Origin of the sequence: Kitasatospora sp. NPDC001540, assembly GCF_042894345.1 — a bacterium.
GTDB lineage: Bacteria > Actinomycetota > Actinomycetes > Streptomycetales > Streptomycetaceae > Kitasatospora > Kitasatospora phosalacinea_C.
This window is the reverse complement of sequence record NZ_JBIAVO010000013.1, coordinates 141,922-186,920: the sequence shown is the minus strand read 5'-3', so window position 1 is coordinate 186,920 and position 44,999 is coordinate 141,922. Positions and strand designations below refer to the sequence as shown.

At 75.2% G+C, this 44,999-nt stretch carries 43 protein-coding genes and 2 pseudogenes (1 of these 45 running past the window's edge); 21 read left to right on the top strand and 24 right to left on the bottom strand.

All coding sequences use genetic code 11. The features are described 5' to 3' along the window. The first annotated feature begins 131 nt into the window (after nucleotides 1–131). The 3 genes from ACFY00_RS18225 to ACFY00_RS18215 all read left to right on the top strand — a co-directional run bounded on the left by ACFY00_RS18225 (nucleotide 132) and on the right by ACFY00_RS18215 (nucleotide 2,548). The gene (locus tag ACFY00_RS18225) at nucleotides 132–407 is read left to right on the top strand and encodes a transposase (RefSeq protein ID WP_388032499.1); all 276 of its coding nucleotides are present in this window, start codon (nucleotides 132–134) and stop codon (nucleotides 405–407) included. A gap of 491 nt (nucleotides 408–898) precedes the next feature. Beyond that, nucleotides 899–1,789, top strand: coding sequence for a hypothetical protein (locus ACFY00_RS18220; RefSeq protein WP_388032498.1), 891 nt, complete (start codon nucleotides 899–901; stop codon nucleotides 1,787–1,789). 327 nt (nucleotides 1,790–2,116) lie between these two features. After that, the gene (locus ACFY00_RS18215) at nucleotides 2,117–2,548 is read left to right on the top strand and encodes an NUDIX domain-containing protein (RefSeq protein ID WP_388032497.1); all 432 of its coding nucleotides are present in this window, start codon (nucleotides 2,117–2,119) and stop codon (nucleotides 2,546–2,548) included. A 24-nt stretch (nucleotides 2,549–2,572) separates the two neighbouring features. On the opposite strand, the gene ACFY00_RS18210 is transcribed toward ACFY00_RS18215, so the two are convergent. Then, a complete protein-coding gene (locus ACFY00_RS18210) occupies nucleotides 2,573–3,538 on the bottom strand; it encodes a hypothetical protein (RefSeq protein WP_388032496.1) in 966 nt (321 codons plus the stop codon). A gap of 376 nt (nucleotides 3,539–3,914) precedes the next feature. Between ACFY00_RS18210 and ACFY00_RS18205 the strand changes: the two genes are divergently transcribed. The 3 genes from ACFY00_RS18205 (at nucleotide 3,915) to ACFY00_RS18195 (ending at nucleotide 6,961) form a co-directional block, all read left to right on the top strand. Next, nucleotides 3,915–5,219, top strand: coding sequence for a UDP-glucose dehydrogenase family protein (locus ACFY00_RS18205; RefSeq protein ID WP_388032495.1), 1,305 nt, complete (start codon nucleotides 3,915–3,917; stop codon nucleotides 5,217–5,219). 861 nt (nucleotides 5,220–6,080) lie between these two features. Continuing rightward, nucleotides 6,081–6,287: a hypothetical protein gene (locus ACFY00_RS18200; RefSeq protein ID WP_388032494.1), complete on the top strand. Its 207-nt coding sequence runs from the start codon at nucleotides 6,081–6,083 to the stop codon at nucleotides 6,285–6,287. Then, nucleotides 6,287–6,961 (top strand): restriction endonuclease, encoded by a 675-nt coding sequence (locus ACFY00_RS18195; RefSeq protein WP_388032493.1) that lies wholly within the window; start codon nucleotides 6,287–6,289, stop codon nucleotides 6,959–6,961. Before ACFY00_RS18200 ends, ACFY00_RS18195 begins: the two co-directional genes overlap by 1 nt. Nucleotides 6,962–7,199: 238 nt before the next feature. Here the strand turns inward: ACFY00_RS18195 and ACFY00_RS18190 are convergent, their stop codons facing one another. After that, nucleotides 7,200–7,838: a GNAT family N-acetyltransferase gene (locus tag ACFY00_RS18190; RefSeq protein ID WP_388032492.1), complete on the bottom strand. Its 639-nt coding sequence runs from the start codon at nucleotides 7,836–7,838 to the stop codon at nucleotides 7,200–7,202. 332 nt (nucleotides 7,839–8,170) lie between these two features. Here ACFY00_RS18190 and ACFY00_RS18185 point away from each other — a divergent pair, with 332 nt between their 5' ends. After that, nucleotides 8,171–8,839, top strand: coding sequence for a hypothetical protein (locus tag ACFY00_RS18185; RefSeq protein ID WP_388032491.1), 669 nt, complete (start codon nucleotides 8,171–8,173; stop codon nucleotides 8,837–8,839). A 57-nt stretch (nucleotides 8,840–8,896) separates the two neighbouring features. Here the strand turns inward: ACFY00_RS18185 and ACFY00_RS18180 are convergent. The 7 genes and pseudogenes from ACFY00_RS18180 to ACFY00_RS18150 all read right to left on the bottom strand — a co-directional run. Next, a pseudogene (locus ACFY00_RS18180) lies at nucleotides 8,897–9,304 on the bottom strand (ATP-binding protein); the annotation flags it as partial. Next, nucleotides 9,301–9,525: a hypothetical protein gene (locus ACFY00_RS18175; protein WP_388032490.1), complete on the bottom strand. Its 225-nt coding sequence runs from the start codon at nucleotides 9,523–9,525 to the stop codon at nucleotides 9,301–9,303. The gene ACFY00_RS18175 and the pseudogene ACFY00_RS18180, both read right to left, overlap by 4 nt. 23 nt (nucleotides 9,526–9,548) lie before the next feature. Further along, on the bottom strand, nucleotides 9,549–10,004 hold the full coding sequence (locus ACFY00_RS18170) for a peptidase inhibitor family I36 protein (RefSeq protein WP_388032489.1): 456 nt from the start codon (nucleotides 10,002–10,004) through the stop codon (nucleotides 9,549–9,551). 130 nt (nucleotides 10,005–10,134) lie between these two features. Next, on the bottom strand, nucleotides 10,135–10,644 hold the full coding sequence (locus tag ACFY00_RS18165; protein WP_388032488.1) for a hypothetical protein: 510 nt from the start codon (nucleotides 10,642–10,644) through the stop codon (nucleotides 10,135–10,137). Between the two features lie 489 nt (nucleotides 10,645–11,133). Next, nucleotides 11,134–13,290: a M4 family metallopeptidase gene (locus ACFY00_RS18160; protein ID WP_388032487.1), complete on the bottom strand. Its 2,157-nt coding sequence runs from the start codon at nucleotides 13,288–13,290 to the stop codon at nucleotides 11,134–11,136. Nucleotides 13,291–13,471: 181 nt separating this feature from the next. Beyond that, nucleotides 13,472–14,518, bottom strand: coding sequence for a formylglycine-generating enzyme family protein (locus ACFY00_RS18155; protein WP_388032486.1), 1,047 nt, complete (start codon nucleotides 14,516–14,518; stop codon nucleotides 13,472–13,474). A 92-nt stretch (nucleotides 14,519–14,610) separates the two neighbouring features. After that, nucleotides 14,611–15,996, bottom strand: a complete 1,386-nt coding sequence (locus tag ACFY00_RS18150; RefSeq protein ID WP_388032485.1) for a sulfatase — start codon at nucleotides 15,994–15,996, stop codon at nucleotides 14,611–14,613. A gap of 290 nt (nucleotides 15,997–16,286) precedes the next feature. Between ACFY00_RS18150 and ACFY00_RS18145 the strand changes: the two genes are divergently transcribed. The 6 genes from ACFY00_RS18145 to ACFY00_RS18120 all read left to right on the top strand — a co-directional run bounded on the left by ACFY00_RS18145 (nucleotide 16,287) and on the right by ACFY00_RS18120 (nucleotide 23,330). Further along, nucleotides 16,287–16,922, top strand: a complete 636-nt coding sequence (locus tag ACFY00_RS18145; RefSeq protein ID WP_388032484.1) for a helix-turn-helix domain-containing protein — start codon at nucleotides 16,287–16,289, stop codon at nucleotides 16,920–16,922. Continuing rightward, nucleotides 16,919–18,232, top strand: a complete 1,314-nt coding sequence (locus ACFY00_RS18140; protein WP_388032483.1) for an MFS transporter — start codon at nucleotides 16,919–16,921, stop codon at nucleotides 18,230–18,232. The genes ACFY00_RS18145 and ACFY00_RS18140 overlap by 4 nt, the downstream gene beginning before the upstream one ends. A 10-nt stretch (nucleotides 18,233–18,242) precedes the next feature. Further along, a complete protein-coding gene (locus ACFY00_RS18135) occupies nucleotides 18,243–18,833 on the top strand; it encodes an AAA family ATPase (protein ID WP_388032482.1) in 591 nt (196 codons plus the stop codon). Between the two features lie 38 nt (nucleotides 18,834–18,871). Further along, the gene (locus tag ACFY00_RS18130) at nucleotides 18,872–20,014 is read left to right on the top strand and encodes a M20 family metallopeptidase (RefSeq protein ID WP_388032481.1); all 1,143 of its coding nucleotides are present in this window, start codon (nucleotides 18,872–18,874) and stop codon (nucleotides 20,012–20,014) included. Further along, nucleotides 20,011–20,388: a hypothetical protein gene (locus ACFY00_RS18125; RefSeq protein WP_388032480.1), complete on the top strand. Its 378-nt coding sequence runs from the start codon at nucleotides 20,011–20,013 to the stop codon at nucleotides 20,386–20,388. Before ACFY00_RS18130 ends, ACFY00_RS18125 begins: the two co-directional genes overlap by 4 nt. Before the next feature lie 368 nt (nucleotides 20,389–20,756). Then, complete coding sequence (locus ACFY00_RS18120) at nucleotides 20,757–23,330, top strand: protein kinase (RefSeq protein ID WP_388032479.1); 2,574 nt, start codon at nucleotides 20,757–20,759, stop codon at nucleotides 23,328–23,330. 198 nt (nucleotides 23,331–23,528) lie between these two features. Here ACFY00_RS18120 and ACFY00_RS18115 read toward each other — a convergent pair whose 3' ends face one another. Beyond that, nucleotides 23,529–24,548, bottom strand: a complete 1,020-nt coding sequence (locus ACFY00_RS18115; protein WP_388032478.1) for an ROK family protein — start codon at nucleotides 24,546–24,548, stop codon at nucleotides 23,529–23,531. Between the two features lie 303 nt (nucleotides 24,549–24,851). Here ACFY00_RS18115 and ACFY00_RS18110 point away from each other — a divergent pair, with 303 nt between their 5' ends. Beyond that, nucleotides 24,852–27,803 (top strand): hypothetical protein, encoded by a 2,952-nt coding sequence (locus ACFY00_RS18110; RefSeq protein ID WP_388032477.1) that lies wholly within the window; start codon nucleotides 24,852–24,854, stop codon nucleotides 27,801–27,803. Between the two features lie 67 nt (nucleotides 27,804–27,870). Here the strand turns inward: ACFY00_RS18110 and ACFY00_RS18105 are convergent, their stop codons facing one another. Continuing rightward, nucleotides 27,871–28,512 (bottom strand): TetR/AcrR family transcriptional regulator, encoded by a 642-nt coding sequence (locus ACFY00_RS18105; protein ID WP_388032476.1) that lies wholly within the window; start codon nucleotides 28,510–28,512, stop codon nucleotides 27,871–27,873. Nucleotides 28,513–28,611: 99 nt separating this feature from the next. Here ACFY00_RS18105 and ACFY00_RS18100 point away from each other — a divergent pair, with 99 nt between their 5' ends. From ACFY00_RS18100 to ACFY00_RS18090, 3 genes and pseudogenes are all read left to right on the top strand, one after another. Next, entirely contained in the window at nucleotides 28,612–29,427 is an 816-nt protein-coding gene (locus ACFY00_RS18100) for an alpha/beta fold hydrolase (protein ID WP_388032475.1), read from the top strand. A 108-nt stretch (nucleotides 29,428–29,535) separates the two neighbouring features. Continuing rightward, a pseudogene (locus ACFY00_RS18095) lies at nucleotides 29,536–30,465 on the top strand (NADP-dependent oxidoreductase); the annotation flags it as partial. A 205-nt stretch (nucleotides 30,466–30,670) separates the two neighbouring features. Then, nucleotides 30,671–32,188 carry an alkaline phosphatase family protein gene (locus ACFY00_RS18090; RefSeq protein ID WP_388032474.1) on the top strand — a complete coding sequence of 506 codons (1,518 nt, stop codon included), beginning with the start codon at nucleotides 30,671–30,673 and terminating at the stop codon, nucleotides 32,186–32,188. A gap of 36 nt (nucleotides 32,189–32,224) precedes the next feature. Here the strand turns inward: ACFY00_RS18090 and ACFY00_RS18085 are convergent, their stop codons facing one another. Beyond that, nucleotides 32,225–33,397, bottom strand: coding sequence for an 8-amino-7-oxononanoate synthase (locus tag ACFY00_RS18085; protein ID WP_388032473.1), 1,173 nt, complete (start codon nucleotides 33,395–33,397; stop codon nucleotides 32,225–32,227). Nucleotides 33,398–33,504: 107 nt separating this feature from the next. On the opposite strand from ACFY00_RS18085, the gene ACFY00_RS18080 reads away from it, so the two are divergent. Then, nucleotides 33,505–33,648 (top strand): hypothetical protein, encoded by a 144-nt coding sequence (locus ACFY00_RS18080; protein ID WP_388032472.1) that lies wholly within the window; start codon nucleotides 33,505–33,507, stop codon nucleotides 33,646–33,648. On the opposite strand, the gene infA is transcribed toward ACFY00_RS18080, so the two are convergent. The 4 genes from infA to ACFY00_RS18060 all read right to left on the bottom strand — a co-directional run bounded on the left by infA (nucleotide 33,636) and on the right by ACFY00_RS18060 (nucleotide 36,291). Next, entirely contained in the window at nucleotides 33,636–33,860 is a 225-nt protein-coding gene (gene infA / locus ACFY00_RS18075) for a translation initiation factor IF-1 (RefSeq protein WP_033216059.1), read from the bottom strand. The genes ACFY00_RS18080 and infA overlap by 13 nt on opposite strands. Nucleotides 33,861–33,910: 50 nt before the next feature. Beyond that, nucleotides 33,911–34,666, bottom strand: coding sequence for a GNAT family N-acetyltransferase (locus ACFY00_RS18070; protein ID WP_388032471.1), 756 nt, complete (start codon nucleotides 34,664–34,666; stop codon nucleotides 33,911–33,913). A 217-nt stretch (nucleotides 34,667–34,883) separates the two neighbouring features. Continuing rightward, nucleotides 34,884–35,807, bottom strand: a complete 924-nt coding sequence (locus ACFY00_RS18065; RefSeq protein ID WP_388032470.1) for a GDSL-type esterase/lipase family protein — start codon at nucleotides 35,805–35,807, stop codon at nucleotides 34,884–34,886. Between the two features lie 133 nt (nucleotides 35,808–35,940). After that, nucleotides 35,941–36,291, bottom strand: a complete 351-nt coding sequence (locus ACFY00_RS18060; RefSeq protein WP_388032469.1) for a DoxX family protein — start codon at nucleotides 36,289–36,291, stop codon at nucleotides 35,941–35,943. Between the two features lie 126 nt (nucleotides 36,292–36,417). Here ACFY00_RS18060 and ACFY00_RS18055 point away from each other — a divergent pair, with 126 nt between their 5' ends. Next, complete coding sequence (locus ACFY00_RS18055) at nucleotides 36,418–37,269, top strand: LysR family transcriptional regulator (RefSeq protein WP_388032468.1); 852 nt, start codon at nucleotides 36,418–36,420, stop codon at nucleotides 37,267–37,269. A 128-nt stretch (nucleotides 37,270–37,397) separates the two neighbouring features. On the opposite strand, the gene ACFY00_RS18050 is transcribed toward ACFY00_RS18055, so the two are convergent. The 7 genes from ACFY00_RS18050 to ACFY00_RS18020 all read right to left on the bottom strand — a co-directional run bounded on the left by ACFY00_RS18050 (nucleotide 37,398) and on the right by ACFY00_RS18020 (nucleotide 42,339). After that, nucleotides 37,398–37,889: a rhodanese-like domain-containing protein gene (locus ACFY00_RS18050; RefSeq protein WP_388032467.1), complete on the bottom strand. Its 492-nt coding sequence runs from the start codon at nucleotides 37,887–37,889 to the stop codon at nucleotides 37,398–37,400. Nucleotides 37,890–38,025: 136 nt separating this feature from the next. After that, the gene (locus ACFY00_RS18045) at nucleotides 38,026–38,655 is read right to left on the bottom strand and encodes a TetR/AcrR family transcriptional regulator (protein WP_388032466.1); all 630 of its coding nucleotides are present in this window, start codon (nucleotides 38,653–38,655) and stop codon (nucleotides 38,026–38,028) included. Between the two features lie 27 nt (nucleotides 38,656–38,682). Then, nucleotides 38,683–39,645: a quinone oxidoreductase family protein gene (locus ACFY00_RS18040; RefSeq protein WP_388032465.1), complete on the bottom strand. Its 963-nt coding sequence runs from the start codon at nucleotides 39,643–39,645 to the stop codon at nucleotides 38,683–38,685. Between the two features lie 311 nt (nucleotides 39,646–39,956). Then, the gene (locus tag ACFY00_RS18035; protein WP_388032464.1) at nucleotides 39,957–40,352 is read right to left on the bottom strand and encodes a hypothetical protein; all 396 of its coding nucleotides are present in this window, start codon (nucleotides 40,350–40,352) and stop codon (nucleotides 39,957–39,959) included. After that, nucleotides 40,352–41,026: a class I SAM-dependent methyltransferase gene (locus ACFY00_RS18030; RefSeq protein ID WP_388032463.1), complete on the bottom strand. Its 675-nt coding sequence runs from the start codon at nucleotides 41,024–41,026 to the stop codon at nucleotides 40,352–40,354. The genes ACFY00_RS18035 and ACFY00_RS18030 overlap by 1 nt, the downstream gene beginning before the upstream one ends. Nucleotides 41,027–41,103: 77 nt before the next feature. After that, nucleotides 41,104–41,754: a DUF6928 family protein gene (locus tag ACFY00_RS18025; protein WP_388032462.1), complete on the bottom strand. Its 651-nt coding sequence runs from the start codon at nucleotides 41,752–41,754 to the stop codon at nucleotides 41,104–41,106. Between the two features lie 30 nt (nucleotides 41,755–41,784). Further along, nucleotides 41,785–42,339, bottom strand: a complete 555-nt coding sequence (locus ACFY00_RS18020; protein WP_388032461.1) for a hypothetical protein — start codon at nucleotides 42,337–42,339, stop codon at nucleotides 41,785–41,787. 157 nt (nucleotides 42,340–42,496) lie between these two features. Between ACFY00_RS18020 and ACFY00_RS18015 the strand changes: the two genes are divergently transcribed. Both ACFY00_RS18015 and ACFY00_RS18010 read left to right on the top strand, forming a co-directional pair. Next, the gene (locus ACFY00_RS18015) at nucleotides 42,497–43,414 is read left to right on the top strand and encodes an acyl-CoA thioester hydrolase/BAAT C-terminal domain-containing protein (protein WP_388032460.1); all 918 of its coding nucleotides are present in this window, start codon (nucleotides 42,497–42,499) and stop codon (nucleotides 43,412–43,414) included. A gap of 263 nt (nucleotides 43,415–43,677) precedes the next feature. Further along, entirely contained in the window at nucleotides 43,678–44,748 is a 1,071-nt protein-coding gene (locus ACFY00_RS18010; RefSeq protein WP_388032459.1) for a hypothetical protein, read from the top strand. On the opposite strand, the gene ACFY00_RS18005 is transcribed toward ACFY00_RS18010, so the two are convergent. Next, nucleotides 44,745–44,999, bottom strand: the 3' portion of a protein-coding gene (locus tag ACFY00_RS18005; RefSeq protein WP_388032458.1) for a MarR family winged helix-turn-helix transcriptional regulator. Its footprint extends 231 nt past the window's final position; 255 of the gene's 486 nt are visible here — the last part of the coding sequence; the start codon falls outside the window, past its right edge; its stop codon occupies nucleotides 44,745–44,747. The two genes, ACFY00_RS18010 and ACFY00_RS18005, sit on opposite strands and share 4 nt — an antisense overlap.

Here is a 44,999-nt window from a genome sequence, read left to right as displayed (position 1 = left end):
AGATCCCCGGCCCATTCCCCCATTGCCACGAAACGAGTCTGGCCCCACCGCTCACACAGCGGGGCCAGAACCCAACATCTTCATCAGACTTCTAGGCCGCTTCCCTCGGATCATCTGATCGTTGGTCTGGTGTGCCGTCGACCGACGCGCGGTGGGCGCGGATGGAGCCGTTGTTGCCGGATCGCACGCCGAGGCGGGGCGGGCGGTGGCGCGACCACCGGCAGGTGACCGACGCGATCGCCCGGAAGTTCCAGACCGGCTCGCAAGGGGTCCACCCGCCCGCCGAGCACGGCTCCTGGCAAGGGTGGCGGCGCGGGGCCCGGGCCATCGCCTCGGCGTGGGCGGTCGTCGTCTCGTACTCGCGGGGGTTGAACAGCAACCGCAGCCGCCCCCGGTGTCCGGGATGAGCGGGGCGCCGGGCAGCGCGTTGCAGGCGGTGGCGGGCGGCCGTGTAGGGCTCGCCGGTGTACCGGGCGCGCAGACGTGCGAGGGGCGTCAGGGGGTTGTGCCGGGGCATGGGAGATCCTCCGTCCGCAGTGCGGGGTGCCGCCGGCCCGGCGCGCACTGGTGTGGGGATTCCACGCGTCGTCAACGGGGGTGGGGTGGTACCTGGGTGCTTCGCCGAACGCCCCTCACAGGACCGGATCGTGGGGGCAAGGCGGGTCCGCCCAGTCGGCCGCGGCCAGTGAGCCCGGGTGCGCCGGGCCGACGCAGGCCCGCTCACCGTCCACCACTCGCACGGGTGACAGCGGATCCGCACTCCGCCGCCGCCCGGCTCGCCCCGCGCGACCGCCCGCGCGCCAGCCCCGGGAACCGCGGCACCGGGGTGGTCCGCGGCAGGGGCGGCGCCGGGTTCTTCAGCACTCCCTGTTCGCGGTGGCCTGCTACGGTTCCGGACATGACGCTTGCTGCTGGGCACGGGCACTCGGTGGACCTCCGGGAGGAGCCCGTCGACCAGGTCCTGGAGCTGGTCGAGCAGCGGCTCGGTACGGTCCTCGACAGGAGCACTGTCGTTCGCAAGCGCCGTACGGTCGGTGCCCGGACCGACCGATCGACCTGGGTGCGGGTGGAGCGCCGGCCGTGGAGCCGGGCCGCGGTGCAGGGCTGGGCCGGCACCGAGGCCGCCGCCGTGCTGGGCGAGGTCGCGATGCCGCGCTGGGCCGGATCGGTCGTGTGGCTGGAGCCGGGCGGTGGGGCCCTGTGGCGGGCGGACGAGACCTCCCTCCTCCCGTCGCGGCCGGTGGGCACGGCAGTGCTGGCGTCGGCTCCCGATCTCCCCGAAGGCTGGTGGGCCGCGCTGCACGCCTCGCTCGACGCGCTCGCCGTCCAGCCCACGACCCGGGTGGCGACGCCCGACACCGAGGCGATCACCCAGCGGCACGTCGACGAGGTGATCCGGTCCGCGTTCCCTGAAGCGGTGGGCACGGGCGTGACCGTGTGGCGGTCGGCGCACGCGGACCTGAACTGGGCGAACGTCACCGGCCCGGAGTTCTGCCTGTTCGACTGGGAGGACTGGGGGCTGGCGCCGCGGGGCCTGGACTCGGCGACGCTGCTGGCCGCGTCGCTCGCGGTCCCGGCGCTCGCCGACCGCGTCCGGCGCGAGCGCCGGGCGGACCTGGAGAGCCGGGACGGCAAGGTGATGCGGCTGTTCACGCTGGCGAAGATCGCCGGACCGCATGCCCGCCCGGACGACCCCCGGGTCGAGCCCGCGCGGGCCGAGGCGCAGGAGCTGATCCACGACCTTCGACGAGCGCAAGCAGCTCGTTCGACGAGCAACTCCTGGAACTGACCGACGAGTTCGCGGGAATGCCGTGGCGCACAACGGGAAGCACGACGGGAAGCCCACGGTGTGGCGGCCAGGCGTGGAACCCTGGCCTGCGGCGGTCGCCGTCTGGCGGCCGAGGACCGGCTTCGAACCCCGCCAGCCCCGTTCCCGCCTTCGGCCGCTGTCCCCCGGCGCTGGCGCCGCGGTGCTGCGTGAGCGCTACCTCCGCCCCACCTCCACCTGCCCGCCCCGCAACCGAGCCGAAGGTGACGGGCCGGCCCGCACAGCGGCAGGATCATCCCCCGAGCCCCCGTCCGGTTTCGGGGAACCGCCCACCACCGAGGAGCAGCAATGAAGCAGCGCGTCCGCGCCGTCCTGATCAGCCGTCACGGCACCGCCCTGTTCATGAAACGGACCCGCCCCGGCCAGGCCCCGTACTGGGTGCTCGTCGGCGGCGGCGTCGAGGACGGCGACGCCGACCTCCACAGTGCCCTGCTGCGCGAGATCCGCGAGGAGATCGCCGGCGACGCCCGGATCGTGCGGCCCTTCCAGCGCATCGACCACCCCGACGGCACCATCGAGCACATCTTCCTCACGTTCGTCGACAGTTGGGACTTCGCTGCCCGGACCGGGCCCGAGTTCCAGCACGAGGGCCGCGGCGAGTACGAGCTGGAGGAGGTCGCGCTGACCGCCGACGCCATCGGTGCCCTGAACCTGCTGCCGCCCCAGGCCAAGGAGGCGCTGCGCGAGGCGATCGACGCCGGAACTCTCCTGGCCGACTGACACCGGGGGCGGGCGGTGACGCTCCTACCGGGCCGGGGCCGGAGGGCTGGGCCAGAGCCTGATGTCGAACAGCTCCATCGGCCCCGTACCTCGGGGGCGCCGCCACACCGCCACGGTGTGGCGGCCCACCGCATCGCGGCCCAGCGGTACGTCCAGCAGCGCGCCGTGGACGGTCGAGACGAGGACGACGGCCAAGGTGTCGGTCAGGTCGACGGTCACCTCGCCGAGCGGGACCCAGGAAGCACCCGGTCCGTGCTGGGGACCGGCGCACAGGGCGAGGCGGAAGACGGCCTCCGGCTGGCTGTACACGGCGGTGGGGACCGCCACGATCGCCCCGTCGCCACTGGGGGTGATCCGGTCGCGCCGCGGCACCACCGCCTCCGCGCTCGGGGCGAACTGGAGCGTGAAGTGGCCGTAGTCGATGCCGCCCGCCACCACCTCCGCCGCCCCCGCGCCGGACAGCGGCGCGAACAGCCCGGCCCGAGCGGCCCGGCTCTCGGCCGTCCGGAACACGGTGTCCAGGGCGGATTCGAGGCCGGCGTCCGCGACGAGGTGGGAACGGGAGGGCCAGGCGGTGAAGTTGCCGTAGCGGTAGCGGACACGGTCCAGGCGCAGGCCGTGGTCGAGGACCAGGCGCCCGTCGGCCTGCCGCACCCTGGCCTCGCGCTGTGGTGCGGCCGCCCGGTAGAGGTAGTGGCGCACCACCGCGGCCGGGTCCCCGTCAGCGGACCGGGTGTCGTAGGAGGCGTGGGGGCCGGTGATCGGTCCGAGGGCGAGTCCGGTGGTGGCGAGCACCTGCGTACGCAGGTCGGCGTCCACCGCGGCGCCGTCCGCCCCGGTCGGCGTGGTGCCGGGGAGTACCCAGGTGCCGTCGTCCGCCCGCTGGAGCAGCAGCAGGCCGTCTTCGCCGACGGTCACCACGGCGTCCGCCGTCACCTGCCCGATGCCGTCCGCCCGTGCGGCGTCGGCCAGTTCTCCCCAGGTCTCCATGCCGCCGCACCCTACGCCCAAGGCGCCCTCATGGGTGGCCGATTCCCACCACAGGCCCGCCGGGCGATTGAGCGAAGCCCGCGCCCGGGGCGAAGGACGTCCTGGCGAAGATCGCGAGGAACATCGCGGGGCCGGTGCCCGACGTTCTGCCCGTTCACCGTCAGCGGCGGCGTTCGCGCGGGGAAGGCCGCCAGAGCCGTAGTGGACTTTCCGCCGGGTGCGGTGACGGCCGTGGTCACCGGCCTTGGCCAGCCGCGATGCCCCGAGCAGGAAGTCACTCTTGATCACAGCTCGGTGACGTGGAGCGATCATCCTCTAGGGTCGGATGCGGCGGACAGCCAGGACGCCTCAACGCCGGGAAGGTGGACGGAACTTTATGGTGCGGAACCGAATCGCCGTGTTCGGTGCGGGCTACATCGGCCTCGTGACCGGCGCTTGCCTGGCGAAACTGGGCCACACGGTCGTCGTGCGGGACATCCAGGAGGAGCGGATCGCGCTCCTGCGCGCCGGAGGAGTGCCGATCCACGAGGACGGCCTCGCCGAGCTGATCGCGGAGAACACCGACCGGCTGACCTTCACCCTCGACGCGCAGGAGGCCGTGCGCGACGCCGAGGTCGTGTACGTGTGTGTGGACACCCCGACGACGCCGTCGGGAGACGCCGATCTCTCCCGGATCTGGCAGGTGATCAAGTCGCTGGAGGGCGCGCGGCACCTGGTGGCCGTGGTGGTCAAGAGCACCGTGCCGGTGGGCACGGGTGCGAGGATCCGGGCCGCCATGGACAGCGCTGGCCTCCAGGCCGTGGGGTACGCCGCCAACCCCGAGTTCACGGCGGAGGGCCGGGCGGTGCACGACTTCCTGCACCCGGACCGGGTGGTGATCGGCGCCGACGACCCCGACACGATGAAGCTCGTCGCCCAGCTCCACGACGGTGTGGACGGCCCGATCGCGGAGATGGACGTGCCCTCCGCCGAGATGGTCAAGCTCGCTGCGAACGCCCTGCTCGCCACGAAGATCAGCTTCACGAACGAGATCGCGACGATCTGCGAGGCGACGGGGGCTGACGTCGAACAGGTCGTCCGCGCGGTGGGCATGGACCACCGGCTCGGTCCGCACTTCATGCGCCCCGGCGTCGGCTACGGCGGTTCCTGCTTCCCCAAGGACTCCCGGGCGCTGCGCGCCCTGGCCGGCAACTCCGGGTACTCGTTCCAGCTGATGACGTCGGTCATCGAGGTCAACGATCTGCAGCCGCGCCGCGCCATCCAGCGCCTGTCCGACGAGATCGGCGGCTTCCAGGGGCGGTCGGTGGCGCTGCTGGGCATCGCCTTCAAGCCGGGTACGGACGACGTGCGGGAGGCTCCGAGCGCGATCATCGCCTCCCGTCTGCAGGCCGAGGGCGCGTCGGTCAGGTGCTGGGACCCGCTCGTGGGGCCGCTCGCCGGGGAACCGTGGTCCTCGGCCACGCGCTGCCGGACGCCTCTGGAGGCGATGGCAGGCGCGGACGCGGCGATCATCGTGACCGAGTGGCCCCAACTGCGGGACATCGCCTGGGAGCAGGCGGCGGCGGTGATGGCACGCCCGCTGGTCTTCGACGGCCGGAACCTTCTCGCCCCCCAGGACATGGGCGCGCTCGGCTTCACCTACATGAGCGTGGGCCGCACGACGGTGCGCGCAGCAGCCTGACCCCTTGCCCGGTGGCTGGGCCCGCTGCCGCGGGCGCGGCACTGGCCGGAGCGGATTCCGCTCCGGCCAGTGCCATCGGTTCTTCGCGGTGCCGCGTCGGGCACGCCGACCTGCTGCGGTGCGGGCCCGGTCGGGCGGGGAGATGCTGGTCCTCCGCAACGACCGCGTCGCCCACCGCGGCCGGCCCTACCGCAACGGCGACCGGCCCCGGCGGCTCACCCGCTCCATGGACAACGCCGCCCCGCGGCGCGGGTAGGGGACGCCACCGGGGTGTGGCGCCGGTGAGGTCGGACGTAGGTCCGGGCGGCGACCGGCCGGTGTGCCTGTGCCGTGTCGGTCGGAGCCGTCGTCTCCCGGGCCACCTGCGTCCGCCGACGGGTCGGCCCGGCGGCGATGCCGCTGCCAGGGCTGCCCGGCTCGCCTTGCTCCCCGCCGCTCAGCCGTGCCGCACCGACCGCGCGCACGCCTCGTCCCTCAGCGGGGCGCACCGAGGACGTCGAAGGTGCGCCTCTGGTGTGTCACCGGCGTACGCCGTACCGATTCCCGCCATTCAGGGTCGAGCGCCCTGTCGCGTCACGTCAGGGCATCCGGGCAGGCCCGAGCCTCCGGTGCCGGGTGTGTCGGAGGATCCTCCCCCCGTGGCCCGCCGGTACGCCCTCCGAAAGTGATTCGAACACGCAAGGTCGTGCCCGGTCCGCCCGGGAGGGCGCACGCGCTGCCCTCCCGGGCGCGGGAGTGTCCGGAACGCGCCCGCGACCGGGGCCGTCTGCCGACGATCCGTCAGTTCCTGTCCTGGGCCGCTGGTACATCAGTGGCCAGACGGGCCGCGCCGCGGCCCGCCGATGGGAGGGAACGACCCCGATGACAGTGCCCCCGGGCTACCACCGCGTCCGCAGTCACATCCGCCGCAACCCCGGCCCGCGCGCGAGCGCCAAGAAGATGAGCGGCTGGACGATCGCCGGTCTCTGCGCGCTGGTGTGGCTGTGGTCGCACTTCGTCGGCTTCGGCGACAGCGGCACCGCCACGCCGCCCGCCGCCCCGGCCGTCACCGCTCCCGCGGCGCGCTGATGGCCCGCAGACCGCGCCGCCCGCGCGGCACGGGCGAGGTCCTCGCGGCCGCGGCCGTCGCCGTCGCCGCACTCGTCGCGCTCGCCCCGGCGGTCGCGGCCGCCGGCCGGGCCCTCGTACGCGGCTGGCCCGTCCTGGCGGCCCTCGCCGGGGCGGCGGTGATCGGCACTGCCGTGTGGCGGGCCGCCGTCCGGGCCGCGCGGCGGGCGGCCGCCGAGCGGCTGGCCACGCTGCGCCTGAGCCTGACCGGCATCGACGCCCTGGGCGACCAGGAGTTCGAGTTCGCGCTGCGGGACCTGCTGGTGCGCGACGGCTGGAGCGCGCAGAAGGTCGGCCAGCAGGGCGACCAGGCCGCCGACGTGATCGGCCGGCACCCCGTCCTGGGCCGCATCGTGCTGCAGGCCAAGCACACCCGGGTCGGCGCGAAGGTCGGCTCCCACGTCATGTACCAGGTCAAGGGCACCGCCGGTCCCGCGCACGGCGCCGACATCGCGGTCGTGGTCACCAACGGCGGCTTCACCCGCGACGCCAAGGCGTGGGGCGACCGGCACGCCGTGCACTGGGTCGACCGGGACCGGCTGCGCCTGTGGGCCGAGCACGGCCACGCCCTGCACGAACTCCTGCGCCTGCAGGCGCCCCGGACCCGTCGCAGGCTCGGCCGACCCGCGGCCTGAGGCCCGCCCGCACCGCAACGAAAGAAGGGAAGGCCGTGCTACGCGAGGACGGCACGTTCGATCCGCTGCTCAAGCGCATCGTCCAGGTGGTGGTCGCCCTGGCCGTGGCCGAGGTGGTCTGGCAGTGGCTGACCACGACGTTCTGGCGGTGGGTCAGCGTGGACGCGTGGGGCTGGATCACCGCGCACCCCTGGTGGTCCTCCCTCGCCGCGGCCCCTCTGGTCCTGGCCGCCGCCGTTCACCGCGGACGCTCAGGCCCTCGGCGACCACCAGGACCTGGCCCTGATGGGCCGCCAGACCCTGAAGCGAGGGAAGTGCCGGGCGCGGAGGTGATGGTGCGGGAGCGGGTCAGGCGCCAGACCTGCTCCTCGCCGCTCTCCGCGGGCGCCCGGCGTTCGGCGGGACGGCGTTCGTACGGGGTGAAGCCGAGGCGCGCCGCCACGGCTCCGCTGGCGCGGTTGGCCGGGTCGTGGACGATCTCGACGTAGTCGACGCCGGGCAGGCGAAACGCCTCCTCGGTCAGGGCCCGCGCGGCGCGGGTCGCGGTCCCGCGGCCGGTGGCGGCGGGGTGCAGCCAGTAGCCGATCTCGCGGCCGGCTCCGTGGGAATCCTGGCCTCGGAACAGGGAGCAGGTGCCGACGATCGCCTTCTCCGTGGTGATCGCGTAGGTGCAGTCGCCGTCGGCCCAGCGTCCCGGGCGACGGGCCAGGAAATCGGCCGTCGCGGCCGGACTGTGCCCGGCGGTCCACGCCATCCACGGGGCCAGGTGCTCCAGCGACTGTTCGATCACCTGGTGCAGTTCGGCCAGGTCCGCGTCGGCGAACTGGCGCAGGATCAGGTCGCCCAGGTCGATCACCGGCGGGAGGAGAGGGCTCATGCCGGGATGGTCTCGGTCAGCCGCTGCGCGCGGCAACGGGATTTCGACCGACGGGCGCGGGGTTGGCCGCGTGCGGGGAAGACCACCGCCAGAACGGCAGGGGCGCCGGGGCTGTCGGCGTCTTGTGCGACGGCGCCGCGTTGCCCCGTCCCTCGTCCGTCGTGAACTCGCAGACCGTCGACGGCCGCACCTGGCTGCGTAGGTCGGAACCGAGAGCACTTGTCGGTGGCTTCGGAGAGCGGCTGTTGGTCGGTCGGCCGAGGAATGTTGCCAAGAGATGAGAGCACCGGGGCGGTCGAGGCTGTGTCAGTGGCCTCCGGTTGTATTGCCGCGTGAGCGTCTACGAAGTGATCAAGCAGTTGCCCGAGCCCGAGACGGTGCGCGCCCGCTCGAAGGCGATGGCGATGCTGGACGCTGTCCTGAGCCCGGAGTGGCAGTGGCGTTACTACTCGTATGACACCCGGTGGGCTCCGGGTGAGGAGATGGCCTCGATGCGGGACGGCAGCGGGAACGACTACGCCATCGTCTTCTCCGCGGCCGGGGTCTATGCCCAGGCGTGCAACCACGAGTCGCCGATCTCGGCGTATCACGTCTCGCCCCCGGCGCTGTGGCCCGGGTTGTTCGACTCGGTTCCGGAGGTCTTTCGCGCCTTGGTGCAGGAGCCCGCCTTCGCCGACAGCAGCGGCGTCCCACGAGCCACCGTGTGCCTGTGGCGGGAACAAGACGACTCCACCTGGAAGTGCGGTGATGTCCATGTCCCGGATTGGGACGAGGAGGACGCCGATGGCGCTCAATGGCTGTTCGGGCTCCTGCTGGAGGGCACCGCGGAGGCGTTTCTGGAGTTCGCCGACGAAGTCTACGAACTGTCCCTTGACCTGGCGGCAGTTCAGCACGTGTATGACTTGAAACCGCTGACCCAAGACGTTGTCGCGGCCCTGAACCCGGAGGTTCGGATCGAGGACCTGGCCGGGGACATTGCCCAGATCGGGTATCCGAAGTAGGCGCTCGCGGTAGCAGCGTCAGCCGGCCTGTCCTCGGCCGACCGTCTGCTGCTGTTCGAGCTTGGTGGCCAGCACGTGCTTGACCCGGAAGCCGGCCATCGCGGCTTCGGTGCCGAGGGCGATCAGCAGGTGGGACTTGCCGGTTCCGGAGTCGCCGATCAGGCAGAGCGGCAGGCTCTTCTTGATCCATCCGCAGGTCGCGAGGGTGTGGATCGTCGCCGGGTCGATGTTCGGGTTCGCGTCTAAGTCGAACTTCCGCAGGGACTTGTCCCGGGGGAATCCGGCGGCCTTGATCCGCCGTTCCGAGCGGCGGCGGGCCCGGTCGTCGCACTCGGACATCAGCAGCCCGGAGAGGAAGCCGAGGTAGGACATCCAGCGCGCGGCCCGCCCGTACCGCCCGTCGGCTGGACGGAACGTGCCACCGGCGGGCGGCGCGGACGGACGGCGGGCGGTACGGGCCCTCAGCCGACGGCCACCACGGGGACGGCGGCCGCGGCAACGGCGGCTCCGCCGTGCGCGGGGCCGGTGGCGGGCTCGGGGTCGGTGGCGGTGGGGTGCGCCCGGGGGCCGGTGGTGACGGTGCGGTCGGCGGGCGAGGAGTACGCCCGGGTGCCGGTCGCGGTGAGGACCGCGGCGACGGCGAGGGCCGCGGCGGCAGCGGCGGCGCGCCGGTGGAGGGGGGTCATGCGGCTCCCGGGGAGGGACGGGCTCAGCACGGGCGGAGCGATTTGAGCGCGTTGTCGTGGGCGCTGCCCCGGGTGCCGGGGGCCATCGCGGTGGCGGTGTCCCCGTAGTCCTTGCCGGGGTACCAGCAGTAGGCGACGGGCGAGTTGTTGACCCAGGCGGAGATGCCCTCCTCGCCGGTGAACCGGGATCCGTCGGGCAGGTCCAGCCGCTCGGTGTCGGCGAGTTGGGTGCCGGGCAGCAGCGCGACGGCGGCGTGGTCGTAGTGGACGCCGTCGTACAGGCAGACCCACCCGGCCGGGCACGCGACGTGCCGGGCGACGCGGCTGTCGCCGTTGAGGACGTGCACGCCGGGCGGGTTGTTGACGGCGGCCGCCTGGGCGGGGGGCGTGGGGGCGGGGGTGGCCAGGGCCGGGACGGCCAGAGCCGGGGCGGCGCCGAGCACGAGGGCGGCGGCGAGGGCGAGCGGACGCAGGCGCATCGGAGGGGTCCTCACTTGGGGTCGGGAAGTGCTTCGGTCCGCGCGGCCCGGGCGCGGCGACCCGCCCGGGCCGCGACCACCCGCGGGACGGGGGTGCGCGGGGCGGGGGTGCGCGACGGTCGGGCGGGGGTCAGGCGTTCCACGGCGTCCCCAGCAGCCTGAGGTCGCCGGCCCGGTCGGGGCTGTCGGCGGTCCACCACACCTGGGCGTTGGCGCCCTTCGGGATGGCGAAGTCGGCGTGCACCGACTCCTTCGGTCCGACCTGCCGCCAGATCACGTCGCTGGTGCCCTTCAGGCTGGCGGCGCACTTCGCGGCGTCCACGGCGGGCGCCTTGCCGCCGTCGCAGTCGTACACGACCAGCGAGAGGTCGGCGTACCCGGGCCCGGTGTTGGTGAAGACCAGTCGGCCGCCCTCCCCGGTCGGGCACCAGCTGACCGTGCCGCCGGTGACCGGGACGGGGGGCCCGAACGGGCCGGTGCAGACCGGTTCGGCGTCACGGGCGGCGGGCGGCATCGCGGCGCCCCCGCCGGGGCCTGTCTGGGCGGCGGGGGCGGCGGGAGCGGCGGCGGTCAGTGCGAGGACGCTCGCCGAAACGGCGAGGGCCGCCGGGAGGCGGTGTCGCCAGGGGGTGCGGGACATGTCTCTCCTGCTCGGTCCTGCTGGGGTGGGACGCCCGTGGGACGGGGCGGCCGCCGAACCGGTCGGCGGTCACTCTCAGTCATCGCCAGAACGGCCGCCCGCCTATCGCTTCGTCGACGCACTGTCACCCGATCGGCCAGCGCCGGGATTCGCTCGGACGACCCTCCGATGGGCCGCCGGTGACGGTGCGTCAGGGCGTGGGGGGGGGGGGCCCGCGGGGGGGGCGGGGGGGCGGGGGCCCGGGGGGGGGGGGGGGGGGGGGGGGGGGGGGGGGGGGGGGGGCGGGGGGGGGGGGGGGGGGGGGGCGGCGGCGGGGGGGGGGGGGCGGGGGCGGGGGGGGGGCGGGGGCCCCCCCCGCCCCCCGGGGGGGGGGGGGGGTCCCCCCCCCCCCCCCCCCCCCCGCGACCCGCTGTTAAGTCCCCTTTAAGGCCCTGCTGTCCGGGGACGTTTCGAGGCCCTGCCGCCGGGGGACGTCGCGCGACCCGCCGGTCAGCCGACGCTGACGTCGTCGACCAGGAAGGTGGTCGACAGGTAGGCGTCCTCCTGCCCGGCGAACTGCAGGTTGACGCTCTGTCCGCGGAAGGCGCTCAGGTCGACGGTCTTCTGCACGTACCCGGCCGAGGCGTTGGCGTTGGAGTACGTCGCCAGGGTCTGGCCGTTGACGCTGACCTTGAGGGTGTCGTACGCGGTGGAGCCGGACTCCTGGGTGGTGACCTTGAGCCAGAAGGTGAGCCTCGGGGTGCCGCTGGCCGGGACGGCGACGTTGTTCTGTGCGAGGGTCTCGGTGGCGGCGGAGCCGTAGCCCATCATCCAGGCGTACCAGGAGCCGCCGTGGGCCTGCTGCTGGGTGGAGTTGGTGATGTCGTCGGCGCTCTGCGTCCAGCCGGTGGCGCCCTGCTCGAAGTCGCCGTTGGTCAGCGCGTTGCCCGGGTTGGGGTTGCCGGTGGGCGAGGAGGTCGGCGAGGCGGTCGGCGACGGGGACGGGTTGCCGCCCGGGTCGGGCAGCGCGGTGCCGATCGAGACGGCCGCCCACGCCTTGGAGACGATGTACCGCTCCTGCGAGTTGGCGCCGTACAGGTCGGCGGCGGCCTGCAGGGTGGCGGTGCGCGCCGCCGAGTAGGTGGTGGTGGAGGTCATGTAGGTGGACAGGGCGCGGTACCAGACCGCCGCGGCCTTGTCCTTGCCGATGCCGTTGAAGGTGTCGCCGTTGCACGGGGTGCCGTTGTGCGGCAGGCCGCCGATGGTCTTGGCGCCGGTGCCCTCGGCGGTCAGGTAGAAGAAGTGGTTGGCGATGCCGGAGGAGTAGTGCACGTCGACCTGCCCGGCCCGGCTGCTGTAGCAGGACAGCGAGGAGCCGTCCGCGGCCGGGTTGTCCATCCGGCGCAGGTAGCCGTTGCCCATCCGGAGCTTCTCGCCGATGTAGTAGTCGCCGGGGTCGGTGCTGTTGTTGGCGTAGAACTCGACCATGGTGCCGAAGATGTCGGACGTCGCCTCGTTGAGGCCGCCGGACTCGCCGGAGTAGTTGAGGTTGGCGGTGGCGGCGGTGACGCCGTGGCTCATCTCGTGGCCGGAGACGTCCAGGGCGGTGAGCGGGGTGTTGCCGTTCTGCGAGGATCCGTCGCCGAAGGACATGCAGAAGCAGGAGTCGTCGTAGAACGCGTTCAGCAGTTGGTTGTCCACGTGGACGTACGCGGGGGCGCCGCGGCCGTCGTTGCGGATGCCGGAGCGGTTGAAGGTGTTCTTGTAGAAGTCCCAGGTCTTCGCCAGGCCGTAGGAGGCGTCGACGGCGGCGCTCTCCCGGCTCGAAGTGGAGCCGTTGCCCCAGGAGTTGGTCGACTTGGAGAAGGTCCGGGCGTTCTGCGCGGGGTTGGACTGCGGGCTGTTGTACGAGTCGTAGACGATCGTCGAGCCGTGCAGCGCGTCAGTCAGCGTGTAACCGCTGCCGCCCTGGCTGGTCTCGATGGTGACCTGGCCGACGTTGACGCCGTTGCCGGTGCCGGAGACGGTCTGGTTGACCTCGTACTGGTCCAGCACCGCCCCGCTGGCGGCGTCCAGCAGGACCGCCTCGCGGGAGTTGGCGCCCGCCTCGCCCGCGCCGGTCACGGTGTTGCGGTAGGCCAGCACCGGGACCTTGCCGACCGCCCAGACCACCAGCTGGCTGGTGTCCAGGTTGGTGGTGCGGGCCTGCTTGACGTGCTTGGCGCTGCGCACGGCGGCCGCCGAGGCGTCCTGGCCGGACAGCTTGGGCGTCACGCCCGCCACCTTGATCGCGCCCTGGTGGGCCCAGGTGGTCGAGGTGGCCTTGCCGTTCGCGCCGTAGTGGACGACCAGGTCGCCGCCGATGACGGGCAGCCCGCGGTAGGTGCGGTCGTACCGCACGTGCCGGGCACCGTCGTTGTCGACCAGCACGTCCTTGGGCAGCAGGCGCTCGTCCGGCCCCAGGCCCAGGCTCTTGGCCACGTCCTTGGCGTCCTTCTCCGCCTGCTCCAGGAGCGCGGTGCGGCCGACCGAGGTCATCGCCTGGAATCCGGCACCGTTCGCGGTGGTGCCGCTGGCCAGTGCGGGGGACTGGGAACTCGCCACCATCACGGTGCCCATGGTGAGGGCGGCCGCAACAGCTGCCGCCAGAGCGGTCTTGCGGTTCATCGGGTTTCCTCCCACCGAGCCGGGGTTGATGGGGGACGGTCGACGACACCGATGGGGTGTGGCGCCGCGACCGGTTTCAGCTCGGCGGCAGGACGCTAGGGCCGCGGGGCACCCCCGCGACACGCCCTCACGGCCCCGGCAAGGGCCGGTCAAGGGTGCGGTCCCCGGGGGCCCGGCGGTCTCAACGGGCGATGCGGAAGCCGATGTTGCCGCTGGAGCTGTCCGGGGTGTTGGCGGAGCGGGCGGCCAGCCGGTAGCGGTTGCAGTAGGAGGCGTGGCACATGTGGGAGCCGCCGCGCATGACGCGGGAGGTGCCGGTGGGCGGGCCGAGCGGGTCCTGCCGGGTGGCGGGGGTGTCGGCGCGGTGGTGGTCGGGGCTGAAGCGGTCGGCGCACCACTCCCAGACGTTGCCGAGCACGTTGTAGAGGCCGTGGCCGTTGGGGCGGTACGAGCGGACGGGGGCGGTGGAGCGGTGCCGGCCGGTGTTGCGGGTCGGGAAGTCGCCCTGCCAGATGTTGAGCATCTCCCGTCCGCCGGGGGCGAGTTCGTCGCCCCACGGGTAGCGGGTGCCCTCCCGGCCGCCGCGGGCCGCGTACTCCCACTGGGCCTCGGTGGGCAGCCGGGTGCCGGACCACTCGCAGTACGCCCGGGCGTCGTTCCAGGAGACGTGCACCACCGGGTGCTGCTGGCGGGCGGCGTAGTCGCTGCCGGGGCCCTCGGGGGCGCGCCAGGTGGCGCCCTCGACGGCCCGCCACCACGGGGTGGCGGCGACCCGCGGGGAGGCGGCGCGCAGCCGGTCGGTGAGGAAGCCCTCGAAGACGAAGCTGGAGCCGAAGCGTTCGGCGTCGGTGACGTACCCGGTCTCCCGGACGAAGGACGCGAACTCGGCGTTGGTGACGGTGGTCGCGGCGATCGCGAACGGCGCGAGCCGCACCTCGCGAACCGGCCCCTCGCCGTCCCCGGGGATGCCGTCCGGGTCCTGCCCGCCCATCAGGAACGCCCCGCCGGGCAGCTCCAGCAGTCCGCGGGCGGCCCGCACCGCGGCGGGCGAGCGGGGTGCGGGCGCGGCGGGGGCGGGCGCGGGCGCGGGCGCGGCGGGCGCGGGCGTGGCGGGCGCGGGCGCGGTGGGCGCGGCTTCCAGGGTCAGGACCGGCAGGGCGGACAGGACCGGCAGGGCGGGCAGGCCGAGGTCGGCGGGCTCGTGCCCGGGGGTGCAGCAGGAGAGCATGGCGGCCTCTTCTTCGCGGGGGTGCGGGTCCGGCCGGTCGCCGGGGAGACGACCGGCCGGGGTCTTCGGGGGCTGGGCCCACGAGGTCGGCGTCAGGCGCCGCGCTCGGCGGCGAGGGTCGCGGCGAGGGCCGGGATCCCGAGCGCCTGCTCCTGGGCCGGGGTGGCCTGGTACAGCCGGTTGACCAGCTGGTACGGGTCGGCTTCCAGGTCGTAGTACTCGCGGAAGGCGACCTCGCCGGTGCCGACGGGCAGGCCGTTCGCATCGGTGTGCAGCTTGTAGTACTCGGTGTACTGCTCGGTCCTCGACAGGTACGAGGACCAGGTGTGCGGCCGCCCGGCCTGGTGGACGCCCTGCTCCCAGTACTCGACCAGCAGGTGGTCGCGGCTGTACGGGCCCAGCAGCGAGTGCCCGTCGAGCGTCCAGTCGGGGGTGATCCCGGCCGCGTCCAGGATGGTCGGCGCGAGGTCGATGTTGGCGACGATCCGGTGGTCGGCGGGGCTGCCCGGGCCGAGGCCGCCGGCCGGCCAGGAGACGTAGAACGGCACCTCGACGGAGGGCAGGTAGGGCACCGACTTCTTCGACCAGCCGTGGTCGGCCCAGGTGTAGCCGTTGTCGCCGAGGTAGATCACCAGGGTGTTGTCGAGCTGCCCGAGCGCGGCGAGCTTGTCGTGCAGGGCCTGCACGGCGTCGTCCACCGAGAGCAGGGTGCGCAGTTGGCGGGCCCGCAGCTGCCGGGCGGTGTCGAGGGTGGCGGTGGCGTCCTGGATCCACTGCGGCTTGTCGCTGCGGTCGGCCTCGCCGACGGACGGGCGGCCGCTCCAGGCCGGGACGGTGGTGTCGGCGTACTTGGGCTCGGGCGTGTTGGGTTCGTGCGAGGCCTTCGGGGCGACGAACGCGAACCAGGGGCGCGGATCGGTGGCGGCCTTGTCGAGGAAGGCCAGCGCGTGGTCGCGGATCACCGAGGTCGAGTAGCCGGGGATGGTGCGCACGGTGCCGTTGTCGTTGTACTGGCCGTCGTTGTAGACCACCGGCGCGGACAGCAGCCACTCGTCGAAGTGCGGCGGGTTGTCGGCGGGCTGCCAGGCGTTCAGGTACTTGCCGAACAGCCCGGTGCGGTACCCGGCCTGGTGCAGCACCCGCTGGACGGTGTCGTGCTGGTCGAGGTTGTACGGGTGGCCGTTGTCGCGGACGCCGTGGTGGTGCGCGTACCGCCCGCTGAAGATCGAGGAGCGGGACGGCGCGCACAGCGGCGTGGTGACGTGCCCGGCGGTGAACCGCACGCCGTGGCCGACCAGCCAGTCCACCGTCTTCGGGGTGGCCCACTCGGTCTGCTTGGGCTGGTCGTCGGTCAGGATCACCAGCACGTTCGGCCGACCGGCCCCCGCCGCGGCGGCGCTCCCGGCGCCGAGGCCCAGCGGCAGCGCGGTCGCGGCGGCCACCGAGGCGGCGCCGGCCAGGAAATCGCGGCGTCCCAACTTCGGTTCTTCGTAAGGAGGTTCGGGGTTCCGACTCATGGCGTGCGTACCCTTTCGCAGGAGGAGTGGCGGCAGGCGGTGCGAGTCGGCGGGCGTCCCCGTCCGGACGGATCGTGCGCGGCGCGCTGACGGTGAACCTACGGGCGCGCCGGAACCCCCCGCAATCGTCCGCGGGCAGACAACGCAAGCTGTTCACCGGGCCGTTGCAATGTTTCGCCCGCCGCCCGCACATCCCCTCGGCCAAGATGTGAGAGTTGACTCTCAGATACTGTGAGAGCACACTCTCAGGAATGAGCTCCGGCAACCCGCTCGGTGACGTCGAGGTCACCGACCCCAGGGCGATGCGCGCCCTGGCCCACCCCGTGCGGCTGGCGATCCTGGATCGGCTGCGGCGCCACGGTCCTTCCACCGCAACGGAGTTGTCGCCGCACGTGGGCGCGACGCCGACGGTCGCCAGCTGGCACCTGCGACACCTGGCCGAGTTCGGGCTGGTGCGGGACGCCGAGCCCGGGCCCGACCGGCGCAAGCGGCGCTGGGAGGCGGTCGGGCGCGGGTTCCGGTTCGCGCCGGGGGCGGACGGGGAGAGCCGGGAGGCCGCCGGGGCGCTCGCCCAGCTGATGTTCCGACGCTCCGCCGACGCCCCGGCCCGCTGGATGGCCGAGGTCGGCCCGACGCTGCCGCCGCAGTGGCTGCGGCTGTCCGGGCTGGCCGACACCCAGGTCGCCCTCTCCCCCGCCGAACTCGCCGAACTCTCGGACGCCATCGAGCAGTTGCTCGCCCCGTACGTCCACCGCGAGGCCGCCGAGCGGCCGCCGGACGCGCGCGTGGTGCGCCTGATGCGCTACGTCCTGCCGGAGGGCGCCGCGACGGACGGCGAGACCGGCACCGGGGCGATGGGCACCGGGGCGACGGGCGGTCCGGCGTGAGTTCGCCGCTGCGCGGGAACGGGCGGTTCCGGCGGTTCTGGGCCGGGCAGGCGGTCTCCCAGTTCGGGGACCGGGTCTCCGAGTTGGCGCTGCCGCTGATCGCGGTCGGCCCGCTGGGGGCGAGCACCGCGCAGGTCGCCGGGCTGACCGCGGCGCTCTGGGCGCCGAACCTGCTCGCGGTGCTGCTCGGCGCCTGGGTGGACGGCCGCACCGACCAGCGACGGCTGCTGGTGCTGGCCGACCTCGCCCGCGCCGCGGCGCTGGCCACCCTCCCGGCTGCCGCGCTGTTCGACGCGGTGACGCTGGGCCAGTTGTACGCCGTCGCGGTGGTGACGGGCACCGCGGGCGTGCTGTTCGGCAACGCGTACGCGCCGTTCTTCGCGCACCTGGTACCGCGCTCGGCCTACCTCGCCGCCAACAGCCGCCTCAGCAGCACCCGTTCGGCCTCGCAACTGGCCGGTCCGGCGCTCGGCGGGGTGCTGGTGCAGGTGCTGACGGCGCCCGTCGCGGTGCTCGCCGACGCGCTGTCCTTCCTGGCCTCGGCCCTGCTGGTCGGCGGCGTCCGGACCGACCCGCCGCCCCGCCCGGCGGGACCGGACGAAGCGGTGCGGACCCGGGCCCGGCAGGGGCTGGCGTTCGTGCTGCGCCACCCGTACCTGCGGGCGAGCCTGGGCTGCTGCACCACCGTCAACTTCTTCACCTTCGTCGGCTACAGCCTCACCGTGCTCTTCGCGGGCCGCGAACTGGGCCTGTCCGCGGGCCGGATCGGCTTGGCCCTCGCCGTCGGCGCGACCGGGAGCCTGCTGGGCGCGGTGACCGCCCCGGCGCTGTCACGGCGGATCGGCGTCGGCCGGACGATCGTGCTGGGCGCGGTGCTGTTCCCCGCGCCGACCGCCCTGCTGGTCCTCGCGGACGGCCCGTCCTGGGCGCGGACGGGTGTGCTGGCGGGCGCGGAGTTCCTCTCCGGCCTGGGCGTGATGCTCCTCGACGTCCCGCTGAACGCCCTGCAGACCGCGGTCGTCCCCGACCACCTGCGCAGCCGGGTCTCCGGCGCCTTCGCCACCGTCAACTACGGCGTCCGCCCGCTCGGCGCGCTGCTCGGCGGCCTGCTCGGCACCGCCCTGGGCCTGCGCCCCGCCCTGCTCACCGCCGCCGTCGGCGGCACCCTCGCCGCCCTGTGGCTGCTCCCCTCCCCGATCCCCCGCGTCCGCACCCTCGACGCCCTGCCCCCCGTCGACCCGTCCCCGTCCCCGTCCGCGCCCGCGCCGCGCACCGAAATCGACTCCCGCCCGACGGCGGTCGCCCCCTAGGGTGGCCGCCATGGACGACCTGGTCGGCACGGACGGCGCGGACGGCGCGGACGGCGCGGACGGCGCGGACGGCGCGGAACCGCAACCCGAGCTGCTGCTCCCCGAGTTCGACGGGACGGAACGCGGCCTGGCCGTGCTGATGTGCGGGCTGCCCGGCTCGGGCAAGTCCACCTACGCGCGGGCCCTGGAGCGGCGCGGCTTCACCCGGCTGTCGATCGACGAGGTGATCTGGGCCCGGATCGGCCACGACGCCGCCGAACTCGACCCGGCCGAGTACGACCGGCTGAAGGCTGCCGTCGAGGCCGAGCTGTGGCAGGAGCTGATCCGGCTGCTGACGGCCCGCCGCCCCGTCGTCGTCGACTACAGCTTCTGGCAGCGCGCCACCCGCGACCGCTACAAGGCCCTGATCGAACGGCACGGCTGCCGCTGGGAGTTGATCCGCCTGCGGGCCGACCTCCCCACCCTCCGCCGCCGCCTCGCCGCCCGCAACCCGCGCAACGACGCCAACAGCGTCACGGTCTCCGTGGAGACCCTGCAGCGCTACTTCGACGCCTTCCAGGAGCCCGTCGGCGAGGGCGAGCGCGTCGTCGTCCAGCACTGAGTGCCGAAGTGGTGGGGGGCACCGGATAGCCTTCGGGGATGACGAAGCGCAAGAGCGTCCGGGTGAGTGTCGAGGCGATGGTCGAGGACCTCGGGACACTCGTCGAGACCGAGTCCCCCTCGGGTGATCCCACGGCCCTCAAGGCTTCGGCCGGGGTCGTCGCCGCCATGATCGAGAACCGCCTGGGCGGACGGGCGGTCGTTGTCGAGCGGGAAGGGCTGCCGCACGTCCACTGGTCGGGCGGCGGCGAACCCCGGGTGCTGGTCCTCGGCCACCACGACACGGTGTTCCCGCTCGGCACCCTGGAGCGCCGCCCCTTCGCCGTCGCGGAGGGGCGGGCCACCGGCCCCGGCGTCTTCGACATGCTCGGCGGCCTGGTCCAGGCCGTCCACGGACTGGCCTCGCTCGACGACCTGACCGGCGTCGAGATCCTCGTCACCGCCGACGAGGAGGTCGGCTCCCGCACCTCCCGCGCCCTCATCGAGGAACGCGCGCTCGCCTGCGGCGCCGTCCTGGTCCTCGAGGGCGCCGCCGACGGCGGAGGGCTGAAGACCGCCCGCAAGGGCTGCGGCACCTTCGAGGTCTCCGTCACCGGCCGCGCCGCGCACGCCGGACTCGAACCCGAGGCCGGGATCAACGCGCTGATCGAGGCCGCCCACCAGGTCCTGGACATCGCCGCCCTCGGCCGCCCGGAGCTCGGGACCACCGTCACCCCGACCGTCGCGTCCGCGGGGACCCTGGACAACGTCGTCCCGGCCGAAGCCACCGTCCTCGTCGACGTCCGGGTCGAGACCGCCGCCGAGAAGGACCGCGTCGAGGCCGCCTTCGCGGCCCTGACCCCGCACCTCGACGGCGCACGGATCACCGTCCGGGGAGCCGTCGGGCGGCCCCCGATGCCCGAGTCCGCCTCGCTCCGGCTCTTCGCGGAGGCCCGGCGGCTGCTCCCCGGCCTCGAAGGCCGGGCGGTCGGCGGCGGGAGCGACGGCAACTTCACGGCGGCGCTCGGCGTACCGACGCTCGACGGCCTCGGAGCGGTCGGCGGCGGCGCCCACGCCGACCACGAGTACCTGCTGGTCGACGCCATGGCCGAACGGGCGAACCTCGTCGCCGGCCTGGTGCGCGCGATCCGCGACGACCGGGCACCGTCCTCCGGATCCGTCCGTGAGGTCGTCCACCCGTGACCGAGACCTGGGTGGTCGATGACGGCAGCCGCGCCTCCGTGTCGTCCGAGGGGGTGCTGGAGGCCCTTCGGTCGAGGATCGCCGACGGGCGGTTCGAGACGTGGCTGACCAGTTCGTCCGGACGGTCGCTGGCCTTCGTGACCAACACCCAGCGCGCGATGGTGGTGCTGCTCGAAGCGGAGGGCGATCCCGGCGAGCACGCGGTGGACCCCGGATCCGACGGGTCGAGCGACGGGTTCGTCCTGTCCGACGGACAGCACGACGAGTACCCGGACCAGGACACCGTGCCCATCGGCGAAGCGTTCAGACTCGTGGAGCACGTCGTCGGCACGGGCTCGTGGCCCGCGGACGCGCAATGGGTGGTCGATCGCTGACAGCGGCCCGACGCCCGGCCCGGACGAGAACGGCGGCGAGGTGGGGTGCGGCCTGGTGGGCGACGGCAGGTCCGTCCGCTCGTACGGGCGCCAGTGACGTACCGCAGCCGCGACGGACAGCACACCACCGGTCGCGCGGGCGGAGGCCGGAGGCCGCCTGCCCTGGGCCGATGGTCTGCTGGGGGGCGGGCCCAAGTGGCGTGTCGGGTGAGCAGTGGTCGTCGAGCGCGCCGGTGCCGGGCGGTGCGTGGGCGTCAGAGCAGGTACCCGGGGCGGGAGATCGGGAATTCGATACCCCTGCTGGGGACAGGGTGATGTCCATACGCTTGTCCTCGGTCAGTACACCGGAGAAGCGTGAGCGGGGGACCGTGGCGAACGAGATGGAGCCGGGCCGGGTGGTCGGTGGACGCTACCGCCTGATCCAGCAGTTGGGCGCGGGCGGCTTCGGGCAGGTCTGGCGGGCGCGGGACGAGACGCTGCAGATCGACGTCGCGGTCAAGGCGGTGTGGATCCCGCCCTCCGCAACGGAGGAGGAGCGGCGGGAGCGGCTGGTGCGGGCGGAGCGCGAGGCGCGCAACGCCGCGCGGCTGCGTGACCACCCCAATGTCGTGACCGTGCACGACGTGGTCGTCGACGACGGAGTCCCCTGGATCGTCATGCAACTCGTCGACGGCGTCTCGCTGCAGCAACGGCTGGCCGCGCAGGGCCCGTTGAACGTCGGGGCCGCGGCCTCGGTCGCGTCGGCACTGCTCGGCGCCCTCGGCACCGCTCACGCCGCGGGCATCCAGCACCGCGACGTCAAGCCCGCCAACGTCATGCTCACCGGTGACGGGCGGATCCTGCTGACGGATTTCGGCATCGCAGTCCACCACGACGACACCGCGCTGACCGGGACCGGGCTGCTGATCGGCTCGGTGGAGTACCTCGCGCCCGAACGGGTGCGGGGCGGCGGCGGCCCGGGCAGCGATCTGTTCTCGCTCGGGGTGACCCTCTACCAGGCGGTCGAGGGCTTCTCGCCGTTCCGCCGGGGAACGGCGGCTGACGCGTTGAGCGCCGTCCTGTTCGACGAACCGCCCCGACCGCAGCGGGCGGGAGCGCTCGCCCCGCTCATCGCCCGGCTGCTCGTCAAGGACCCGAACCGCCGGGCGACGGTCCAGGAGGCCGGTGCGCTGCTGGAGACGGTGACCGCAGGCGGTTCCGGCTGCACGCTCGGGCCCGTCGCGTCCGTCGCGCCCGTCCGGCCCCCGGCCGTCGCCGCGCCGGACGCCCGGCACCGGCGCCGGGCGATCGGTGCACTGGCCACGGCGGAACAGGCCGCCCGCGCCTGCGACGACGAGGAGGGGGCGCTGTGGATCGCCCGGGCGGCCGGTGTGTGGGCGGGCATCGACGCGGTCCGCGGATCGGCCCTCGCCGACGAGGCCGAGCGCGCCGCTCGTGCGGCGGAGGAGCCGATGGAGCGGCTGGTCCTCCTCGCCGAGACCGCCGGCAGCCTGGCGGCACTCGGTGGCGGGCGGGCCCGGACCCTCCTGGAGGAGGCCGAGTCCCTGCTGGACCAGCTCGACGGCCAGGACCGCGAAACCGCCCTGCTGTTCCTGGCCCGGGCTTTCTTCGCCGTCGATCCCGGTGGGGAGAACCGGTTCGCGGACGAGTACGAGGGCCTCCTGCGCGCCGAGGAGGACGGCGCGGACCTGGCCGAGGAGCTGTGGATGCTGGCGGACGAGTGGTACGACGTCGCCCCCGACCGGGCCGGGGAACTGGAGTCCGAGGCGGCCGACTTGAGCGCCGCCGCAGCTGCGCCCCCGCGCGTTCCGGCTCCGAGGACCGCCGACCGGAGCACCCCGGGCGCCGAGGAGGTCGCGGCTGCGCACGGGGCGGAGCGCACCGCACGCGCCCTGCCACCGGGGCGGGAACGGGCCCTGGCCCTCCTGCACGCCGCCCGCCTCCTCGCCCCGCTCGACGCCGGCCTGGCTGAGCAGCTGACCGCGGACGCGGACGCGGAGGGGGACGTCGCCCGCGTCGCCTTCCAGTGGCGCCGGGCGCGCCTGCAGCAGGAAGTCCGGTCGGTGCGCGTGGGGGTCGCCGGGGCTTGCGCGGCCACCGATCCCGAGCGGGCCGTCGCGCTCGCGGAAGCGGCGACGGCCGGTCTCGCCGGTGTCGGCACCGACGAGGAGTCGGACCGCCTCCGGTGCGAGGTCGCCGCCGTGCTGGTCGACGCCGCCGAAACGCAGGCGGCTTCCGCCGCGGAGGACGCGCTGGCGCTCGCGGCGCGCGGCGTGGCCATGGCCCGGCAGGTCGGTCCTGACCACGCGCCCTACCCGGCGCTGGCCGCGATCGGACGGGCACTGGTGAACTCGGCCTGGTGGTTCGTGCACCACGTCGAGCAGGCCGTCATCGGGGGCACCGATCCGGACCGCGTCGATCAGCTGCTGGCCGACACCGAACGCGCCCTGGCCCTGCTCTCCGAGCACGTCGCAGGGCACCCGCAGCTATGGGTGGTCGAGGGGATCGACGGCGTCATGGTCAAGGAGACGCGGGTACGCGCCGAGGTCGCCGCGGCCGCGATCGACGTGGTCGTCCGTCTGACCGCCCGGCATCCCGAACGAGGTCTGCGGTTGCTGCCGCGAGCCGACCGGCTGGTCCCTGACGGTGACGACCACACGGCACTGCGAACGGCGCGGTCGGCGCTGGCGCAGAACCTGATGCTGGCGAGCTGGCGCGCCGGGGCCGACGGGTCCGAGCTGGCGGAGCAGCTGTTCGAGGAAGCCCTGCGGCACGCCGTCGACCTACAGCACTCGCTCTGGCTGGTGCGTTTGACGCGGATACAGTCCCGCACCGACCCGGAGAGGGCTGAGCGGGTCGCCCGAGCCGCCTCCCACGACGGCACCCGGGCCGAAGCCTGGCTCGCCGTCGCACGCGCCTGGCTGCGCCGAACCGCGGCCTGAGCGGCGCTCCGTGCGGATCGGCCGGTTCCGCCGCGTCACCCGGGGGTGCGGGCGGCGCCGGGGTCCGTCCGTCCCGGGGCCCGGGGCGACGGTCCTCGACACCGAGGCATCGAGGCACCGAGCTCCGGGAGCGGGGTCGGCCCCGCCCCGGCGTCCGGCTCGCGAAGGCGCGGGGGCGGGGCCGGGACGGGGCGCGGGTCAGACCGGCAGGGCGGCCGGGCGGCGGGCGGCGAGGAGGCGGCCGGCGCCGATGAGGCCGGAGTCGTCGTCGGCGGCGCCGAGGACGACCGTGTCGCGGATCTCCTCGGGGGTGAGGCCGAAGCAGCCGAGCCGTTCGAGTTCGGCGGTGAGGAGTTCGGCGTAGCGCGGGCCGACGGCGAGGGCGAAGCCGCCGATCAGGACGTAGCGGCGGATGCCGATCGCGGTGAAGACGGCGGTGATCGCGGAGGCGAGGGCGGTGATGCCGGGGCGCAGGGCGTCGGTCGCGAAGGCGTCGCCGGTGCGCAGGGCGGCCACCAGGGCGTGGTTGTCGAGCTGTTCGGGGTCGGGGGCGGTGGCGGCGAGGGCGGAGCGGGCGTAGCCGTCCGGGTCGGCGCGGGCGGCGCGGCGGGCGGCGGCGAGGGCGCCGCGGCCGGAGGCGAGGGCGCCGAGGTGGCCGCGGCCGCCGCAGTCGCAGGGGGCGGCGTCGGGGGACGGGTCGACGGTCCAGTGGCCGAGTTCGCCGCCGTGGCCCTCGGTGTCGAGCAGGACCTCGCCGTGGCGGAAGACCTTGTTGCCGATGCCGGAGCTGACCGTGATCAGGCAGAACGGCCGCTCGTCGGCGGGGTCGACGTAGCGCCAGACGGCGGCCGTCAGGTCGTTGACCACGACGACGGGCAGGCCGAGGCGCTCTTCCAACTGCCGCCGCACCGGGAGCTGTTCGCCGGGGCCGCCCCAGACGGTGGGCGCGGCCAGGGCGCGGCCGTCGGCGGTGACGGGGCCCGCGAAGGCGATGGCGACGGCGCTGCTGCCGTGGCGTTCGACGGCTTCGGCGGCGAGGGCGGCGACCTGGTCGAGCACCCGGGCCTGCAGCTGGGCGACCGGCAGGTCGGGGTGCGCGGCTATGCCGTCGGTGGGGACGCGGCGGACGTCGGTGACGGCGTCCTCGGACACGCCGTAGCGGGCGGTGCGCAGCGTGGTGCCGCCGAGGTCGATGACGGTGAATGCGGCGTCGGACAAGGCTGGCTCCCCAGGCTTCGGTGCTCGGTGCTCGGTGCGCGGTGCCCGCGCTTCCGCCGTACGGCGGTGTACGGCGGTGTACGGCGGCGTGCGGGTGGGCTGCGGCGTGATCGTACACGGCCGGGGGCGAATATGGGAGCGCTCCCACAGCGTCCGTCCCCCACCCCGCCGGGGCCGGACCGGTGTGCGGCGTCGGAGGCGGGGTCTACATTGGTCTCCCGGCGCCGCTTCGGGCGCGGGGCGGTGGCTACGGGGGTGGCGATGGCGTCCGGTTCGGGTCGTGGCGGCACGGGGATCGGCGGGGTGCGCACCACCGCCAAGTACGAGGTGGACGCGCTGGTCCAGGACCTGGTGGCGCAGTTCAGCTCGGCCCGGCTGCCGATGCCGGTGGTGGTGCTGTACGCGCAGGAGGACGATCCGGAGCTGGACGCGGAGGTCCGCTCCGTGGTCCGGGCGGTGCAGGAGGCGCAGGAGGGCGGCGACCTGCCGCACCGGACGGTGCCGTACGCGCCGGACGGCGATCCGCACGGCAATGCGATCGCGATCCTGGACGGTCTGGCGAAGGGCCCGTGGGCCCGCCGCGGGCCGTCCTGGTACCGCGGTTACCCGGCGCCCCGCTCCCGGCTGGTGGCGGCGATCGAGGCCGCCACCCGGCACGTGCTGGACGACGCGGCCGGGGCGACGACCACCGCCGGGGCGGGATCGGCCGCCGGGGCGGGATCGGCCGCCGGGGCGGGATCGGCCGCCGGGGCGGGATCGGCCGGGCGGCCGTTCGAGGAGCTGGTGGAGTCGGTGCTCGCCCGGCTGCGGGACCTGCACTGGCGTCCCGAACCACGGGGCACCGGTGGCGAGTTGCAGCGCCTGCTGTCCCCCGTCCTGAACTCCACCACGCTGATCGGGGCGTTCGTCCTGGCGGCGCTCACCAGCCTGCTGACGCAGGCGAGTTGGCAGCTGGTCGCGACGGTGCTGCTGGGGGCGGTGGCGGTGCTCGGGGCGACCGGCTGGGTGCGGCGCAACACGGCGCCGCTGTCCTGGCTGGGCCCGGCCAGCCGCTGGTTCGCCACGACGACGTTCCTGGCCGCGTCGGGGCGGCAGGCGGCGGCCTGGTCGCTGTGGCGGCCGCGGATGTCCTGGGACGTGACGCAGGCCCGGGCCCGCGAGGTGGCCGGGGAGATCCTGAAGGCCCAACTGCCCGGCACCCCGGCCGAGGAGCGCGACCGCGCCCAGCAGTTCCACCTCCAACTGCGCACCCTGGCCCTGCTGGAGGACCTGCGCTGGGCGCACCGCTCCTGGGCGCCGGACGCCCGGGGCCGCAAGCGGCGCGTCCCGCCGGTGGTGTTCGTGCCGCGGGCGGACGCGCCGGGCGGCGCGCTGCGGGTGCTGGGCGCGATCTCCGACGTGCGCAGCCGCCGCAGCGAGCAGGACCCGCTGCTGGTGCTGGCCGCGGTCGCGCACGCGGACGTGACGGCCTGGCTGGAGGACGAGCGCACCGTCCCGCCCGGCGGGCACTCCTTCGGTCCGCTGCGCGGTCCGTACGAGAACTGGGTGAGCGACCTGCGGGTGCGTCAGGCGCCCAGCCGGGGGCGGGCGTTGGCGTGGACGCTGCCGGTGCGGCTGACCAGGCAGCAGTTGCAGGCGGGCGGGAGCACCCGGTTGGCGCCGGTGCCGGTGCGGCGGTCCTGGTGGTTCCTGTGGTCGCGCTGGTCGGTACTGCTGGCGCTGGTGCTGGTGGCGGCCGGGGCGGGGCTGCGGGTGCAGCAGTTGGCGGATCAGTACTGCGAGGCCCGGCTGGTGGGTTCGAACCCGGATGCGGTCTGGCGCACCGGCCCGGGCGGGACGCGGGAGTGCGTGGGCGTGGCCACCGGCTCGGTGACCTTCGCGGGGGACGGCGGCGTGCGCCTGAGCGGCGAACTGCCGGGGCGGGACGCCGGGCGCACCGGGGCGGACGTCGGGCTGGGCGAGCTGGAGGAGGCGATCCGGCGGGAGAACGCGCGGGTGGACGCGCTGCCGGACGTCCGCTACGTGACGGTGGTGTACGCGGGCGCGCTGACCACCGCGGCCGGGCAGGAGGGCCGGGCGCTGAACGGCCTGAAGGAGCTGGCGGGCGTCCACCTGGCGCAGGTGCGCAACAACGCGGGCGACCCGCTGAAGGTGAAGGTGCTGGTCGCCAACGGCGGGCAGGACATGTACTTCCAGACCGAGATGGTGCACCGGATCGTCGACCTGGCCGCCCGGGACCGCTCGATCGCCGGGGTGGTCGGCCTGGGCCGGGACACCGAGGACAGCGACGCCGCGCTGACGCTGCTCCAGCAGGCGGGCCTGGCCGTGGTCAGCACCACCAACTCGGCCAGCTACCTGGCCCGCGGCCACGTCAACTACTTCGGCCTGGCCGCCACCGACCAGGAGGAGGCGGCGGCGCTGCGCCTGATCGTCGACGGCCTCGGCACCCCGCCGCCGGACCGCTGGGCGGCCGTGCTGACCCGCACCCCCACGCCCGACGACCGCTACAGCCCCGAGCACGCCCGCTACGGCAGCGCGATGCTCACCGAGGCGGGCTACCGGCTGATCGGTGGCCGCCCGCTGGAGTACGGCCTGAACAGCAACGGCGACCCGGACTACGAGCAGGCGCTCGCCACCACCTGCCACGGCGAGCACCCGCCCGCCGTGCTGTACCTGGCCGGGCGCGCCGACGACGTGAACCAGCTGATGCGGCGGCTGGCCGACGACAAGGGCTGCGCCCGGCCGTTGACCGTCCTCACCGGGGACGACCTGACCAAGGCGCAGTTCCGCACCGGCGGCACGGCGGTGGCCCCGCAGGCCACCCTGTACTACACCGCGCTGAGCGACCCGGCCGCGACGGCGCGCGGCTCCGACCTGGCCGCGACCGCCGCGGGCGTCCTGCACCTGGTGCCGCGGACCGCCAACCCGTACGAGGACGACGTCTTCTCGGACGGCTCGCTCGCCCTCGCCTACGACGCGGTGGCGGCGCTGCAGGCCGGTGCGGCCAAGGCCGGGGCCTCGCAGCTGAGCGGGACGGGTTCGGTGATGGCGGCGCTGCGCGCGGTGCAGCTGAACAACCGGCCCACCGGGACGGTCGACTTCCGCGGGGCGGCCCCGCTGGCCACCGACCCGCAGCCCGGGCACGGCCTGCACGTGATCCGGGTCCGGCGCGACGCGCAGGGCGCGCCGGTGGTCGACCACCTGTGCGGGCGCCCGGCGGGTGAGACGGCTCCGCTGACCGGCTGCGCGCCCTGAGCGGGGGACGGTCGGCAGCTGGCGCCCCGCCTCCAGCGGGCCGGGTCGCGGGCCGACGCGCGGCGCTTCAGGCCCCTGCTGCCCCGGCGCCCGCGCTCGCGTCCTCGCCCGTTCCTGCGGGCCAGGCCCGCAGGGCGATCTCGGCGATCCGCTCCAGAGCGGCCCGGTCGGCGCCGTCGCGGGCCTGGGTGGACATGCCCTGGATGACGGAGGCGTAGAAGCCCGCGAGGGCGTCCGCCTCCTCGGCGACCCCGGGGGGCAGCAGGCCGGCCGCCGCGTCGGCGGTGATCTTGGCGGCGATCGCCTTCTTGTTGCCCTCCCGGACGGCGCGCAGTTCCTCCCGGACGTCCCGGGCGGCGTCGGTGGTGTTGGTCGCGGCGTCGACGACCAGGCAGCCCGGCGGGTGGCCTGGGGCGGCGTACTCCGCGGCGGCGAGCCTGAGCATGGTCTCGACGGCCTCGCGGGCGGTGGGCCGGGCGAGGGCCAGGGCGCCGTAGCGGCCGTGGGTGTCGGCGTAGCGCTGGACGGCGGCGGTGAACAGGCGCCGCTTGTCGCCGAACGCGGCGTACAGGCTGGGCGGGTTGATGCCCATCGCCTTGGTCAGCCCGGCCAGCGAGGTGGCCTCGTACCCGTGGCGCCAGAACTCGTGCAGTGCCGCGTCGAGCGCGGCGTCCCGGTCGAAGCTGCGCGGGCGCCCCTTGGTGGTCATGCCGGAATTCTATAGCGATCCCTACAGAGCGTGCTACGGTTCATCTGTAGCGATCACTACAGAAATCGGGGCGACACCGCCCCAGGAGGGGGAACTCCCATGTCCGTCACCGCTTCCGGCACGTCCGCCGCACCCGCCGCCCCGCTGGCCCGCACCGTGCGCGGCTCCGGCCCCGGCCTGCTGCTCGCCCACGGCGCGGGGGGCAGCACCGAGGCGAACTACGGGCCGATCCTGGACGGCCTGGCCGCCGGGCACACCGTGGTCGGCGTCGACTGGCCCGGCACCGGCGGATCGCCGCGCGCCACCGGCCCGTTGGACGCCGACGAACTCGCCGACCAGTTGGTCGCCGCCGCCGACGCCGAGGGCCTCGACCGCTTCGCCCTGGTCGGGTTCTCGCTCGGCGGCCCGGTCGCGATCCGCGCCGCCGCCCGCCGCCCGGAGCGGGTCAGCGCCCTGGTGCTGACCGCGACCTTCGCCCATCGCGACGCCCGGCTGGACCTCGCCGCCCGGCTGTGGGGCGAGCTGTACGCCTCCGGTGCCCACGGACTGCTCGCCGAGTTCCTGACCCTGGTCGCGTTCAGCACCGAGGCCCTGGACGGCACCGACCCGGCCGCGCTGCGCGGGGCGATCGACGCCCTGGCCGCCGCGCTGCCGCCCGGCACCCCCGAGCACGTCGACCTGGTCCGGCGGATCGACGTGCGCGCCGACCTGGCCCGCGTCCAGGCGCCCACCCTGGTCGTCACCACCACCGCCGACCCACTGGTCCCGCCCGCCCTGCAGCGCGAACTGGCCGCGCGCATCCCCGGTGCCCGGTCCGTCGAACTGCCCACCGGGCACCTGCCGTTCGCCGAGCGGCCCGCGCAGTGGCAGGACCTGATCACCGGCTTCCTGGCCGAGCACCGCGCCACCGCCTGACCCGCGCCACCGCCCTTCTCCCGCCTGCCGCCTGCCGCCTGCCGCCTGCCGCCTGCCGCCTGCCGCCTGCCGCCTGCCGCCTGCCGCCTGCCGCCAAGGAGTCATGTCGTGCGTGCCGTCTCCCAGTCCACCGTCGGTGCCCCGTCCGTGCTGCACACCGTCGACCTGCCCCGCCCCGCCCCGCTGCCCTCCGAGGTCCTCGTCCGGGTGCACGCCGCCGCCGTCAACCCCGTGGACGCGATGGTCCGTTCCGGCGCGTTCCCGCTGCTGGGCGAGCCGCCGTTCGTGCTCGGTTGGGACGTCTCCGGGGTGGTCGAGGAGGTGGTGCCGGGCGTGACCAGGTTCGCGGTCGGCGACGAGGTGTACGGGATGCCGTTCTTCCCCCGGCCGGGCAACGGGTACGCCGAGTACGTGGCCGTCCCGTCCCGGCAGTTGGCCAGCAAGCCCGCGAACCTCGACCACGTGCAGGCCGCGGCGCTGCCGCTGGCCGGGCTGACCGCCTGGCAGGCGCTCGTCGACACCGGGCAGGTCGGCCCCGGGCAGCGGGTGCTGGTGCACGCGGCCGGCGGCGGGGTCGGCCACCTCGCGGTGCAGATCGCCAAGGCCCGCGGGGCGTACGTGGTCGCCACCGCCAGCGGCGGGAAGGCGGAGTTCGTACGGGGCTCGGCGCCGACGAGGTGGTCGACCACCGCGGCACCGACTTCACCGAGGTGCTCTCCGACCTGGACGTCGTCCTGGACGGTGTCGGCGGCCCGGTCGGCCCCCGCTCGATCGGGGTGCTGCGCCCCCGGCGGCCTGCTGGTCACCCTGGTCGCCCGGACCGACACCGCCCTGCGCGACGCCACCACCGCGGCCGGGCGCCGCTTCGCCGGCGTCACCGTCGAACCCGACCGGGTCGGCCTGGAGGCGCTCACCGCCCTGGTCGAGGACGGCCTGCTGCATCCGCACGTCGAGCACACCCTCCCGCTGGAGGAGGCGGCCAAGGCCCACGAGCTGATCGAGCGCGGGGACACCCGCGGCAAGATCGTGCTGACTCTCCGAGGCCCCGGCCGGGGGCCGGTCGGCCCGCGGTCAGCAGGCCCCACAGGGCCAGAGGCAGGGCCAGGGGCAGGGGCCACGGGCCACTGAATTTCGGTGCTTGTTCATACAACTGTGGGCTCGGTGCGGGTTCGCGCTCGCCCGCCCGGCCCATCCTCGGTTGCCGGTGCGACCGCACCGTCCCGCTTCCGCGTTGGGAGACCCCGTGCGCAACTCCCGTTCCACCATGGCCCTTTCCCTCTCCGCAGCGGCCGTCGTCGCGGCCGCGCTCGTCCCGCTGGGCGGTTCGTCGGCCGCTGCGGCGAGCGGTGCGTACAACGGTCTGCCGAACGGCAGCAAGCAGGCCAAGACGCTGGTGATCGGCATCGACGGCACCCGGTACGACAAGCTGCTGACGGCGGACGCGCCGAACCTGAAGGCGCTGATGGCCTCGGGCACCACGGCGACGTCGAACCTCTACGCGAACCCGCTGGCGCCGACGCTCTCCGGCCCGGGGTGGTCGACGATCGCGACCGGCGCGTGGCCGGACAAGCACCGGGTGCTGGACAACAGCTTCACCGGTGCGCGCTTCGACCTGTACCCGGACTACGCGAGCCGCCTGGAGGCCGCGGACCCGGCGAACTCGACGCTGGTGATCGGCTCCTGGAACCCGATCACCGCGAACGTCTTCAACGGCGCCGCCGACCTGCGGATCCCGGAGGGCGAGAACGACGCGAAGACCGCCTCGGACGCCGCCGACTACCTGGCGCACGGCAACCCGGACTCGGTGTTCCTGCACTTCGACGAGGTGGACGAGGCCGGGCACTCCTACGGCGGCGCGTCCAGCCAGTACCTGGCGGCGATCCACGGCGCGGACGGCCTGGTCGGGCAGGTGCTCACCGCGCTGAAGTCCCGCCCCACGTACGCCGCGGAGGACTGGCTGGTCGTGGTCACCACCGACCACGGCCACACCGACGCGGGCGGCCACGGCGGCAACAGCGCCAACGAGCGGCAGACCTGGATGGTCCTGAACGGCCGGGGGTACGCCGCCGGGGCGCGCCGCTACGACGTGAAGCCGGTGGACATCGCGCCGACCGTGCTCGAGCACGAGGGCGCGCCGATCGACCCGGCCTGGGGCCTGGACGGCAGGCCGGTCGACGAGATCGTGCCGGACGCGTTCGACGCGCTGCGGCCGAGCCTGCAGACCCGGGTGGACGAGAGCGGCATCGGCTCGACGGTCAAGGGCTTCACCCACACCCCGCCGGCCGGCTGGACGGTCGACAACTCGCGGATGCCGAGCGGCGGCGTCACCGAGTGGCGCGGCTGGGCGTTCGCCACCGACGAGTTCTGGACGGCGGCGCAGCTGGGCCAGGGCCGGGAGACCAACGTCCGGGCCCGCGACGTGTTCGCGGTGGCGGACTCCGACGAGTGGGACGACAAGGCGCACGGCACCGGCCAGTTCGACTCGACGCTGGTCAGCCCGGCGTACCCGGTGGCGGGCCGCACCCGCGGCACGCTGTCCTTCGCGACCGACTACAAGGTGGACGGCCCGCAGACCGGCGACGTGTACGTGTCCTTCGACGGCGGGGCCGCGCAGTTGGTGAAGTCCTACCGCGCCGACCTGAACACGGTCGAGCACCTGGAGGTGGCCGTCCCGGCGGGCGCGTCCACGGCCCGGTTCCAGTTCCGCTACACCGGCACCAACTCGGCGTTCTGGACGGTCGACCAGGTGGTCTTCGGCTGATCCCGCCCGGGGCGGGCGCGCTTTGGGCGCGCCCGCTCAGCGGGTCTTGAGCACCACGCCGGCCGCGAAGGCGACCTGCTCGGCCGTCAGGTCGGCGCGGGCGGTCAGCCGCAGCCGCGGGACGCCGTCGGGGACGGACGGGGGCCGGAAGCAGCCGACGGCCAGTCCCTCGTCCCGGCAGGCGGCGGCCCAGCGGACGGCGTGCTCGGGGTCGTCGGCGCGGACGGAGACCACGGCGCCGTCGGGGGCGGAGGCGTCCAGGCCCGCTTCGGCGAGCCGGTCGGCGAGTTCGCGGGCCACCCGCAGGGCGTCGGCGGCCCGGCCGGGTTCGGCGCGCAGCAGGCGCAGCGCGGCGAGGGCGGCGCCGACGGCGGCGGGGGCCAGGCCGGTGTCGAAGATGAAGGTGCGGGCGGCGGAGACCAGGTGGCGGATGACCCGTTCGGGGCCGAGGACGACGCCGCCCTGGGAGCCGAGGGACTTGGAGAGCGTCGCGGTGGCGACCACGTCGGGCTGTCCGGCGATGCCCGCGGCGGCTCCGGCGCCCGCGCCGCCGGGGCCGAGCACGCCCAGGCCGTGCGCGTCGTCGATGACCAGGGCGGCGCCGTGCGCGCGGGCGGCGGCGAGGTGGGCGGCGAGCGGGGCGGCGTTGCCGTCGACCGAGAACACCGAGTCGGTGACCACCAGGGCGCGGGGTTCGGTGCGGGCGGCGAGGGCTTCGCGCACCGCGGCGGGGTCGCCGTGCGCGGCGCGGGCGACCCGACCCCTGGCGAGGCGGCAGCCGTCGATCAGCGAGGCGTGGTTGTGGGCGTCGGAGACGATCAGGGTGTCCGGTCCGGCGAGCGCGGTCAGGACGGCGAGGTTGGCGGTGTAGCCGGAGGAGAACACCAGGGCGGCCTGGTAGCCGCAGAACTCGGCGAGTTCGCGCTCCAGCGCGGTGTGCGCCTCGGTGGTGCCGGTGACCAGCCGGGAGCCGGTCGCGCCGCCGCCCCAGCGGACGGCCGCCTCGGCGGCGGCCGCGGTGACGGCCGGGTGGCGGGTCAGCCCGAGGTAGTCGTTGGAGGCCAGGTCGAGCACCGGGTCGTCGGCCGGGCGGCTGCGCAGCCGCCTGGTCAGCCCGGCCTCCTCGCGGACGGCCGCGGCCTCGTCCAGCCAGTCGAACACCCGCTCCGGACCTGCGCCCGCTTCCCCGACCTGCGCGTCTGCCACCATGCCCGGCACTCTGTCACCCGCCGCGCGGCCGGGGCAACGCGCGCCGCCCCGATGTGCGGCGTCCCACACCCCGGACCCTCCCGCCGGAAAACCCCTCGCCCCCGCCGGTGCGGCGCCGGCTGCTGGGCACCGAGGACGACCCGCACGTGCTGCGCAGCCTGCGCCACGCCCTGGAGCCGGTCCGCGGGTACGGCCCCGCCGCCGGTGGGGCGGCGGGGCCGTACGGCCTGACGCGGGGTCAGTTGCGGTAGCGGTACATGATGCGACCCCTGGTCAGGTCGTACGGGCTGAGTTCGACCAGGACGCGGTCGAACGGGAGGATCTTGATGTAGTTCTTGCGGATCTTTCCGCTGATGTGGGCCAGTACGTGGTGGCCGTTCTGCAGTTCCACCTTGAAGGTGGCGTTGCGCAGGCACTCGAGGACGGTGCCCTCAAGTTCCAGACCTTTTGATACGCGCGGCAAGGGGTCTCGATTCTCTGGTGGGAAAACTGGGTGTCTGTCAGCAGTGTCCGTCAGGGGTGGACCAGGTGCAGGAGGTGGCCGGTCCGTTCGGCGCCGAAGCCCTCCAGGAGGGTGGTGGCGGCGGTGCGGGACTGGTCGACCTCGGCCCGGGCCGTGGTGGTGCCGGTCTCGTGCAGGGCGTGCAGGGCGTGGGCGAGCAGGGAGCGGCCGATGCCGTGCCGCTGGTGGGCGGCGCGGACCGCGAGCAGGCCGATCCGGGCGGGGCCGCGACCCCGGCACACCACGCGGACCAGTCCCGCGTACCGGCCCTCGTGGAGGGCGACGGCGTACAGGGACGGGTCGATCAGAGTGTCCCCCCGTGGGCCGGGTCGAACCTCCGCGGGCATGGTGTGCCAGCCGGAGGCGGCCTCGACCTCGGCCCGGATCTCCCGGTCCAGCAGCCGCAGTTCGGCCTCGTCGGCCGTTCCGGCGGGCAGCACGGTGACCCCGGGGGCGGGGCGGGGGTCCGTCACGGCAGTGGGCAGGACATACTCCCACTCCCGCCGTTCGGTGACGAAACCGGCCCGGCCCCAGCGGGCGGCCGACTCGGTGTCCTCCCCCGCGACCAGGGTGTGCAGGGGTGCGGGCAGGGCGGCGAGCATCGCGGCGGCCAGCGGCGCGAAGGCCGCGTCGTCCCACACGTCGATGCTCACGAAGCGGCGCCCGTCGGGGCGCCGGGACAGGTCCGCCTCGCCGACGACCACGTCGTCGGAGAGCGCCTGCCACTGGGTCTCGTCGACCCGGATGATCTGCACGGTGTTGTTCATCGGCTCTCGCCTCTCAGGAGTGCTTGCGTTCTCACGCGGGCGCTCCCGACGACACCTGTGTCAGTCGTTACACCGTGGGGCAAAGGGGGAGCACCCGCCTCGATCCAGCTCTCATGGGGGAACTCACCTCCTCGTCTCCGATCACGGCGTTCCGAACACTACCAACCCCCGACCCCCCGTCCAAACGATTTACGACTCCGCTCGGCGACCGTGGCGCCTACAGGGCGGTGTCGACGAGGTGCCGGTGGAGCAGGTCGTGCCCCTCGGGCGTGGGGTGCAGGCCGTCGGCGAGCAGGTCGGGGCGGTCGCGCAGCGGCTCCCACAGGTCGAGGTGGTCGACGTGGTGCGCGGTGGTCCAGGAGCGCAGGCTCTCGCGCAGGGCCGCGGCGCGGGCGCGGGTGAAGGACAGGCCGTCGTAGCGGGGGGCGCGGTCCTCGTCGAGCCAGAGCGGCCCGACGACGACCAGCCGCGCGCCGTGGGCCCGGGCCGTCGCCGCCAGGGCGTCGAGGCTCTCCTCCCAGCGGGCCGGGCCGTCGCCGGCCCCGGCCGCGGCCGCGTCGTTGATGCCCGCCGCGACCACGAGGGTGTCGGGGAGGCGGGCCGGCAGCAGGGCGGGGGTCTGCTCGGCGACCTCGGCGAGGGTGGCACCGGGGACGGCGAGGTTGAAGACCCGGTGGTCGGTCTCGTTGCGGGCGATGTGGCCGGCGGCCAGCCGGGCCGCCCAGCCGCCCCGCGGGTCGCAGCGGCCGTAGGCGATGCTGTCGCCGACGATCACGATGCGGGAGGCGGGGCGCAGCGGCCGCGCGTCGAGGTAGGCCCAGGCGCTCGCGCCCGAGGAGAGTCGCACCCGGCGGCGGACGTAGTCGTCGACCTCGTAGGCGTCGGCGGCGGCCAGGTCGGCGTCCGTGAGGTGCAGGACGGCGCCCCGGACCTCGGCGCCGATCCGGCGCTCCAGCGTGAGGTGGACGTCCAGGCCGCTGGTGGCGACCACCTCGGGGTCGGTGATCCGGAGGGAGCGGGTCGTGTGCCCCGCGAGCGCGTCCGGCGTCCGGGGGACGGCCCGCCCGAAGAGGGTCCGCTGGACGCGTTCGTCCAGCAGGGTGCCGAAGGAGAACAGGGCGTGCGGGCGGGGCTCGTTCACGGGGGTGGGTCCTTCTGGTGCGGGGCGCGGGAGCGCCCCTCATTGTTGAATTGCTCAACTGTATGACGGCCCTCCCCGCGGACCGCGGGCGGGGCCGGAGCGGGTGCGGGGCACACCGCCCCCGGCTACCCGGCTACCCGAGGGACAGCCACAGGGCCGCGGCGGCGGCCGCGAGGAGGGTGAGGTTGAGGGCGATGCGGCGGTCGCCGCCGGTCAGGTGGACCGGGATCGCGCCGAGTTGGAGGAGGACCAGGCCGGCCGCCGCGGCGGGGGCGGGCCAGGGGGCGAGGGCGCCGGGCACCAGCAGGCCGAGCGCGCCGAGGAGTTCGAGGGTGCCCAGGGTGCGCAGGGCGGGGAGCGGGACGCGGTCCACCCAGGCCATCATCGGGCGGAGCCGGTCGGGGCTGCGGAGCACCTTGAGGGCGCCCGCGTAGAGGTAGAAGAGGGCGAGCGGAACGGCGAGGATCCAGTGGGCGGTGCGCATGGCTGCGGTGCTTCCCGTCGGTGCGTGGGCGTGGGCGTGGGTACCACCGACGAGTCCACCGCCGGGGCCGGGCGGCTGTCCAAGACCGGTTCCGCGCGGCCGATACCGGCTGGGTATCGTCGCAGCGTGGAGCTACGGACCCTGCGCTACTTCGTGGCGGTCGCCGAGGAACTGCACTTCGGCCGGGCCGCCCGCCGCCTGCACATCAGCCAGCCGCCGCTGAGCCGGGCGGTGCGGCAGTTGGAGGCCGACCTCGGCGCCCTGCTGCTGGTGCGCTCACCCGCAGGCGTCGCGCTGACCCCGGCGGGCGCGGTGCTGCTGGCGGAGGCCCGGACGCTGCTGGCGGGCGCCGAGCGGGCCCGGCTGCGGGTGGGCGCGGCGGCGGGACGGGCGGGCATCACCGTCGGCATCCTGGGTGACGCCACCGACCCGGGCGTGCTGCGGTCGGCGGCCGCCTTCCGCCGCAGCCGTCCGGAGGTGGACGTCCGGGTGCGGGAGACCGACCTGACCGACCCGACCTGCGGGCTGCGCGCCGGGCTGGTCGACGTGGCGCTGACCCGGGCGCCGTTCGACGAGTCCGGTTTGGAGGTGCGCACGCTGCGGGCCGACCCGGTGGGGGCGGTGGTGCGAGCGGACGACCCGCTGGCCCGCCGCGAGCGGTTGCGGCCGGACGAGTTGGCCGACCGGCGCTGGTTCAGGTTCCCGCCGGACACCGACCCGCGCTGGCAGGCGTACTGGCACGGCGGCGTCGAGCGCGAGGGGCCGGTGGTGCGCGGCGTCCAGGAGTGCCTGCAGGCGGTGCTGTGGAACGGCACGGTCGGCCTGGCGCCGCTCGGGCACGAGCTGCCCGCCGGGCTGGCGGTGGTGCCGCTGGACGGCCTGGCGCCCAGCCGGGTGGTGGTGGCCTGGAACGCGGGCGACCCCGACCCGCTGGTGCGGGCCTTCGTCGAAACGGCGACCGCCGCGTACCGCGCCTGAACTCCCGAGCGGGGGCGGCGGGTTCCGCAGGCGCAGGCTCCGCGAACGCAGGCCCAGCAAGCGCGAACCCGGCAGACGCAGGCCCGGCAAGCGCAGGCTCCGCGAAGGCAGCTTCCGCAGGCGGAGGCTCAGCAGGCGCAGGAGATGCCCGAGCGCGGGGCGGTCAGGTCGTCGACCGGGCGCTGCTCGCTGCCTGCGGCGGTGTCGTACGCGAAGCCCTCGCGGGCCCAGTACTCGAAGCCGCCGAGCATCTCCTTGACCCGGTAGCCGAGGCGGGCGAAGGCCAGCGCCGCGCGGGTGGCGCCGTTGCAGCCGGGGCCCCAGCAGTAGGTGACCACCGTCAGGGACGGGTCGATCGTCCCCGGCGCGAGCTCGGCGATCCGCGCGGTGGGGAGGTGGACGGCGCCGGGGATGTGCCCCTGGTCCCAGGCGGCCTTGCTGCGGGTGTCGACCACCACGATGCCGGGCACGCCGGAGGCCAGGTCGGCGTGGACGTCGGAGACGTCCGCCTCGAAGGCGAGCCGGGCCGCGTAGTGGGCGGCGGCCTCGGCCGGGGCGGCGGCGGGGACGCTCAGGACGGCGCTGGTGACGGTGGCGGGGGCGGTGACGGTGGCGGACATGGGGGTGCCTCTTCCTGGCGGTGCGGTGCGGGGGTTCCGGTGGCCGGTGGGCCCGTTGCGGTGGCCCCGGTCGGCGACGGCTCCAGTCTCGCGCTCCGCGTCCCCGCCCCACGAGTGGCGTGAGCGCCTACGACCGTCAAGATCCCGCCAGCCCCGCGCACCCCGTGGCGCACCCCGTCGCAGGGCCGCGCAGGCGGGCGAGGCCGCTGTCCAGGGCGGCCTCCAGGTGGGTGGTGGCGCCGGTGGCCATCAGGATCAGCACGCCGCCCTGGATCCCGGCCACCAGGGCGGCGGCCTCCCGGTCGGCGTCCAGGCGCGGGTCGGTCGCGCCGTCGGCCTGCAGGTGGCGGATGCCCGCGGCGAGTTGGCGCTGCCACTGGGCGAGCAGTTCGCAGGTCACCGTCCGGGCCGCGTCGGTGGCCCGGCCGAGCTGGGCGAGCGCGGTGTGCAGCGGGCAGTTCGCGCCCTGGGCGCGGTAGCGGGCGAGGAGCTTGTCGCGCCACTGCCACCAGGCCTCCCAGGAGGTGAGGGCGCCGAGTTCGGGCTGCTGGTCCTCGAGCACCCGGTCCGCCTCGTACCGGGCGACGGCGAGCAGCAACTCGTCCTTCCCGCCGGGGAAGTAGTGGAAGAGCTGGCTCTTGCTGGTCGCGGTGCGGGCCATCACGTCCTCCAGCCGGGCCCCGAACACGCCGTGCTCGCGGATCTGTTCGGCGGCGCCCTCGACGATGCGCCGCTTGGTGGCGGCGCCCTTGCGGGTGAGCGGCACGGTTCTCCTCCGGTGGGGACGGGTCGGTCAGGGCAGCAGGACCAGCTTGCCGGTGGTGCGTCGGGACTCCAGGTCGGCGTGCGCGCGGGCGGCCTCGGCGAGCGGGTACCGGCCGGTGACCCGCTGGACCAGCCGCCCGCTCCGGACCAGGTCGAAGACCTCGCCGGAGCGCCGCACCAGGGCCTCGCGGGTGGCGACGTGGTGGTGCACGACCGGGTAGCTGAGCAGGATGCTGTGGGGCAGGTCGGTGGGCCGCAGCGTCGGGACGCCCATGAACGGGCCGTAGTAGGCGTGCACGCCGTGCGGGCGCAGCGCGAGCTGGGAGGAGCGGAAGGTGTCGGCGCCGCCGCCGTCGTAGACCACGTCGGCCCCGCGTCCGCCGGTGAGCTCGTGGACCTGCTGCTCGAACCCGGCGCCGGAGTGCACCAGCACGTGGTCGGCCCCGGCCTCCGCCGCCACCGCCGCCTTCTCCGGCCGGGAGACCAGGCCGATCACCCGGCCGCCGCGGGCCTTCACCAGCTGGGTCAGCAACCGGCCCACGCCGCCCGCCGCGGCGTGCACGACGGCGGTGCTGCCGGGGGCGACGGGGTAGGTCTCGGTGGTGAGGTGGTTGGCGGTCAGGCCCTGCATCAGCAGGCCGCCCGCGATCTCGTCCGGCACCTCGTCGGGCACCTCGACCAGCGCGTCGGCCGGGACGGCCACCAGCTCGGCGTAGCTGCCGGGGTGGTAGAACCAGGCCACCCGCCGTCCGACGGCCGGGCCGGTGACGCCCGCGCCGAGCGCGACCACGTACCCCATCCCCTCGACGCCCGGCACCAGCGGCAGCGCCCAGCCGTGCCAGGGCTGGGAGCGGACGCCGACGTCCATGTAGTTGACCCCGGCCGCGCCCACCCGCACCAGCACCTCGCCGGGGCCGGGCACGGGGTCGGGGAGTTCGGTCCAGCGCATGGTCCCGGGGCCGCCGTGCGCTTCGATCCGGATCGCGTGCATGGGTTCTGCGCCTTCCTGCTCGGGCCCGGTTCCGTCCGGGCACGCCCAGCACGCTAGGCAGCGAAAAATGGACCGGCAAGTCCAGAAACGCGGCCGACGCGCGAGCGGTTCACGCCCGCCGTCGACCGGTGGGAGCGCGTTCGAGGAGCCCTACCGCCTGGACGTCACGGGCCGCGAGCGGGTGCCCCGACTGCCCACCGCGGCCCACGACTCCGAGAGCGCGTGCCGCCGACTCGACCTCTCCGTACGCCTGCGCGCGTTCGTCCGCGGCGAGCACCCGGTGAGCTGCGCCCTCCGCCCGGGTGCCGCCCCTACGCGGAGGCGCCGCCGCGGCCCCAGCGGGCGTGGGCCCGTTCGAGCTCGGTCAGGTACGGCCGCAGGTCGAAGCGGACCTCCTCGACGAGGCGCCCGTCGGCCCCGGGGTACATCAGGCCGCTCCAGACCACGCGCAGCCCGCGCAGCCGCACCCGGATCTCGACCTCGGGCCCGTCCTCCTCGGTCACCACCGCCGACCGGGCCCGCTCGGCGGGCCACAGCGGGCCGCCCGGCCGCAGCAGTTGCCCCGGCGGGGCGCCGACGGCGGCGGCGTGGCTGCGCGTGATCAGGTCGAGGCCGTCCACGAAGAGGAAAGTGTGCACGTCCCGGCACCGCGGCGGCCCGGGGCAGACGTCGATCAGCAGCTCGCCGAGGCCGTCCCGCCGGGGCATCAGTTCCCGCCTGCGGGGCGGGCGGCCGACTGGTCCGGGGCGCGGTACACCAGCAGGTACCGCCAGAACAGCAGTCGCCGCATCCGGAAGCCCGGCAGCAGCACGGCCGCCTCCCGCCGCGTCTCGGCGTAGCTCATCCGCGGCGGCGCGACCGGTGCCCGCACCGCCCCCGGACCGGCCGGCCGCCCGCCCCGCACCCGCTCCGTGAGCGCGACGGCCACCCGCGCGGCCGCGTTGACGGGCACCGCGGCCAGGCTCCACGCCCAGTCCGTCCGCGAGCGCTCCGGGTAGCAGCCGAGCACCACCAGCACCCCGCCCGGCGCCAGCGACTCCCGCAGCGTCCGGACGGTGTCGAACGGCATGTGGTGGAGGCTCGCCAGGCAGGAGACGAAGTCGTAGTGCCCGCGCGGCAGTTCGACCTCGGTGACGTCCGCCTGCCGGAACCGCGGCCCCTCCCCCGGCCCGGCGGCGGCCGTCAACTCCCGGGCCGTCAACTCCCGGGCCGCCGCGACCGCCTCCGCCGCGGGGTCGACCGCGTCCACCGCGATCCCCCGCGCCGCCAGCCGCCGGGCGAACCGGCCCGTCCCGCAGCCGACGTCCAGCGCGGTGCGGCAGCCGGGGGGCAACTGGCGCAGCAGGAGGCGGTGGTAGTGGTCGTTGTGGTCGAAAGGCATGCGCACGACCCTGCCACAGCCCGGCCCCGTCCGGTACGGGATCCGACTGCGGCCGGACGCCCGCGCGTCCGGCGGGTTCAGGGGCCGATCGGGCCCCGGGCCGTGAAGCCGTGGAGCCCGATGGCCGTGCCGTCGACGTCGTCGGGCCCCGGCGGGCCGTCGAGGACGAGTCCGCAGAGGGCGCGCAGCGCGGAGACGCCCAGTGCCAGGGCGTGGAACGGCAGGGCGGCCGGGTCCTCGGCCCGTTCGGGCCAGGGGACGGTGGCGGCGTTCCGGTCGGCCTCCCAGTAGGGGGCTTCGAAGGGGAGCCGTTCCCCGAGGTCCTCGATGAACCCGTCGTCGGGGCACAGGCTCAGTGAGCGGACGAGTCGCCCGTCCTCCCACACGGCGAAGGCGAACCGGTCGACGACGCTGTCCATCGCGTGCATCACGAGCCGCCGACCGGCGCTCGCCGCGACCAGCCCGGCCGGGAGCGTGGACGGTTGCTCGGAGACCAACCGTTGGTCGCACACCAGATCGGCTGCGGGGAAGCTCGCCGCGCAGACGTCCCCGAAGGCCGGGGCCGTCCCTTGCCAGAGGCCGACCGGGGCCGTCGGCTCCAGCGTCCGGCCCGGGGTGAGCCGCCGCAGCATCGCGGTGGTCCGACCGGGGTCGGCCGTACCGGCCCCGCGCAGGCAGTCGGCCACCTCACCGTCCGCGTACACCAGCAGCGAGGTTCTGAACCCCACGGCTCCACCTCCTCGTTGACGTGCCGACCGTCACGGCCGCGGTAGGGGCACGGCCGCCGCGCCCTGCTGTTCCACCCGCTCCGCCAGGGCGGTCGCGGCGCGGATGACCGGCTCCTCGTCCCGGCCGTACAGGACGGCGGCGGGTCGGCCGGTGGGACCGACGGCGGCGACGACGGCCCAGCGGGGGCGACCCAGGAGTTCGCGGATCAGCCAGCGGGTGGCGCGGTAGAGGCCGAGCAGGAGGAGGTACGGGACGACGAGGAGGAGCACCTCTCCGCCGCCCGAGATGTCGGGCGGCCCGTGGGACGGCCGGAAGGCCCTGGCGACGGCATCGCCGCGGCTGAGCCGGACCACGGCGATCCGCACCGGTACGCCGTCCGGTCCGGTGACCTCGGTGTGGCTGCCCGCCCCGCCGCGCTCCCCGTCCGCCCAGGAGTCGCGTTCCGCCTGCTGCGCCTCGGCCAGGCGGCGGGCGCGCTCCACCGCGTTCCGCTCCTGGATCCGCTTCTCCAGTGCCTCGACCCACTCCCGTTCCCGCCGCAGCCGCTCCGCGCGGACGGCGGGTTCCTCCCCGGTTCCCGTCACGGCACCAGGCTAGGTCCGTCGGCCGTCCCGGGCGGCGGGAGCGGCAGCTCTGTGGGCGAACCGTGACAAGGGCCCGGTGGGCGGGGCCGGTTGGCGGTCCGGCCGGGCCGGGGTGCCTGTGCGAGAGTGGGGGGATCCGACGGGGAGGGAGCAGCGGGTGGAGATCGTCGAGCGCGCGGTGGCGGGCCCCTGGGAGGGCGTGCGGTGCGGGCCGGTCGGGGGTGGTGCGGTCGGGGTGGTGGTGCTGTCGGGGTCGAGCGGACGGGTGGAGCGGGCGCGGGCCCGGGTGCTGGCCGCGGCGGGGCTCGAGGTGCTGGCGTTCCGCTGGTACGGCGGGCCGGGGCAGCCGCCGGGGATCTGCGAGGTCCCGTTGGAGACCTTCACCGCCGCGGTCGACCTGCTGCGGGCGGACGGGGTGCGCCGGATCGGGTTCCTCGGCACCTCGAAGGGCGCGGAGGCGTCCTTGCTGACGGCGGTGCGCGACCCGCGGGTGGACGCGGTGGTGGCGCTGGCGCCCACCGCCGTGGTGTGGTGCAACGTCGGCCCGGGCGCGGACGGCGCGGACCGCCCGTTCCGCTCCTGCTGGACGTGGCGCGGGCGGCCGCTGCCGTTCGTCCCGATGGACGAGGCGTGGACGCCCGCCGAGCCGGAGGGCGTCCCGGTGGCGATCCGGGGCTGGTACGAGCGCAGCGAGCGGACGTTCGCCGGTGCGCTGCCCGCGGCCGCGATCCCGGTGGAGGAGTCCCGCGCCGAGTTGCTGCTGGTCGCGGGCGGCGCCGACGCGATGTGGCCGTCCCTGCCGTTCGCCGAACGGCTGCGGGAACGGCGGGAGCGCTCCGGATCCGCCGGGGCGCCCGTCCGCCTGGTCGGCGACCCGGAGGCGGGCCACCGAGTGGTGTTCCCCGGCGAGTCGCCGCTGCCGCCGTCCCCGGTCCACGACCACGGCGGCAGCCCGGCGGCGGACGCCCGGCTGGGCGCGGCGGCCTGGCCGCACGTCCTGGAGGTGCTCGGCGGCGGCCTGCTGCGCCCGGACGGCGACGGGGACGGGGCTGGAACCCAACTGCGGGTCGGATAACCGGCCTTCGCGACCTCCCCGGCGAGGGCGGCGGGTCCCGGGTACGGGTTCGGCCCGTGCCCGGCCCGGCGCGTTCCGGGGCCGCCGCCCCGCAGCAGGTCGAACAGCCGGGCGGAGGCCTGCACGCCGCACGGTGGACACCCGGGCGCACCGATGCAGGGGCCCGACGAGGCGCAGGGGCCCGACAACCGGCCCCGCCGACCCCCCGCCTAGGGTGGGGCGGCCAGGCCCCGTCACGCTTCCGTCCGCGCAGGAGAGAGCCCGTGTCCGTCGCCGCCCGTCCCGTCGCCACCGTCGCCGCTCCGCTCGGTCCGCTCCCGGCGGCGGCGCCGTGGTGGGCGGCGCTGCCCGGGGGGCGGGGGACGGTGGTGCAGCAGGGGGACGCGGAGGTGGCGGTGGGCGGGGTGCGGGTTCCGGCGCCGTGGCCGCGGCGGTTCGGGGAGGTGACGGTGGCGCCGGGGCTGGTGGTGTTCACGGGGACGCACGCGGTGCGGGCGGTGGCGGCGGACGGGGCGACGGTGTGGGAGGTGCGGCACGGCTGCTGGGTCTGCGGGGAGGTGCACCCATCGTTCGCGGCGTACGCGGACGACCCGGACCACGACTCCCCCGACGGCGGTTCGGCCGCGTTCGGGGCGGACGGCGCGCTGCTGTGGGTGCACGTGCGGGGGCCGCTGGAGGAGGACGCGGACCTGACGGACGACCAGGAGCTGTGGCTGGTGCTGGACGCCGCGACCGGGCGGGTCCTGGGCCGGGCGGCGACGGACACGGTGGCCTCGGGTTCCCTGCACACGCCGGATCCGGACCCGGCCCGGATGGGGTTGAGCATCGGCCAGGGCGAGGAGGGCTCGCCCGCGCTGCGGGGGCGGTGGGACGGGCGGCGGCTGGCCGTCGAGTGGCGCGAGGAGGAGTGGGTGCTGCTGGCGGCGAGCCCGTCGGGGCGGCGGCTGCTGGCGGTCGACACCGGCCAGTGGTCGCTGCACCTGCTGGACCCGGATAGCGGGGAGGTGCTGGCGAGGCTGAACGCGGAGGAGGCGGTGCCCCCGCCGCCGGGCGACGACTCCCGGGTGCACTGGGACTTCGACGCGACGTTCCTGGACGAGGACACCCTGCTGGTGGGGACGTCCGAGTCCGACCTGGGCAGCGGTCTCGCCCGCCACTGGCTGGTGGACGTCCGGTCCGGCGCGCTGCCGGAGTTGGCGCTGCGGGGCGCCGTCGCCTACCCCGCCGGTTCCGCGGTCGCGGGCCCGGTCCGGGCGGCGGGCGACGGCACCTGGGCGACGGTGGCGGCGGACGGCGGCGCGGTGCACCTGTGGGAGCTGTCCCGGGAAGCCTAGGCGCCGTCGGCGGTGCCCTGTTCGTAGGCGGCCATGGTGCGGACGAACAGGGCGCGTTCGGCGGGGGTGAGCGGGGCGAACGCGGCCTGCCAGGAGGCGGAGCCGTTGGCGAGCCAGCGTTCGACGGCGGTGCGGGTGGCGGGGTCGGCGGTCAGCGAGACGATGGTGCGCCGCCGGTCGGCCGGGTCGGGGCGGCGTTCCAGGACGCCCTGGCGGGTGAGGTCGCCGACCATCAGGCTGGCGGTGGTGTG

What these genes read in the sequence shown, in the direction of transcription:
- ACFY00_RS18220 (WP_388032498.1), top strand. Translation starts at nt 899, where the DNA reads ATGACGCTTGCTGCTGGGCACGGGCACTCGGTGGACCTCCGGGAGGAG.
- ACFY00_RS18165 (WP_388032488.1), bottom strand. Translation starts at nt 10,644, where the DNA reads ATGTCCCGCACCCCCTGGCGACACCGCCTCCCGGCGGCCCTCGCCGTT.
- ACFY00_RS18210 (WP_388032496.1), bottom strand. Translation starts at nt 3,538, where the DNA reads ATGGAGACCTGGGGAGAACTGGCCGACGCCGCACGGGCGGACGGCATC.
- ACFY00_RS18060 (WP_388032469.1), bottom strand. Translation starts at nt 36,291, where the DNA reads ATGCGCACCGCCCACTGGATCCTCGCCGTTCCGCTCGCCCTCTTCTAC.
- ACFY00_RS18085 (WP_388032473.1), bottom strand. Translation starts at nt 33,397, where the DNA reads ATGGTGGCAGACGCGCAGGTCGGGGAAGCGGGCGCAGGTCCGGAGCGG.
- ACFY00_RS18070 (WP_388032471.1), bottom strand. Translation starts at nt 34,666, where the DNA reads ATGAACAACACCGTGCAGATCATCCGGGTCGACGAGACCCAGTGGCAG.
- ACFY00_RS18195 (WP_388032493.1), top strand. Translation starts at nt 6,287, where the DNA reads ATGGCCCGCAGACCGCGCCGCCCGCGCGGCACGGGCGAGGTCCTCGCG.
- ACFY00_RS18175 (WP_388032490.1), bottom strand. Translation starts at nt 9,525, where the DNA reads ATGACCCCCCTCCACCGGCGCGCCGCCGCTGCCGCCGCGGCCCTCGCC.
- ACFY00_RS18205 (WP_388032495.1), top strand. Translation starts at nt 3,915, where the DNA reads ATGGTGCGGAACCGAATCGCCGTGTTCGGTGCGGGCTACATCGGCCTC.
- ACFY00_RS18190 (WP_388032492.1), bottom strand. Translation starts at nt 7,838, where the DNA reads ATGAGCCCTCTCCTCCCGCCGGTGATCGACCTGGGCGACCTGATCCTG.
- ACFY00_RS18040 (WP_388032465.1), bottom strand. Translation starts at nt 39,645, where the DNA reads ATGCACGCGATCCGGATCGAAGCGCACGGCGGCCCCGGGACCATGCGC.
- ACFY00_RS18100 (WP_388032475.1), top strand. Translation starts at nt 28,612, where the DNA reads ATGTCCGTCACCGCTTCCGGCACGTCCGCCGCACCCGCCGCCCCGCTG.
- ACFY00_RS18030 (WP_388032463.1), bottom strand. Translation starts at nt 41,026, where the DNA reads ATGCCTTTCGACCACAACGACCACTACCACCGCCTCCTGCTGCGCCAG.
- ACFY00_RS18050 (WP_388032467.1), bottom strand. Translation starts at nt 37,889, where the DNA reads ATGTCCGCCACCGTCACCGCCCCCGCCACCGTCACCAGCGCCGTCCTG.
- ACFY00_RS18215 (WP_388032497.1), top strand. Translation starts at nt 2,117, where the DNA reads ATGAAGCAGCGCGTCCGCGCCGTCCTGATCAGCCGTCACGGCACCGCC.
- ACFY00_RS18130 (WP_388032481.1), top strand. Translation starts at nt 18,872, where the DNA reads ATGACGAAGCGCAAGAGCGTCCGGGTGAGTGTCGAGGCGATGGTCGAG.
- ACFY00_RS18170 (WP_388032489.1), bottom strand. Translation starts at nt 10,004, where the DNA reads ATGCGCCTGCGTCCGCTCGCCCTCGCCGCCGCCCTCGTGCTCGGCGCC.
- ACFY00_RS18200 (WP_388032494.1), top strand. Translation starts at nt 6,081, where the DNA reads ATGACAGTGCCCCCGGGCTACCACCGCGTCCGCAGTCACATCCGCCGC.
- ACFY00_RS18135 (WP_388032482.1), top strand. Translation starts at nt 18,243, where the DNA reads ATGGACGACCTGGTCGGCACGGACGGCGCGGACGGCGCGGACGGCGCG.
- ACFY00_RS18035 (WP_388032464.1), bottom strand. Translation starts at nt 40,352, where the DNA reads ATGCCCCGGCGGGACGGCCTCGGCGAGCTGCTGATCGACGTCTGCCCC.
- ACFY00_RS18105 (WP_388032476.1), bottom strand. Translation starts at nt 28,512, where the DNA reads ATGACCACCAAGGGGCGCCCGCGCAGCTTCGACCGGGACGCCGCGCTC.
- ACFY00_RS18155 (WP_388032486.1), bottom strand. Translation starts at nt 14,518, where the DNA reads ATGCTCTCCTGCTGCACCCCCGGGCACGAGCCCGCCGACCTCGGCCTG.
- ACFY00_RS18160 (WP_388032487.1), bottom strand. Translation starts at nt 13,290, where the DNA reads ATGAACCGCAAGACCGCTCTGGCGGCAGCTGTTGCGGCCGCCCTCACC.
- ACFY00_RS18145 (WP_388032484.1), top strand. Translation starts at nt 16,287, where the DNA reads ATGAGCTCCGGCAACCCGCTCGGTGACGTCGAGGTCACCGACCCCAGG.